This is a genomic window from Tychonema sp. LEGE 06208, assembly GCF_015207505.1.
Lineage (GTDB): Bacteria > Cyanobacteriota > Cyanobacteriia > Cyanobacteriales > Microcoleaceae > Microcoleus.
This window is the reverse complement of record NZ_JADEWT010000007.1, coordinates 56,679-100,543: the sequence shown is the minus strand read 5'-3', so window position 1 is coordinate 100,543 and position 43,865 is coordinate 56,679. Positions and strand designations below refer to the sequence as shown.

General features: G+C 45.9%; 40 protein-coding genes, 1 other RNA gene and 2 pseudogenes (1 of these 43 only partly in view). 21 read left to right on the top strand and 22 right to left on the bottom strand.

Features of this window, described 5'->3' with window-relative positions; translation table 11 throughout:
- Both IQ263_RS03605 and IQ263_RS03600 read left to right on the top strand, forming a co-directional pair.
- Window positions 1-455, top strand: a pseudogene (locus IQ263_RS03605) (poly(A) polymerase); the annotation flags it as partial.
- Window positions 456-723: 268 nt separating this feature from the next.
- Window positions 724-1,393: pseudogene (locus IQ263_RS03600) on the top strand (IS1 family transposase).
- A gap of 265 nt (window positions 1,394-1,658) precedes the next feature.
- On the opposite strand, the gene IQ263_RS03595 reads toward IQ263_RS03600, so the two are convergent.
- The 7 genes from IQ263_RS03595 to ubiE form a co-directional block, all read right to left on the bottom strand.
- Window positions 1,659-2,717 carry a glycosyltransferase family 4 protein gene (locus IQ263_RS03595; protein WP_370588946.1) on the bottom strand — a complete coding sequence of 353 codons (1,059 nt, stop codon included), beginning with the start codon at window positions 2,715-2,717 and terminating at the stop codon, window positions 1,659-1,661.
- Window positions 2,718-3,284: 567 nt separating this feature from the next.
- Window positions 3,285-4,493, bottom strand: a complete 1,209-nt coding sequence (locus tag IQ263_RS03590) for a DegT/DnrJ/EryC1/StrS family aminotransferase (RefSeq protein ID WP_194066208.1) — start codon at window positions 4,491-4,493, stop codon at window positions 3,285-3,287.
- A 617-nt stretch (window positions 4,494-5,110) separates the two neighbouring features.
- Window positions 5,111-5,686 (bottom strand): alpha/beta hydrolase, encoded by a 576-nt coding sequence (locus IQ263_RS03585; RefSeq protein WP_194066207.1) that lies wholly within the window; start codon window positions 5,684-5,686, stop codon window positions 5,111-5,113.
- Window positions 5,687-5,844: 158 nt separating this feature from the next.
- On the bottom strand, window positions 5,845-6,048 hold the full coding sequence (locus tag IQ263_RS28155) for a hypothetical protein (protein WP_228049766.1): 204 nt from the start codon (window positions 6,046-6,048) through the stop codon (window positions 5,845-5,847).
- Window positions 6,049-6,159: 111 nt separating this feature from the next.
- Complete coding sequence (locus IQ263_RS03580) at window positions 6,160-6,468, bottom strand: DUF3493 domain-containing protein (RefSeq protein ID WP_194066206.1); 309 nt, start codon at window positions 6,466-6,468, stop codon at window positions 6,160-6,162.
- Window positions 6,469-6,670: 202 nt separating this feature from the next.
- Window positions 6,671-7,903, bottom strand: coding sequence for a DUF445 domain-containing protein (locus IQ263_RS03575; RefSeq protein ID WP_194010015.1), 1,233 nt, complete (start codon window positions 7,901-7,903; stop codon window positions 6,671-6,673).
- Between the two features lie 143 nt (window positions 7,904-8,046).
- Window positions 8,047-8,748: a bifunctional demethylmenaquinone methyltransferase/2-methoxy-6-polyprenyl-1,4-benzoquinol methylase UbiE gene (ubiE, locus tag IQ263_RS03570; protein ID WP_194066205.1), complete on the bottom strand. Its 702-nt coding sequence runs from the start codon at window positions 8,746-8,748 to the stop codon at window positions 8,047-8,049.
- Window positions 8,749-8,879: 131 nt separating this feature from the next.
- On the opposite strand from ubiE, the gene IQ263_RS03565 reads away from it, so the two are divergent.
- Window positions 8,880-9,179, top strand: coding sequence for a hypothetical protein (locus tag IQ263_RS03565; RefSeq protein ID WP_194066204.1), 300 nt, complete (start codon window positions 8,880-8,882; stop codon window positions 9,177-9,179).
- Between the two features lie 105 nt (window positions 9,180-9,284).
- Here the strand turns inward: IQ263_RS03565 and IQ263_RS03560 are convergent, their stop codons facing one another.
- A complete protein-coding gene (locus IQ263_RS03560) occupies window positions 9,285-10,229 on the bottom strand; it encodes a response regulator (protein WP_194066203.1) in 945 nt (314 codons plus the stop codon).
- Between the two features lie 168 nt (window positions 10,230-10,397).
- Window positions 10,398-11,570, bottom strand: a complete 1,173-nt coding sequence (locus IQ263_RS03555) for an RNA-guided endonuclease InsQ/TnpB family protein (RefSeq protein WP_194066202.1) — start codon at window positions 11,568-11,570, stop codon at window positions 10,398-10,400.
- A 116-nt stretch (window positions 11,571-11,686) separates the two neighbouring features.
- Here IQ263_RS03555 and IQ263_RS03550 point away from each other — a divergent pair, with 116 nt between their 5' ends.
- Window positions 11,687-12,781 carry a RuBisCO accumulation factor 1 gene (locus tag IQ263_RS03550; RefSeq protein ID WP_194066201.1) on the top strand — a complete coding sequence of 365 codons (1,095 nt, stop codon included), beginning with the start codon at window positions 11,687-11,689 and terminating at the stop codon, window positions 12,779-12,781.
- A gap of 393 nt (window positions 12,782-13,174) precedes the next feature.
- Here IQ263_RS03550 and IQ263_RS03545 read toward each other — a convergent pair whose 3' ends face one another.
- Window positions 13,175-14,185: a DUF4349 domain-containing protein gene (locus IQ263_RS03545; protein WP_194066200.1), complete on the bottom strand. Its 1,011-nt coding sequence runs from the start codon at window positions 14,183-14,185 to the stop codon at window positions 13,175-13,177.
- Between the two features lie 156 nt (window positions 14,186-14,341).
- On the opposite strand from IQ263_RS03545, the gene IQ263_RS03540 reads away from it, so the two are divergent.
- From IQ263_RS03540 to IQ263_RS03530, 3 genes are all read left to right on the top strand, one after another.
- A complete protein-coding gene (locus IQ263_RS03540; RefSeq protein WP_194066199.1) occupies window positions 14,342-16,798 on the top strand; it encodes an ATP-dependent helicase in 2,457 nt (818 codons plus the stop codon).
- A gap of 392 nt (window positions 16,799-17,190) precedes the next feature.
- Window positions 17,191-17,937 carry a dienelactone hydrolase family protein gene (locus IQ263_RS03535; RefSeq protein ID WP_194066198.1) on the top strand — a complete coding sequence of 249 codons (747 nt, stop codon included), beginning with the start codon at window positions 17,191-17,193 and terminating at the stop codon, window positions 17,935-17,937.
- 165 nt (window positions 17,938-18,102) lie between these two features.
- Complete coding sequence (locus IQ263_RS03530) at window positions 18,103-19,002, top strand: S1 RNA-binding domain-containing protein (RefSeq protein ID WP_194066197.1); 900 nt, start codon at window positions 18,103-18,105, stop codon at window positions 19,000-19,002.
- 305 nt (window positions 19,003-19,307) lie between these two features.
- On the opposite strand, the gene IQ263_RS03525 is transcribed toward IQ263_RS03530, so the two are convergent.
- Complete coding sequence (locus tag IQ263_RS03525) at window positions 19,308-21,545, bottom strand: GumC family protein (RefSeq protein ID WP_194066196.1); 2,238 nt, start codon at window positions 21,543-21,545, stop codon at window positions 19,308-19,310.
- 21 nt (window positions 21,546-21,566) lie between these two features.
- On the bottom strand, window positions 21,567-22,997 hold the full coding sequence (locus tag IQ263_RS03520) for an SLBB domain-containing protein (RefSeq protein WP_194066195.1): 1,431 nt from the start codon (window positions 22,995-22,997) through the stop codon (window positions 21,567-21,569).
- Window positions 22,998-23,031: 34 nt separating this feature from the next.
- On the opposite strand from IQ263_RS03520, the gene IQ263_RS03515 reads away from it, so the two are divergent.
- Window positions 23,032-24,378 carry an O-antigen ligase family protein gene (locus tag IQ263_RS03515; RefSeq protein WP_194066194.1) on the top strand — a complete coding sequence of 449 codons (1,347 nt, stop codon included), beginning with the start codon at window positions 23,032-23,034 and terminating at the stop codon, window positions 24,376-24,378.
- A 247-nt stretch (window positions 24,379-24,625) separates the two neighbouring features.
- Here the strand turns inward: IQ263_RS03515 and IQ263_RS03510 are convergent, their stop codons facing one another.
- From IQ263_RS03510 to purD, 3 genes are all read right to left on the bottom strand, one after another.
- The gene (locus IQ263_RS03510; protein WP_194066193.1) at window positions 24,626-26,794 is read right to left on the bottom strand and encodes a HAMP domain-containing sensor histidine kinase; all 2,169 of its coding nucleotides are present in this window, start codon (window positions 26,792-26,794) and stop codon (window positions 24,626-24,628) included.
- A 197-nt stretch (window positions 26,795-26,991) separates the two neighbouring features.
- Entirely contained in the window at window positions 26,992-27,159 is a 168-nt protein-coding gene (locus tag IQ263_RS03505; protein WP_194066192.1) for a hypothetical protein, read from the bottom strand.
- A 58-nt stretch (window positions 27,160-27,217) separates the two neighbouring features.
- Entirely contained in the window at window positions 27,218-28,498 is a 1,281-nt protein-coding gene (purD, locus tag IQ263_RS03500; RefSeq protein ID WP_194066191.1) for a phosphoribosylamine--glycine ligase, read from the bottom strand.
- Between the two features lie 337 nt (window positions 28,499-28,835).
- On the opposite strand from purD, the gene IQ263_RS03495 reads away from it, so the two are divergent.
- The 4 genes from IQ263_RS03495 to IQ263_RS29720 all read left to right on the top strand — a co-directional run bounded on the left by IQ263_RS03495 (window position 28,836) and on the right by IQ263_RS29720 (window position 31,317).
- Window positions 28,836-30,008 carry a 5-(carboxyamino)imidazole ribonucleotide synthase gene (locus IQ263_RS03495; protein ID WP_194066190.1) on the top strand — a complete coding sequence of 391 codons (1,173 nt, stop codon included), beginning with the start codon at window positions 28,836-28,838 and terminating at the stop codon, window positions 30,006-30,008.
- 50 nt (window positions 30,009-30,058) lie between these two features.
- Window positions 30,059-30,246, top strand: a non-coding RNA gene (gene ssrS, locus IQ263_RS03490) — 6S RNA.
- Window positions 30,247-30,305: 59 nt separating this feature from the next.
- Entirely contained in the window at window positions 30,306-30,464 is a 159-nt protein-coding gene (locus tag IQ263_RS03485; RefSeq protein WP_194066189.1) for a hypothetical protein, read from the top strand.
- Between the two features lie 658 nt (window positions 30,465-31,122).
- Window positions 31,123-31,317: a hypothetical protein gene (locus IQ263_RS29720; protein WP_339384899.1), complete on the top strand. Its 195-nt coding sequence runs from the start codon at window positions 31,123-31,125 to the stop codon at window positions 31,315-31,317.
- A 25-nt stretch (window positions 31,318-31,342) separates the two neighbouring features.
- On the opposite strand, the gene IQ263_RS03475 is transcribed toward IQ263_RS29720, so the two are convergent.
- The gene (locus tag IQ263_RS03475) at window positions 31,343-31,540 is read right to left on the bottom strand and encodes a hypothetical protein (RefSeq protein ID WP_194066212.1); all 198 of its coding nucleotides are present in this window, start codon (window positions 31,538-31,540) and stop codon (window positions 31,343-31,345) included.
- On the opposite strand from IQ263_RS03475, the gene rpmI reads away from it, so the two are divergent.
- The 6 genes from rpmI (at window position 31,485) to IQ263_RS03445 (ending at window position 36,265) form a co-directional block, all read left to right on the top strand.
- Window positions 31,485-31,682, top strand: coding sequence for a 50S ribosomal protein L35 (gene rpmI / locus IQ263_RS03470; RefSeq protein WP_194009999.1), 198 nt, complete (start codon window positions 31,485-31,487; stop codon window positions 31,680-31,682). The genes IQ263_RS03475 and rpmI overlap by 56 nt on opposite strands.
- Before the next feature lie 19 nt (window positions 31,683-31,701).
- Complete coding sequence (gene rplT / locus IQ263_RS03465; RefSeq protein WP_194009998.1) at window positions 31,702-32,058, top strand: 50S ribosomal protein L20; 357 nt, start codon at window positions 31,702-31,704, stop codon at window positions 32,056-32,058.
- Window positions 32,059-32,323: 265 nt separating this feature from the next.
- Window positions 32,324-32,854 (top strand): tetratricopeptide repeat protein, encoded by a 531-nt coding sequence (locus IQ263_RS03460; protein WP_194066188.1) that lies wholly within the window; start codon window positions 32,324-32,326, stop codon window positions 32,852-32,854.
- A 239-nt stretch (window positions 32,855-33,093) separates the two neighbouring features.
- Window positions 33,094-33,471 carry a response regulator gene (locus IQ263_RS03455; protein ID WP_194066187.1) on the top strand — a complete coding sequence of 126 codons (378 nt, stop codon included), beginning with the start codon at window positions 33,094-33,096 and terminating at the stop codon, window positions 33,469-33,471.
- Entirely contained in the window at window positions 33,468-34,076 is a 609-nt protein-coding gene (locus tag IQ263_RS03450; RefSeq protein WP_194066186.1) for a chemotaxis protein CheC, read from the top strand. The genes IQ263_RS03455 and IQ263_RS03450 overlap by 4 nt, the downstream gene beginning before the upstream one ends.
- The gene (locus IQ263_RS03445; RefSeq protein ID WP_194066185.1) at window positions 34,073-36,265 is read left to right on the top strand and encodes a sensor domain-containing diguanylate cyclase; all 2,193 of its coding nucleotides are present in this window, start codon (window positions 34,073-34,075) and stop codon (window positions 36,263-36,265) included. Before IQ263_RS03450 ends, IQ263_RS03445 begins: the two co-directional genes overlap by 4 nt.
- Before the next feature lie 607 nt (window positions 36,266-36,872).
- On the opposite strand, the gene IQ263_RS03440 is transcribed toward IQ263_RS03445, so the two are convergent.
- The 3 genes from IQ263_RS03440 to holA form a co-directional block, all read right to left on the bottom strand.
- Window positions 36,873-37,880, bottom strand: a complete 1,008-nt coding sequence (locus IQ263_RS03440) for a hypothetical protein (protein ID WP_194066184.1) — start codon at window positions 37,878-37,880, stop codon at window positions 36,873-36,875.
- 136 nt (window positions 37,881-38,016) lie between these two features.
- Window positions 38,017-38,178 carry a hypothetical protein gene (locus IQ263_RS03435; RefSeq protein ID WP_194066183.1) on the bottom strand — a complete coding sequence of 54 codons (162 nt, stop codon included), beginning with the start codon at window positions 38,176-38,178 and terminating at the stop codon, window positions 38,017-38,019.
- A gap of 75 nt (window positions 38,179-38,253) precedes the next feature.
- The gene (holA, locus tag IQ263_RS03430) at window positions 38,254-39,231 is read right to left on the bottom strand and encodes a DNA polymerase III subunit delta (RefSeq protein ID WP_194066182.1); all 978 of its coding nucleotides are present in this window, start codon (window positions 39,229-39,231) and stop codon (window positions 38,254-38,256) included.
- A gap of 179 nt (window positions 39,232-39,410) precedes the next feature.
- On the opposite strand from holA, the gene IQ263_RS03425 reads away from it, so the two are divergent.
- The 3 genes from IQ263_RS03425 (at window position 39,411) to cbiE (ending at window position 42,042) form a co-directional block, all read left to right on the top strand.
- Window positions 39,411-40,151 (top strand): DUF1868 domain-containing protein, encoded by a 741-nt coding sequence (locus IQ263_RS03425; RefSeq protein ID WP_194010020.1) that lies wholly within the window; start codon window positions 39,411-39,413, stop codon window positions 40,149-40,151.
- Between the two features lie 291 nt (window positions 40,152-40,442).
- Window positions 40,443-40,610 (top strand): hypothetical protein, encoded by a 168-nt coding sequence (locus IQ263_RS03420; RefSeq protein ID WP_194066181.1) that lies wholly within the window; start codon window positions 40,443-40,445, stop codon window positions 40,608-40,610.
- Between the two features lie 130 nt (window positions 40,611-40,740).
- Window positions 40,741-42,042 carry a precorrin-6y C5,15-methyltransferase (decarboxylating) subunit CbiE gene (cbiE, locus tag IQ263_RS03415; RefSeq protein WP_194066180.1) on the top strand — a complete coding sequence of 434 codons (1,302 nt, stop codon included), beginning with the start codon at window positions 40,741-40,743 and terminating at the stop codon, window positions 42,040-42,042.
- 136 nt (window positions 42,043-42,178) lie between these two features.
- On the opposite strand, the gene IQ263_RS03410 is transcribed toward cbiE, so the two are convergent.
- The 3 genes from IQ263_RS03410 to lpxD form a co-directional block, all read right to left on the bottom strand.
- Window positions 42,179-43,048 (bottom strand): CPBP family intramembrane glutamic endopeptidase, encoded by an 870-nt coding sequence (locus IQ263_RS03410; protein WP_194066179.1) that lies wholly within the window; start codon window positions 43,046-43,048, stop codon window positions 42,179-42,181.
- A gap of 153 nt (window positions 43,049-43,201) precedes the next feature.
- Complete coding sequence (locus IQ263_RS29715) at window positions 43,202-43,312, bottom strand: D-galactonate transporter (protein ID WP_370588941.1); 111 nt, start codon at window positions 43,310-43,312, stop codon at window positions 43,202-43,204.
- 168 nt (window positions 43,313-43,480) lie between these two features.
- Window positions 43,481-43,865, bottom strand: partial view of a UDP-3-O-(3-hydroxymyristoyl)glucosamine N-acyltransferase gene (gene lpxD, locus IQ263_RS03405; RefSeq protein WP_194066178.1) — the 3' portion only. 656 nt of this gene lie beyond the right edge of the window; 385 of the gene's 1,041 nt are visible here — the last part of the coding sequence; its start codon lies beyond the right edge, outside the window — the gene reads right to left on this strand; it ends in the stop codon at window positions 43,481-43,483.

Here is a 43,865-nt window from a genome sequence, read left to right as displayed (position 1 = left end):
ATATTCCTGATTGGCTGATGCGACTGGAAGTGTCGATCGCTTATTTAGCACCAGAATATCGGGGTAAAGTAGCTGCAAATCTTCTGTTACCTGCAGATAGCATTAAGCGGCTGCAAAATTTGGAAGCGGCAAATCAGGAATTAGCAGAAAATTTGCCGAAGTGCAAGTTACCGAGTCAATTGGTGCTGCTGCTGAGGAATTATGAGTTGCCGGTGTTAATTGCGATCGCCCTCCAAAGTCCCCGGAGTATCCGCCGTCAGATTTTGGAATATCTCACCAAATGGGCGAATGTCGAGTCGCCTTTAAACGGAAACGACTTGAAGGCTTTGGGTTACAAGCCGGGGCCAGCATTTAAACGGATGTTAGATGATTTGTTGGCGGCTGCGTTGGATGGCCATTTGGGCGATCGGGCTAGTGCGATCGTTTTTTTAGCACAACATTATCCTCAAACTTAGGGGGTGTTGCTGAGTTATATCAAATCCTCTCTTCATCGGAATAGTAAATTCACTGTTGACTGTTGACTGTTAACAGTTAACATCATGAGGAGTGCAACCGGAATTGATATTAGAGTATGAATAGGAGGAATAATATCAAATCCTCTCTTCATCGGAATGATTCAGATATATATTCTCGGACTCTGTGTACTCTGTGTTCTAGCGCCGGTTAAATCACCTGACGATGCAAGCGGAAACGATATAATTTATGCAACGCAAGCGAATGTAAATCAACCCTATCCGTAAAAATGGCAAGAAAAAAGGAAAACAGAACCACATTTGTGTCCAATGTTGTCGTCAATTCATCAATGAGTATGCCCAGCGATGTCAAGCGCGAAACCATCAAACGTGATGGTCTAAAAATGTACGTTAATGGCATAGGTTTACGGGCGATATCACGAGTTAAGAAAGTTCATAATACCACGGTAATAAATTGGGTAAAACAAGTCGAGAAACTGTTACCAGATGTTTATGACCCGGAAGTAATTCCAGAAGTTGGTGAACTCGATGAATTACAAAGTTATCTAAAAAAACAGACAAACTCTTGCTGTGGACAGCGGTGGAACACTTTAGTCCAGGAATTTTAGGATTGGTATTAGGGGATCGTAGCGCTAAGGCATTTGAACCATTATGGGACAACGTAAGTGCATGGAAATGCTATGTTTATGTAACTGATGGATGGTCTGTATATCCCATGTTTATTCCTGATGGAGATCGGATTGTTAGCAAGACTTATCTGACACTCCTTAGAAGGGTAAAATACAAGACTAAGACATTATTTAGCTAGGCTGCATCCCAAGACTCTTTATTCTAAATGTGAGCAAATACTCAAGCATTTTATTAAGGAAGGAAAATTTAATAACTTAAGTGATTGCTCGTTACCAGGAAGAGCCTGGTAATGTTTCTGGGGCGAGGAATATCCTCCTTTGAGGAAGGCAACTTACAGGAGAGAGGACTGTAGGAGGTGTTTAAGTTATTAAGTTTTCGATCCTAAGTTATTAATACATTACTTGAAATTTGACGATATTCCCATGACCGGGGCATTCATACCTTAATTCAGCAACGCCAAAAAGCTAGGTTAGTGCCACTTTCAACTTCTGAGTAATTGCAGGGGACAGTATTTCTGTTACATCAGATTTATCTAAAGGGAACCCAGGTAAAGAGTTATTTAATTTTCATTTTTTGCAGAATCTGCTCTTTGCGCCTAGCAGCAACTTGGGGCCAAGTCAACTCCAAAGCTCGCTTGCGGGCGGAGGCTCCCATCTGAGCGCGCAAATCAGGAGAATTAGATAATTTTCGCAGTCCCTCCACCCAGGCATCCGTATCGTAGGGATCGAGAATTATGCCGTCAATACCATCACGCACCACACCGCCTCCTCCCATCGGCGAAGTAAGAATCGGCAAACCATGACCCATTGCTTCATAGATGACGAGTGCGCTACCTTCCTCAAGACTGGGAAAGGCAAAAAAGTCAGCTTTGCGATAGGCAAAACTGTAGTCAACAGCATAATCAAATTGAACTACATCAGGACGTTTCAGCCAATGACTGCAAGTTTGAGCGATCGCAGGCTCCATCGCTCCAAAAATTGTCAGCGTTCCCTTAATCCCAGCTAGCTCCCAAGCCTTCAAAAGCAAATGAACCCCTTTGCGGACGCAGGCAAAACCTAGGAAAAGGACGTTAACTTCATCCTGCGGCGGTTTTTGAGATTGATAATTGGGGAAACGATGGGGCCACCAACCTTCTGTCGTTACAAGTAGTTTCTCTTCAGGAACCCCGACTTCTTGAAACGATTTTGCTACTATCGGACTAGGACAAAACAGAAAATCAATTAGCTTGAGTTTTTCCTTTTCATCCTGAATATTTTCTGGAGTAACGTTGTGTTGAGGTTCCAATCCCAAGCGAGAGTAAGCATCGTCAAGGATTCTCTTAGATTCGCTTTGATAACTATTAACTCGCTCCAAAACAATTGGCTTGTTCTGCTTGTTAACCCTCTTTACAAAATCTAATGATATACCAGGCCACAAGTATGCCAGATCAAAATCTTTGAAATCTTTGAGAAAACGCTTCTCTGTCTTGATTATGGGAAGACTAGGGCTGCGGTAATATAGTTTTGTCAGAAATGACGGAATTGCTTCCACTACATTGGGGCCGCGACATTCGCGATCGCAACTGGGGACAACCATGCGAGCCTTCAATTCAGGGCCTTGCCATTCTTTGCACACTGAAAAAAATACGTCGCTAATTCCTCGGTTTCGGGAATGTATTGGGAATAAAGCACTCAATTTTAACATATTAATCAGCAGTATTACTCAACGAATCAGGATAATGAAGTATAGCTATTCTCACATAAGCTATTTTGCATTTAAATTGGATATTCGGAACGGTTTCGCGTACCCATCATACAATATTTTGATTGATTTTTGATGCACAATTTAAATGTATAACAGCTTAGATTCGCAAATGACTGTAAATAAAGTTATTAGACGCTGCCCTATTGCTATATAACAACTCTAAAGATGGATCAAACCCAAGAAACTACCTCATTTTTAACTCGAAAGCCTATAGGTCAACCAATTAAAGATCAAAAGCTATCTCCCTCCCAGATACCCGATGTTTTTAACTACCGCCGGGATCTGGGTATTCTGTTTTTTCGGTAGGTTTACAGACCAATTACGAATTACAAAGAAAGCTAATCATGTAAATGCAGCCTGATTTGAGAGCGGGAGTCAAGAGTCAGGAGTAGGATGTTTAATTCTTAAGGAGAGAAGGAATCATCCTATCTCAGGACTTTAGGCGACAGTTGCTAAAACAGGATTTTTAGCTTTGCCAAGGGCCAAACATTTTTTAACACCAGCAATTACATCTTCCACATCTGCATCTGTTAATTTAGCTGAAATCGGCAAGCTAACTGTATGCCGCCCAATGTAGCTAGCATTCGGATAGTCTGCTGTCTGCCATCCAAACATTTTTTGATAGACAGGATGTTCCGGCATACTCATGTAATGTACGCCGACACCAATATTTTCAGCATTAATAGCGTTGAGAAACTCGTCGCGGCTGATTCCTGTTTTCGCTTCATCTACCAGAATTGTGTACAGGTGATAAGCGTGAATCGTATCCGGTTCTGGGTTCGCCGGTACAGTAATCGGCAAATCCGCAAATGCTTCATTGTAGCGCTGCCAAATCTGCTCCCGCCGCTGCCAATAAGGGGTGACTCGTTTTAATTGATGAATGCCGATCGCAGCTTGCAGATCCATCATATTGTATTTAAAGCCGACTTCCACCACTTCGTAGTGCTTGTAACCCGAGTCGCTGAAGCGCTTCCAAGCATCTTTGCTCATACCGTGCAGCGCTAAAATGTTGAGCCTGTCAGAGTCTGCTTGAGCGCGAGCCAGAATCATTCCTCCTTCGCCCGTCGTGATGTTTTTGGTGACATAAAAGCTGAAACATCCGAAGTCGCCAAAAGTGCCTGCTTTCCGTCCCTTGTACTGTGTTTCGATCGCGTGAGCGCAGTCTTCAATCAACTTCAAATTGTGACGGCTAGCAATGGAACAAAGCGCATCCATATCGCAGGGACGACCGGCGAAGTGAACTGGTAAAATCGCCTTAGTTTTGGGAGTTATTTTAGCTTCGACTCGAGCCGGGTCAATATTCATTGTCACCGGATCTACATCCGCCAGTATCGGTGTTGCTCCGGCGTGAATAATCGCATTAACTGTAGCGCAAAAAGTCATCGGAGTAGTAATCACTTCATCCCCTGGTTTCAAGCCAGCAGCGAGGACGCTCAAGTGCAGTCCCGCCGTACAGGAATTAACCGCAACCGCGTACTGGGAACCCTTGTAAGCATTGAATTCGTCTTGAAACTTCCTGACTTTCGGGCCGGTACCCAACCAACCTGTTTTCATGGTTGCCACCACTTCTTGAATTTCAGCATCTTCGATCGAGGGAGCGCCGAAAACCAAGAAACGGTCTTTTGGACGAATAGGATTGTTTTTCATGTTGCTAGTTTTAGCGAGTATATAGAGTCGATGGAATGAAGGTGTACTACCCTGAAATTACGATTTTATTTGGATGTGAGGTGCTGTTAATTAATCCAGTCTCTCACCCTTTCCGTTTTTAACTTTTTTTTGTCAAAAGTTTTGGGCAATGCGTTGCGTAATGTTATCTGTGATACCACTAGCTTACTAATGACTGGTCATTTTTTTTTGCAAGCGCCTGATTCTGACAGCATTTCCATATCTTAAAATACATAATCTGTAATGTCCAGCAGATCGTATTTCTATTTATGGAAGATACAGAAGCTCTCAGCCGCATTTTTTGCTCAAAACAGCCCAAAAATAAACATCATTGTCAACTTTTTATTAACTGTATAACATCTATCCAGGGATAGATTTCAGAGCGAGATTATACGATGTGAGATTTGCTGCTTTTCGATAGGAGATTTGGGACTAACTGATTCCCGTTGGGTTGGGAGCTTGTCTACCGCTGCATTCTTGTTTTAGACTGGTGTTAAAATCAGGAAATTTTGCAAAAATAAAATGTGATTCTGGTGTAATTTATGCAGGTTCCGAAAAATTGTGCGATCGCACAAATCAACGATCCTTGACATAATCCCCTACAATCTAGGCAGACGAATCTTATTCAAAATGTCTTGCAGCCGTTCCGAAACGCCGCCCAATTGTTCTGACAAAGCCACAAGTTTGCCGTAAGCTTCAACTAAACGATCGCCCTCAACATAAACTTCAGCAGCCGGATAATTCCTCATCGCTTCCAGCAGCGTAATCTCGTTATCATTAGTTGCAGACAGCACCAAAGCCGATCTCAAAGCTTCTCGATTTGCATTCCCAGAAGGAGTGCGAATTACCTGACCCACTTCATCGAGAATAATTTCCCCAACCTTACTGTTAAGGGTCCCATCCAAAAACCTTTGATTGACTTTGACCGGTCTCGTCAGATTTCTGCGAACCGCTTCCGGGTCTTGTTTTGCCTGGGACAACAGCATTTCTAACCCGGGCGACATTTTCCCAGTTCCTGCAAAAACTTCTAATTCGCTGACTGGTAAAGTCATTCGGATCGCACTGTATTTGAGCACTACCTTTTCCGCCGCCACCGCCGCACTGCTGTAAAATACAATTCCCGCACCGGCAGCTAAAAATAGCGTCCACCGCACTTTGCAAAATGACCTGCTCATAGTAAAATCTCCCAACAACTTTTTCTAATTAGACTTTGACACACATCTGATTAGATTTTAGATTCTTCGACTTCGCGAGCGAACAAGTTTTAGATTTGGGGATTGGGGATTGGGGATGACTGACGATAAGCAGGATTTGCAGCTTTCCTGCTGTGGCATTATTTTTTGGGAACTGTGCTTGGCTTTGCGCGGGCCCTACTGCCCCAAATACCAAACGCCAGCTCTTCTATCAATGAAGGCTGGCGCTGGGCTGAAATTTGTTTTATATATTTAGGGTCTTTATCAAAGCTGACCCCAATTGAACGAAGTAAAAGCGGCTTATGATTAGGGTCTTTAAATTTGCTGACCCCAATTGAACCCACTCTTTAATCGTGACAGGGATCGATCGCAAACCAGGATTTCGTAATAATTTCTTTATTTTTCTAACTTTTCCTTGCCTCAAATATATTTTTGTGTCGATTGGTAAATTTTTGTTACTTCGACTTGGGCGATCGGGCTTCGGCGCGCTGCTCCAGGCGAAACAAAAACACCATCAGAGCGACGACTCCGACTTGGAGGGCAAAATTTGGCAAAGCAGAGCCTATTTCCCGGCCAGAGGCAATTTGAGCGAGGAAAACCAGACCGCCGATAAAGCCCGAAGCGCCACAAGCTACGTAGACCAACTGCCGCAGAGGCCGGTAGGGAGCGGCTATTTCTGCGGTTAAACGCTCGTATTGTTGGCGGTTGAGGTTGCGGGGGTTTTTTGGGGTGTAGGGGCGATCGTCCGAATTGGGAAGTGGCATAGATTTAGGAAATAAGTAAATTAGGGATTGGGTCAAAAATAACCGATCGAGCAACCGCAGGCGAAAGGCAGATGCAACACAGACAAACGCAGATAATTTGATGCTGAGGAAAGCCTAGGAATTTAATGCAAGTCTACTGTGCGTGGAAATTCTGCGCTCGATATCATATTACAACTAAATATCTCACCACTGCCAAGATCAATCATCGCTGCAGCAAAAGTATGACTGTCTGCAAACAGCCGACAAAAACACCTAAAATGCCTCCTAAATTTACAATTCCCTGCAACTCACTTTTGACAATTCCCTGAATTGCTAGCTCTAATTCTTCGGGAGAAGTGCCTTTTACTCGATCGACAATCACCTGGTCGATATTTAAAATCGGGATAGCCTGAGCTACAATTTTTTCTAAATCCCGCTCTAAATAACGATCTAAAACCAAAGCTAGTTCTTTGCTGACAATTTCTAGGGAAGCGCTCATTACCGCTGAAGTTTGCAATCGATTCAGAATCAACCGCGAAATATTTTCCCAGTCAATAGATTTGCTCAACCCATCAAGTACCTCTGTACCCCGCTGTTGAACGTAGGTGCGAACGCTGTCGCGCATTGTTTTTCGCAACTGTCTTACAGTGGAAACCGGTAAGTTTTGCATTGACAAATTTTGCAGCCATTCCTGAAGTCGCCCGCGAATTCCTAAAGAAACTGTTAACTCTGCTAACCGCTTATTTGTTGCTTCTCTGTCGTCGAGACAAAAAGTCCGCAGCCGAGTTAAAGTGTTCCGCAAACCAAACAAATTGGCGACAACCCAATAAGTGCCGCTGGTTTTTTCTCGAAACCCTTCATCGATAATCGAAATATTGCGATCGGTCAAAAAGTCAATTAAAGCCTGCCGCAGCACTTCCGGCGGTATTACTACCTGCAATAGCCAATCAGCCAACTGAGCCGCCTGAGCTTCTGTTAGCTGAATTTCTAGCAAAACTTGGTCAAAAATTTGATTTAGCTGAGCTTCTAAAAAATCTTCCCGGCGCGCCAAAACTTTGAGAATTCGCGGCACAGATTCTCCCAGCAAATCTCGCAGAATGTTAGCGAGAATTTTAGATGTTTTTTGTTCTGCGTCTGCTTTTACCTGATCCAGCGCCAACTGCAGCAGCCAGAGAATTATCGACTGCATCCGCTCAGTTTGCAAAAGGCGGCGCGCCAAATTTTGCAATTCTTGTGGTGTCAGCAGCGAACCCATAATTGTGTCAGAAATTCGCTTGGCCAAGCGTTCTTGGTTGCGCGGGATCAAGCCGGGAGTGAAAGGCAACTGCCGCCCTTTGATATAAATAGCTCGATAGGGGCGAAACAGCATTTTGATGGCTATGTCGTTAGTAAAATAGCCAATAATGCCTCCCACTACAGGCGGAGCAAACAACAGCCAAATGTCAGACTGGTTCATCAATAATTGGGAATTGGGAATTAGTCAGTAGTCAGTAGTCAGCAGTCAGTAGTCGGTAGTCGGTAGTCGGTAGTCGGTAGTCAGTAGTCATTAGTCATTAGTTAACAGTCAACAGTTAACAGTCAACAGTTAACAGTCAACAGTCAACTGACTAATACCAATACTCCCATCATAGCTCCAGCAATGGGATAGTGGGTGGCTCGGGCAAATCCGGCTTCGCGGGCGATCGCGACTTGCTGCTGACCGATCGGGAATTTTTCTAAACTAGGATTAATGTAGGCATATTCTTGAGTCATCCCAAATTGCTGAGCAATTGGCACCACGAGACTGTCGAGATAAAACTGCTGAAAGCTCCGCATGAGGGAATTACTGGGGCGGTGGAGGTCAAGAATGGCGGCTTTTGCGCCCGGTTTTAGTACGCGGTGCAATTCTTGAAGGCTGCGGGGGATGTCCGTCACGTTACGCAAGCCGTAACCCATTGTGGCGCAGTCAAAGTAATTGTCGGTAAAAGGCAAGTCTAGGGCGTCAGCTTCTATCCAGGTTATGGGACTTGTCTGGGTAAGCAAAGGTCGATCGCGCAAAGCAGCAACAGCCAATTGTTCGGCGGAAAAATCTACTCCAAATACACAGCCGGTAGGCCCTGCTTGTTTGGCCAGCAGCAAAGCTAAATCCCCGCTACCGCAGCACAAGTCCAAACAAGTATTTCCCGGGCCCGCACTGCTCCAATTCACGGCCATTTGCTTCCAAATCCGGTGCTGCCCCAAGCTCAACCAGTCGTTCATTTGGTTGTAAACTGGTGCAATTCGGTTAAAGATATTTTTAATTTGTTCGGCGTTATTAGTCATTGGTTATTGGTTATTGGTTATTGGTTATTTGTTGTTTGTTATTGGTTATTGGTTATTTGTTGTTTGTTATTTGTTGTTTGTTATTTGTTATTAGTCATTTGTTATTAGTCATTTGTTATTTGTTATTGGGAATGGGGAATGGGGAATTGGGCGGAGCGAAGCGGAGGGATTGGGAATGGGGAATTGGGCGAGCGCGAAGCGGAGGGATTGGGCGGAGCGAAGCGGAGGGATTGGGCGAGCGCGAAGCGGAGGGATTGGGAATGGGGAATTGGGCGAGCGCGAAGCGGAGGGATTGGGCGGAGCGAAGCGGAGGGATTGGGCGGAGCGAAGCGGAGGGATTGGAAATGAGGAATTGGAAATGGGGAATGGGGAATGGGGAATTGGGCGGAGCGAAGCGGAGGGATTGGAAATGGGGAATTGGTAGCAACTAACCAATGACCGATGACCAATGACCGATGACTAATAACCAATAACCAATAACCAATAACCAATAACCAATAACCAATAACCAATAACCAATAACCAATAACTAATGACTAACCACCTTGAAAACTCGTCAGTACCAAAGCAACTTCTTGAGCGGCGAGGTGAACTGTTGTGAGTTCGTCGGGGCGCAGGGAACAAGGTTGCTTCCACTGGAGGGACATCAGGGCGAGCGATCGACCTTTGTGAATCACCGGCACGATCAAGTGAGCTTGAACGCCAGATTTTTGATAGTGCGGCAGACTAGCTAGGGCTGCGTCGCTGGCAATATTTACAGCACCCTGAATAGTTTGAGAGGAAATTGCCTCTCCAACCAGAGGGTCATCAGCCAGCCAATTTTCCACAGTTTGTCCGCTGGTGTGAGTGCCTTGGACTGGCATTAAAACATTTTCTTCCAACATTTGCAAGATGCAAACATCCGCCAAAAAATTATCGCTAACAGCAGTAGCCATTGGTTCTAAACTCAGTTCCAAATTCGGATAATCCACAGCCGCCTGCATGATTGTTGCTAACAGTTGTATTTGATTTTGGGCGCGGTGCAATTCCTCAGTCCGCTGCTTGAGAACTTCATAAGTCTCGGCAGCTTTTTGCACCACCATTTTCAATTCGTTAGGGTCCCAAGGCTTGGTGATATACTTGTAAACCTGTCCAGAGTTAATTGCATCCACTAAGTCTTCAATGTCCGTAAAACCCGTCAAGATAATTCTGACGGTATTCGGAAACTGTGGTACGGTCTTGCTGAGAAACTCTGTTCCCTTCATTTCAGGCATCCGCTGGTCGGAAATGATGACGGCGACCTCGCCCTCAATACCGAGGACTTCCAAGGCGCGAATCCCGCTATCAGCTTTGAGTACGTTAAAATCTCGTCGGAAAGTGCGGTAGAGTAAATCCAGATTGTCTGGTTCATCGTCTACTACCAACATTTTGGGTTTTTTCGGTCGGTGTAGGGTCATGAGCTGGCGTTTAATTTGATCGAGCTCTGGAATGGCATTATCCATAACAATACGATAAACTCCCCTTGGTAAATTTAGGCGAGCAACTATTCTGTAACAATAGTCTCATACTTCCCTTACTATCAATCGATCGCTCTGCCGCGACACGATGCTTGCTGATATCGAATCACACTTGACATCCGCCCCGGCGTGAACGCACGGGGATTCTAGAAATCACTTTCTAGACCTTTCTGCTTCATCGCAACCGCCATCAGACTTATGCCTATCCGGTCTTACGTTCGCTCCACAGACTTTCACCGCAAGCCCTGCGGCAAGTATATTTTGGGCGGCGTTGATATCTCGGTCGTGGTGAGTGCTGCATTTAGGGCAGTCCCATTCCCTCAGATTCAACGGCAGCCTTTCAACGATGTGACCGCAATGCCCACACCGCTTAGAACTGGGAAACCAACGATCGATCTTAATCAAAGTGCGATCGTACCATTTACACTTGTATTCAAGTTGCCTTACCAACTCACCCCAACTTGCATCACTGATGGAGAGGGCGAGTTTGTGATTTTTCACCAGATTCTTCACAGCCAAGTCTTCTACGGCGATGGTTTGGTTTTCTCTCACCAACCGAGTTGTCAACTTGTGAAGAAAATCTTGTCTAGCATCGCTAATTTCCGCATAAACTCTAGCGACTTTCAAACGCGCTTTTTGGCGATTTTTAGAGTCTTTTTGCTTGCGACTCAATGCTTTTTTAGCTTTTGAGAGTTTGTGGCGTTTCGCCTTGAAACATGAGGGATTGGTAATTTTTTCACCCGTACTCAGGGCCATCAAACTCGTAATACCCAAATCAATCCCGACTTCATTAGGAGACTGGGGCAATGGTTCAATCTCGATATCCACCAACAGCGAAACACTCCAGCGTCCAGCAGGCGATAGTCTCACCGTGACGCTAGAAGGTTCTGCGCCTTGAGGGATAGCCCGACTCCACCGAATCGCCAAGGCTTCAAGGGTTTTCGCCAAGAACAGTTGACCGTCTCGCCATTTGAAGGCAGACTTGGTAAATTCTGCACTGCCGCCATTGCGCTTTTTCTTAAAGTTGGGGTATTTCGCCCGTCCTGCAAAGAAGTTAGAAAATGCAGATTGCAGGTGTCTCAAGCCCTGTTGCAAGGGGACGCTACTAACGTCATTAAGGAAATCAAGATCCTCTTGTTTTTTCCATGCAGTCAACAAACTAGAGGTTTCGGTGTAGCCAACTCGCTCTTGCCGTTCGTACCATGCCTCAGTTCTGGCCCAGAGAGCGCGGTTGTAGACCAATCGAGTACAGCCCAAGGTTCTCCGAAGCAAGGTTTCTTGCTCCGGAGTCGGATAGAAGCGGTACTTGAAAGCTTTTTGTGTCATGCTTACATTCTAGCACTTACTTTGTGAGCAAACCTGAAGATATTGTAAAGCTGTCCTCAAAGGACGGGGTTTTTACCCAAATTTCTGATAAATTAGCACTGGTTTTTGATTAAATTATGACTGATACACCTCAAGATTTCTCGCCTTCTGCACCTGCACCCTCCACTAATGCTGTGGATGTCGAAAAGTTAATTCGATCGCTCCGCCGCAAGGAAGGCACTTGGGTAGAGTGGGGACAAGCCTGCACCGCCTTACAGCAAGCAGGCTGGAGTTCTCAGAAGGTTTTTGAAGCAACTGGTTTTGAGCCAATTCAGCAAAATCAAGTCAGCGTCGCAGCCCAAGTTTACACCAGCATGGTCAACGCTGGCGGTTCGGAAGAAGTTCGATCGCACTTTCTACGCAAAGGAAGTGATATTTTATACGAATTTCGGATTTTGTCTCAGACAGAGCGAGCCGGAGCAGCAGCTTTGATCCTAGCCCACAATTTGGATGTTGACGATGCTCGTCAAGTTGCCAAAGCCATGAAGGAGTTTTCGCACTTCGGGAGTCTCCCGCAGGGGTTCACAGACACTCCAGGGGATGCTGTAGCCTACCAGTGCTGGCAGTTGGCGAGACAGAAAAGCGATTTGCAAGAGCGATCGCGCTTAATTGCTCGCGGCTTAAAATTAGCTAGCAGCCAAACAGCTAGGGGGCAAATCGAGCAATTGCTCGTAGATTTTACCGTAGTTCCGAGGCGGGAAGCGCCCCGCTTACCCACCTACAGGGTCGATTCAGAGGAACAACTGCCCCGGATTGTCCCGGTTGCCGGCAAATTGCCGCTTACTGCGTCAGATTTGATAGCAGTGCCTTTACCGGAGGAAATCGAGCCGTTCCGAATGGTAAAATTTGCCGGAGCCGGAGCTTGGGTGGCGATTCCCGGATGGCAGGTAATTTTGAAAGCCGAAGATCCAGTGGCGATTTTGGAAATGAGCGATCGATTGCCGGTACCGCTGCAAGGTAAAGTTGAAGAAGTTTTGATTATTGCCGATCGCGCCCAAAGACAGTGGGATGCTGACAGTTATTTCCTCGCAGACAACGGGGGAAATTTAGAATTGCAATGGTTTGAAACATCCCCGCAGTTGTCGATTTTGGGACGAGTCGTGCTGGTGATGAGACCGAAGAAGATTCTGGATGAAGATTATACCAAAGATGGATGGCAAATAGACGATTAGTCAGTTGTTAGTTGTCAGTTGTTAGTTGTTAGTTGTTAGTTATTGGTTGTTGGTTGTTAGTTGTTGGTTGTTAGTTGTCATTAGTGGCCATAGGGTGTGTCGCTTGCAGACGATATTTGGAGCCAATCGACAATCTCCGCGCGACGCACCTTCTACCATTGGCGATTTTAAATTAGGAAGGATATCAAGTCCGCTCTATCGCAATATTTCGGCGTTTGGTGCGTCGCTACCCGATTGTCGATTTGTTCCAAATATGATCTGCAAGCGACACACCCTACAAACTTCTTCCTTCCTTCTTCCTTCTGCATGATGACGTTGTACGGAAAGCTCGGAGGCGACAGCAAAACATGACTAATGACTACTGACTAATGACTACTGACTACTGACTACTGACTACTGAGGCGGTTTCGGTTCTTGAATTTTCGGAACAGAATGCTGTTTCTTAAATCGAACAACACCGTAAACCGCCGCACCAATTAGCAGAAAATAAGGACTGTAAGCTAACATCCAAATAGCCAAACCAAACAAACCGAGCGTCAATTCGCCCACAGAATGAGTCGCTTTCCCCCAAGTTTCCTGCGCCCGCAAACCGAGAGAAGGTTCGGGATCTTGCTGAGCCGAGACTGCGGCTTCTAAAGTTAAACTAATTGTCGAATAAGCTACTTGATTCCGCAAACTTTTTAACTCAGCATCAATCCGCTCGATCGACTCCCGAATATTGCTCAACTCTTGAGCAGCTTTCAACACATCCCCCACAGAACCCGATCGCTCCATAATTTTTAACACAACTTCTTCCGATTTGCGAAGATTCCGCAGCCTAGCGTCATTATCAACTAATTGAGTAGTAACATCCTCAGCCGTAAGCCCTCGATTCTGTACGCTTCCGAGTTTTGCTAAAGCATCTAAAGTAGTTTCTAACTTTGCTTGAGGTACTCGAATCTCCAACGTTGCGGTTTGGCGGATACTAGAATCCGGTGGCTTTTGGTTTTGGAAACCCAAGATATCGCCTTGCTGCTTTTTCACAATCTCGGTAACAGATTTAGTGCTAGTGTCAATTGATTTGACAACGACACTGAGCTCGGCTTTTTTAATCAGTTGGGGAGTAGTTGCTGGAGTTTCTGGAGGTGCTGTTTTGGATACAGCAGAAGTTTTTGGCTGTGCGCCTTGTCTTGCGACTGGGGCGGGTGCCTGTTGCGGTGCAGATGCGACAATTTGGTTTTCGCGACTGCTGGATGAATCTGCGCTACCTCCAACGCTGGAGGGCGAATTTGCGGCACAACTCGGTAAAGCAATAGCTGAAGATAAAGTTAAAAATGCCGCCACAGCAAAACGAATTGTGCTGTTGTTGGGTTGGTTTAGGTGGGGCTGGTGCGGCCGGGAATTGGTTTTGAGTTGAGTTTTCATTAGGGTTTTTCCTGTAAGGTATTGAATTTTATGCTGGTTTTAATTTAAGCTCGGATAGATGGTGTTAGTTTAGCCGATACAAAAATGGAAACGGTTGGGGTTGAAGATTTTGGGATTTTTAACCGCAGATGAACGCAGATAAACGCGGATGTAATAATGACTGATGAATTTGATTTGGATTTTAGCCGATCGACTACTGAGATCGATCGCCCTGACAGCACTTTCTCCGAGTTAGAGCCGGCGGCTTTTTTGGTGGCAGCTTGCGGTAAAATTCGTGAGAGCCTGCGTAAGGGGCAGCACGAGATGGCGGATTGGACAGGCGGCCCCCTTGCCGTTTCCGCCGTTCCAGGGGCCGGGAAGTCTACGGGAATGGCCGCTGCGTCCGCAATTGCGATCGCCCGCCATCGGCTTCACAACCGCCGCCAGTTAATTGTGGTGACATTTACGCGATCGGCTGCTGCTAATATTAAAGCTAAAATTCGCCAAAGATTAGGAGAATTGTCTTTATCCCAAGGCGGTTTTGCAGTACACACATTGCACGGTTTAGCTTTAAACATTGCCATGCGCCATCCCGATTTATCGGGTTTAAATTTAGAAAATTCTACCTTAGTGACTCCGACTCAAAGTCACCGCTTAATTCGCACTTGTGTAGAACTTTGGATCGCCGAAAATCCCCGCCGATATCAAATTTTGCTAGAAGGACAGCAATTTGATGGAGAGGAAACAGAGAGGCTGCGGCGACAATCGGTTTTGCGGACGGAGATTTTGCCGCAGTTAGCTAAAACTGTGATTCACGAGGCGAAATCTTCTGGTTTGTCTCCCGAAGAGTTGTTAGAAAGGGGCGAGGGAGATTCGAGCGACGACTATCAAATTTTAGCCGTAGCTGGCGGTTTATATCAAAAATATCAGACTTTGTTGAGGAGTCGAGAATTTATCGATTACGACGAAATGATTTTAGCAGCTTTGCGGGTGTTGGACAATCCGGGAGCAAAGGCGATCGAGCAAAAGCAAGTATTTGCCGTTTTCGAGGACGAAGCCCAGGATTCAACACCTTTGCAAACTGAACTTTTGCAAACATTGGCTCAAGATCCAGACTCTCCTAATTCACCTCCCAATTTTATCAGAGTTGGCGATCCAAATCAAGCGATAAATTCTACATTCACTCCCGCAGACCCGATTTATTTTAACAAATTTTGTGACGAGTGCGAAGTTGAAAATAAGTTAGCGACAATGGACGGCGCAGGCCGCAGCAGCCAGGTAATTATCGATGCAGCTAACTTTATGTTGCAATGGGTAAATCGCTCGGAATTAGCCGGAACCGAACAGCCTTTTCGCAACCAAATTATTCAAACAGTTCCCAGCGATGACCCCCAACAAAATGCCAATCCCGATCCCATTGGGCGCGGTTTAGAATTGTGTAATCCCAGGGATATTTACCATAGTGTTGAGTTAATTGGTAAGCGGGTAATTGAGTTAGTTGAGCAATTTTTGCCTGCGAATTTTGAATGGGTAAACCCTGACCAAAATATCCAATCAGGCGGTGAAGAAAGGAATGCAGAAAATAGCCCAAAATTGCCCTTAGAACATCTCAAATCAATGGCAGTTTTGGTGCGGGAAAACAAACAAGGCAAGTTTATCAAAGAAGTTCTAGAAAATCCGCAAAAACACGGATTAAGCTTTGATTTGCGTAAATACGGAATTAAAATTGAGGATGTGGGAGAACGCGACAGACATTCTCAAGTACCTTGGGAAATCTTAACACTGCTGCAATTTCTCGATCGCCCGCACTCACCAGATTACCTGAAAGCAGCATTAAAGATTTTGAGCGATCGGCAACTCATCCCCAAACAAGACTACAATGCCTTTACAACCAGCCCCGAACAATTCCTCTACCCAGGCCCCCTAGACCCGCAGCAGTCAGATCCCGTGCAGAAATGTCGCTATTTTTGTTGCAGTTTACTGCAAGCACGCTTAGAATTACCACCATACCAAATTATCTCATTTTTAGCCTTAGCGCTGCAATACGACCAAACAGAATTAGCCACAGCCGACAAATTAGCAGAAAGAGTAGCAATCCAAACCGCCGGCAACAATTCAATGCACAATATATTAGACGTACTGAGCGAAATTGTCAGTTCCGAAAGATTTGAACCTGTAGATGCAGACGACAAAATAGAAGAACGTTATACCAGCAAAGGTCAACTCACAATTATTACCATGCACAAAGCTAAAGGCTTAGATTGGGATTGCGTATTTTTGCCATTTCTGCACGAACAAACTATCCCCGGAAGTTTGCGAGTTTTGCCACAAACTAGATTTTTAGGAGATTTCACCTTAGCAGAGGTAGCGAGAGCAAAAATTAGAGCGAGTTTGCACGAAAAATATCCTTTACCAAATCTCGGTGAAGCGTGGGAACAAGCAGGTTATTTGAAAACAGCAGAAGAATTTAGATTGCTTTACGTAGCGATGACTAGAGCCAAAAGTTTGCTGTGGATGGCGGCCGAGAATAAAGGGCCTTTTACTTGGAACAAACCAGAGAATTTGCAAACTCAAAAACCTTGTCCGGTGATGCCAGTTTTGAAACAGAGATTTCCTGGGAATGTGATGTTGTAAAATAGATTTTTGAAACGAACCGCGAAGACGCAAAGGACGCGAAGAGAAGAAAAGAAAGACTTTCGCCAAAAAAACTTCTCTTTTCTTCCTTCGTGTTCTTCGCGCCTTCGCGGTTCGTTAAAAAAAATCTCATTCATAAATGAAATATAATTGCACTCAAACTCACTATGACTAACCCAGAAATTCGCACAACTAACGTCACAATTCCCAAATGTGATGTTGTAAAATAGATTTTTGAAACAAACCGCGAAGACGCAAAGGACGCGAAGAGAAGAAAAGAAAGACTTTCGCCAAAAAAACTTCTCTTTTCTTCCTTCGTGTTCTTCGCGCCTTCGCGGTTCGTTAAAAAAAATCTCATTCACAAATGAAATATAATTGCACTCAAACTCACTATGACTAACCCAGAAATTCGCACAGCTAACGTCACAATTCCCAACAAAGATTTACAAATTGCCGCTTACCTAGCCCAACCCGCCACCGCCGGCGAATTTCCCGCAGTTATCGTCATCCAAGAAATCTTTGGCGTTAACTCGCACATCCGCGAGGTTACTGACAGAATAGCAAAGGAAGGATATGTGGCGATCGCCCCGGCCATCTACCAGCGCCAAGCCCCCAACTTTGAAACCGGTTACGCGCCGGAAGATATCGAAATCGGCAGAGAATACAAAGAACAAACTACCGCATCCGAACTCCTCAGTGACATTCAAGCCACCATCGATTACCTCAAAACTTTACCATTCGTCAAACCACAAGGTTTTGGCTGCATCGGTTTCTGCTTCGGCGGACACGTAGCCTACCTTGCCGCTACTTTGCCCGAAATCAAGGCTACAGCGTCTTTCTACGGCGCTGGTATCGCTACGAATACCCCCGGTGGCGATACTCGGACGATCGCCCGTACAGCCGACATTCAAGGCACTCTCTACGCCTTTTTTGGCACTCAAGACCCCAGCATTCCCAAAGAACAAGTTGACCAAATCGCTGCCGAATTGGAAAAACACAGAATTCCTCACCAAATTTTCCAGTACAATGCGGATCATGGCTTTTTCTGCGACCATCGCGGCAGTTTCGACGCTACCGCCGCAGCAGAGTCGTGGGTGCAGGTGAAGCAGTTATTTCATCACGAACTTCAACTAGCTTAGAGAGTGGAAGATGGGGAGATGGGGAGAGTGGGAGAATAGGAGAGTGGGAGAGTGGGAGAGTGGGAGAGTGGGGGAAAATCTTCCTTCTTTCTTCAACATATGACAACTGTCAACTAACAACTGACAACTGACAACTGACAACTGACAACTGATAAATAAACTGACATGAATTCCAAATCTACAGGTTCTCAAAGCGCAAAAGCATCTTTTTCAATGGATGATTTTGCTAAAGCCCTCGAACAGCACAATTACGAGTTCCAGAAGGGACAAGTCGTGCGCGGCAAAGTGTTCGAGTACGACTCAAACGGTGCGTATGTTGATATCGGCGGCAAGTCTTCGGCTTTTTTGCCGATCGCAGAGGCTGCTTTGAGAACGGTTACGGATTTGTCGGAAGTGGTTCCGCTAAACGAGGAACAGGACTTTTTAATTATCCGGGAACAAGACGCAGACGGCCAAGTTACTCTGTCTCTGAAACAGTTACAAGTTCAGCAAGCTTGGGAAGATTTAGTTGCATTGCAGGAAACCGGTAAAGTGCTTCAGGTGCGGGTTTCTGGCGCGAATAAGGGCGGCGTGACGGTGGACGTTGAGGGAATGCGCGGTTTTATTCCCCGATCGCACTTAGCCCAACGCGATAACATAGAATCGTTAATTGGTCAATCTTTGACGGTGAATTTTTTGGAAGTGGATCGCGATCGAGACAAACTCGTACTTTCCCAGCGGATGGCCTCTCAATCGAGCGCCTTCAGTCAGTTGCAAATCGGTCAGTTAGTGGAAGGAAAAGTTAGCAGCATCAAGCCTTTTGGCGTGTTTGTGGACTTGGAAGGAGTTAGCGGTTTACTCCACATCAAGCAAATCAGCCAAAAATATATTGATAACCTGGCACAGGTTTTTGCTCCCGGTCAACCTATAAAGGCGCTGGTAGTTGACCTCGACGAAGGTCGCGGGCGGATTTCCCTTTCCACTCGGGTACTGGAAAATTATCCAGGGGAAATGGTGGATAAAATGGCTGATGTCATGGATACCGCAGAAGAGCGATCGGAACGCGCTAGAAAGACTCTTTCTTAGGTCTTGATATAATTAAGCTGTTCTCTATTTAAATTGTGTGTCAAGAATCAATCAAACCATTAGTGGGATCTTGCTCTGAGCAGCGTCCCGAATATGCAATTTAAATGGGCGACAGCTTACCACCCCAGAGCTGATTCATTCTCTTGTAGGGGTAATCACCCCGTGGTTACTCCAGCCCATGAAATGAGGACAAATCGTCGGTGAATAGGGTCGGCACGGGGCACGACCCTACAAAATTATCATTTTTTGTAGAATGAATCAGCCCTGCTTATCACCCCACTTTTTAAAGCAGTCGGGGCTCTCATTTATCTTCCCTTAACCCCATTAGCTACTACTCCAAATACTTTAATATCGGCTGCATTTAGTTGATCTAAAGCTTTGCTTACCATGTCTCTATCGGTCTTTTCTATTTTTACTATCAGCACTGTACCATTAGTTTGAGAAGCTACTAAATGACCATCAGCTAAACCAATTAAAGGTGGCGTATCGTAAATTACCAAATCAAATAATACCAGGAACTGCTCCATTAAATAGTGCATTTTTTTTGAAGAAAGTAATTTAATTTGATCTGGGGGAATAGTACCAGCAGTGAGGACAAAAAGATTCTCATCGTCAGGTAATCGCTGAATAGCCTCATTTAAACTTAAATCAGAAGTCAAAGCATCACTTAAACCTCTCATATTTGAGATGCCAAGGTATGTGTGCAGTTGAGGAAAACGCATATTAGCATCTACTAATAATACTCGCTTACCTACAGCAGAAGCAGTTTTAGCTAAATAAACTGCTACAGTGGATTTACCCTCACCTTTAGCAGTCGAAGTGATAGTTAAAGAACTTATTGGATCTTCAGCATTTAATAACTGAATATTTGCATATAAGTAATGAAATGCCTCAATCAAAGGAAAATCCCGATCGTTAGACATTATTATTTGTCTTAAACCTGCGCTGTGAGTTGTTGAATTTACGCTAGTGAACTTACTTGATATCCTTTGCCTCCTACGAGATTTAATATTCATTGCTTTGGCGATCGGGATAACTCCCAAAAGGGGGCGTTTAGCTAAGGATTTAATTTCTTCTGGAGTATGGAAAACAGTATTTAAAACTTCTACTAAGAAACCTACAGCAATACCTAGTAAACTACTAATCACGATCGCTATAGCTAAGTGGCGCTTGGTTGGTTTTGGTTGGACTATATGGAGATCACCATTGTCCTCTGTGACTAACTGTGGTTTAGATATAATTTGCCAAGAGCCATCAATTTGACCAGCATCTAGTTGTAAGGTTTTTTGTTTTTCTAGGAACAGTTTGAGAGTATCTTTAGCTAGTTCTAGTTTTAATTGTATTTCATCATAGCGACGTTGAGCTTGGGGCATTTGAGTGATTTTTGCTTGCAGTAAATTTTGGCTATTAGTTATCAATCGCTCGCGAGCTTCCAACTGTTCTAGTTGTGATTTCATCTGAAGGAGGACAGACTCAGCTTCTTTTTGCATTAAATCGCGCAAACTTTGCTGTTTTTCCCGCAAAGATTGAATGGGAAGGCTATTTTCATAAAACTGAGTAGAGCTTAAAGCTAATTGCGACTCTATTTCATTTACTTTGCTCATTAAACTTTCATAAGACTTTGGTCTAACATCAACAATCCAGCGATTATCGCCCGTTAAAGATATTTTTTTATAGCTTTCATATTGCTGCCTACTTTCTGCTAGTTGTGCTTGTACTTCGAGGCGACGATTAGCTAAACTATCTAGCTGATCTGATAGGCTGCGGCTGCGTAGTTCTGGTTGATTAAAGCTATACTTAACTCTTAATACTTGTAATTCTTGTTGCAAGTTATCTACTTTCTGCTGGAGGGGTGATATTTGTCTAGCAATAAAATCTATACTTTGTTTGCCAACTCTTAAGCGCTCTTTGTCCATATATTCTACGTAATATTTGGCCATTTCTTCCAGCACATATTTTATGCGCTTGGGGTTGGGATCGCGGTATCTAATATCTAGGAGTTTAGTACCCCCCTGCTTTCCATCTCGCAAGAAAGTCACACGTTCGATAGTTAAGCGATTTTTGAGAGTTTTATATTCAATATTTGGATATCTTTTTTGTAATTTATTAATTAATGGTATTAGCACTTCTGGGGTTTTCAAAACCCGCGTCAAACTTTGATAATCCACTGAGGAACCGTCTTCCGCTGATGATTTAATTTTGTTCAAGTCTGTTATACCTAAACTATTATTTTGAGCTTGGACTAAGAGCTTTGATAGCCGATCGTCCGTCGTAAGAGGTTCTACTAAAACAGTAAATTTTCCTTCGTAATCAGAAACAATCTTTTTGGCATTCCAGATAATGAAACTACCGCTCAAAGTAGCTATGCTAGCAGCTACTATGGTCATCACCATAAGGCGACGTTTGACGACAGCTATTACCCAATTCATATCAAGGACTTGGTCATCCTCCTCTGGGGTATTAGCTAGGTAATTAGCGGAGGGGACAGACAGATATTGAGCATTAAGGTCATTCTTGATGGAAGAAAACAGTTTTTTATCCATAAGACAAATGTTATTTGATTCCTAATTTCCTAATAGCTTTAACAGTTCTATGAGCCTGGTAGGAACGAGTATTCCACCAATAATATTACCAAATGGTGCGAGAATCGTATTAATATTGTCCCCCCAGATAGCAGTCCTAGAACGTGCCACTATAATTATATCATTATCTTGAATAAGTGGGTTGGTTTGAGCATCGATTCCTTGATTCAAATTAATTTGTATTTGGGAACGGGATATAGTGCCATTAGGATTCAGCCGGATCAGTTCCACAGCTTTAGAGTTAGCGCGACTTGCTCTGAAACCCCCCGCACTCATAATTGCTTGATTTAAAGTAGTATTAGGAGGTAATTTGAGTCCCCCCGGAGTATTGACTTCTCCGATAACACTCACTTGCACAGTCCCCGGAGCAAAGCTAGCATTAGCTAGAACAGAAACTTCTCCTGGGTCGATCGCCGTCGCGGTCGGGACAAAAATAATATCCCCTTCTTGCAGCATAGTATCTTGAGATGTATCTTGTTCTTGCAAATATTGCCAGAGGTTAATAGTGCTGATTTGTTGTTTGCCGCTTCTAGTATAACGTTGAAGTTGAATTTGGCGAATATCAGCGATTGATGTGATGCCCCCAGCTAGTTGTAAAGCTCGAATGATGGTCGGTTGTCCGTTGGTTCTTTGACCATTTTGGGTATCACCACCGATCACTACATACCTACCCGGGCGCTTTACCTCTCCGAATACTGACACAGTACGGGGTTGCTCTGCTGGTTGAGAAAAGTTAGATTCACTAACTTGATTTACTTCTGCTAAGTTAATTGTTTCTTGAGGGGGAACCAATATTTGATCTCCATCTCGCAACGTTATATCTTGGGTTGTTTGACCAGTTTGTAAATAATCCCATAGGTTATAAGTTATAGTTATTTGTTGGTTGCCATTGACCCGACGTCGGACAATTACTCGGCGGATATCGGCGCTAGCTCGAATACCCCCAGCTTTTTCTAAAGCTTGAGGAAGTGTGGGAAACTGCACCGATGGGCTAGTTCCACCTCCATTAGCTAGAGGTAATAAGTAGGAGCCGGGACGACTTATTTCACCGGACAACCAAATATTCAGCGGGCGGGCAGCTTGTAAGCTGATGGTAACTAAAGGTCTTTTGACGATGCGACCATAAGCTTTAGTGATAACTTGGGCGGCCTGTTCTAAAGTTAATCCTTGAAGGGAAACACTACCAATAATCGGGATTTGAATAGCTCCCCCAGCGGGAATTTGATACTCCCCACTAAGCTGGGGCAAATCGTAGATATCAATTTTGATATTGTCTCCACCACCTAAATAATAGTCAGTATTAATCCTGATTGCGGGGGAGCCGGACTGAGCGAAGTTGGTTTGAGGGTAGGAGAGAGTGAGTACCAGCACCAGCAGTGGCACTTTTAAGGCAGGAACGGTAAGCCATTTCATAGGTAGCAACAAATTTGATGATAGAGGTAAAGCCATGAAAGATATTTTAAGGGTGCCGATGTTTGCGTTGATGCTTTTCTGTTTAGCGGCCATCTTCTGTGTAACTCTTTATATTTTAGTCGCACGATATCCCAAATTTGGTGTCACATTAGAAAAGATTTTTGTGGTGATATTTTTTTTAACCTTCACTGGTATCACTGCCATGCCCTTTCCTAAACTCCATCCTAGCGTTTTATATAACTTTAACACTACACCCCCAACAATTATTGGTCAAATTGCTATTTATAGTGCGATGATATTAATGTTATTTCCCCGATTAACTAAAACTATCCATAAAACAGTTTATCTAGTCATTAAATGGATATCAGGAGACCCTTTTTTGGGTTTGTTTTTGTTGATGGTGACTCTATCTGGCTTGTGGTCACAAACTCCTGAAATTACTTTACGGGCTGTTTGTGCTCTGTGGCAAATAACACTGGTTTCTATTTATGTCGGTAAACAGTATAGTTGGTCGGAAATTTATGGATTATTGAGATGGCTAAGTTGTATATTAGCTTTATGGGGAGTTGTGAAAACAAATCCAGCAGCGGACGGTTGTTGGAGAGGAGTTGTCGGTCATAAAAACCCTTTTTCTTTTCAAATGGCTAATACTGCTTCTTTATGGATATTATATGCTTTTAAAGAAAAGAAATATCGATATTTCTCCTTATTTATAACCCTAATAGCTTTAGTGGGGTTGCAAAAAGGTTGTAGTGGTGCTAGTCGAATTTTGACAGTGGTATTAATCAGTTTGTGGAGTTATCTAGCCCTATTAAAAAAATTACCTGTAAAATGGGCTTTTGTCTGCTTTATATTATTTTTGGTGACGAGTATAGGTATAAGTATTTTAGTATTAAATAATTTAGAGGCTATTGTTGTCGATGGTTTGCAAAAAGATATGACTTTAACGGGTAGAACCGATTTTTGGCCTTTAATTATTGATCGAATTAATCAAAATAATCCCCTATTTGGTTATGGGATGGCAGGATTTTGGCAGCCTTGGCGTGGCTTGGACAATCCAGCTTACGGAATTGTGGTAGTTAAAACTGGTTTTGTGCCACCCCACTCTCACAATGGTTTTATCGATCTACTTTGCGAACTGGGTTGGGTCGGATTGTTGTTGTTTATTTTGTCATTTTTTAATAATATATTTAGAGGTATAAAGTACCTAGTTAAAGAAAGTTTTCCCGAGTCAGCTTTGCCTTTATATTTATTAACATTTATGCTAATGACTAATTTGACAGAGACGGGATTATTTGGGATTGGGACTTCTTGGTGTTGGTATGTAGTTTTATCGGTAAAATTGAGCTTAGATACGACAGATAAGGATCATAAAAAATGATGATGTCAGTATTTTGTTAGACTGATTAATCCGGAGACTCGATCGCACACTGTTTAGCCTGAGCTCCAATAATAACTAATACCATGTCCGGTTAATTACCATAACAAAAGCGGATCGCACGTGCGGAATGCGAGTCTGATGTAGAAAAAACTCGCATTCCGAACGATCGAACCTGACGTATATCGGTCAGTCAAGATCTCATTTTTTTGAGAACTGTTATATATAGAATGGTGTGCGTAAGTCTAGTTTACTTAACATGACTCGTCGAAGTTGTTTCAGTCTCAACCTGTGCTTCCACCGGCCAAGCATTTTCCATATCTAGTGATTGTTTCGGCTGATAAACTGCTAAGTCAAACCAGAAAGTCGTACCCACATTAACTTCGCTCACTAAATTAATTTTAGTGTGGTGCTTGTCAATAATGTTGCGGACAATAGAAAGACCTAACCCCGTTCCTTCTAGAGTGTGAACTCGGTTTTCTACCCGGAAAAAGCGCTCGAAAATTGCTTTTTGGTCTGCGGTATCTATACCAATACCAGTATCAGAAATTTCTATCCGCACTACCGGAAAATCTATAGAGTCAGGTAATAAGTTGTGGTTCCCGGATGTGTCGTCTTTGTGGGTTGCCTCCTCCGACTCTATCAAATACGCTCGAATTGCCACTTTGCCGCCAGCCTCGGTAAACTTTAAGGCATTTCCTACTAAATTTGCAAATACTTGCAGCAGCAAATCGTAATGACCTAAAGCGGGCGGCAAACACGGGTCAACTTGTTGCTCTAATTCGATGCCTTTATCCTTGGCATTTAACTGATAAGTCCGCAGGGTTTGTTCAACTGCTTGCGGGAGGTCAACGGCCTCTAATTCATAGATTCGGCAGGATTCCAGGCGCGACAAGTCTAACACGTCGTTGACTAAACGGGTGAGGCGATCGGTTTCTCGATTGGCAATTTCTAGAAATTCCCGGCGCTCGCTTTCTTGCAGGTCTTCTCCGTACTCGTAGAGAGTTTCAATAAAAGATTTGATATTAAATAAAGGCGTTCTCAATTCGTGAGAAATATTGCTAATAAAATTGCTTTTAGCCTCATTTAATTCTACTTCGCGGGTGATGTCCTGAACTGTCATGGCGATGCCTTTGAGACTTTCTCGGTACTGTCCAGAACCTTGATGTTTGGAGGCTTCTTCGTAGAAAGTACACTCTACTGCGATCGGGCGTTGCGACTCGGTACAGGTATTTTCTTCGTCGCGGACGCAGCTTTTGCAAAGCGGTTCTGCACCAGGGGCTTTGTGGAGAATTACGGTGGTTAGCAGAATCCGAATTGTGCGGTTGACGGGTTCTTTTAGAGAAATCCGAAATTCGCCGCCTTCGCGATCGCCCGCAGCTATTTCCTGCAGGGGTCTTGCCAAATCGCGCTGCACTTCTGCTGGTAAAATCTGCAGGACATTAATTCCCATCGCATTTTTACCTTCCCATCCAAAAATCCGCCTCCCCGTCGGGTTGACTAAAATTACCTGCAAATTCGCATCCAACAACAGCGCCCCGTCAGCAATAGTTGAAACCAAAGTTTCCAGCTTCGCTTTTTCCGCTGTCAACTCTTCAATATTTTGTTCTTCATAACTTTCTAATTTCTCGGCCATCTCGTTAAAACTGCCAATCAACTCGCCCAATTCTCCGCCCAAAGGCAGGTCAACTCGCTGCTTAAAATTCCCGCCAGCGATATTTTTGACCCCAAATACTAATTGTTTGATCGGGTGAGTAATTGTCAGGGCATTAAATACAGCCCCCAAAATAACCATCACCCAAATGGTGACAAATACTGCTAAAGTGACATCCCTAGTCAGATTTGAAGATATCACTGCTGCGGGATTTGGGTTAATGCCGATCGCCAAAACTCCCAAATACTTGTCTTCGTGAATTAGTGGCACAAATACGTCGGTAACTTCTCCATCGGGCGTCAAATGCTGCCGCACCAAAGGCACAGAAGTCAAATTTCTCGCCTCAATGTCGGCGATAAAATTATCCGGGAGTTTAATTTGGCGGCGCAGTGTCAGGGAAGTACGCACCTCGGATTCGGAGAAAGGTATCCCCAGAAAAATATCTCCTCCTTCGTCGGCGTACAGCATATAGCGGACGCTGGAGGTGCTGCTGTAAAATTGTCGGGAAAAGCGGGCGACTTCGGAGCGATCGTTCTTCGCAATCATTGGCGCCACATTTGCCGATAACAGCAAGCCGAGATCGCGGCCGTAGCGGGTATCGTTAAGTCGGGCATCTTCCTGGATAGTATTCACGGCCCAGAAAGTCAAGCCGCTCATAATTAACGAAACTACGAGGGTAGCAGCAGCCATCAGGCGAGTCTGGAGGGTAAAATCCGACCACCAGCGGGCAATAATTTCTCCGATTTTGTTTAGTATGGCCAGCATTTTACCAGTTCACCAGTTCAATATTAAAAACAAGATTAAGTCAGTAGTTATTAGTCAGTAGTCAGTAGTCAGTAGTCAGTAGTCAGTAGTTATTAGTCAGTAGTTATTAGTCAGTAGTCAGTAGTCAGTAGTTATTAGTCAGTAGTAGTGCGAGTGTCCCCGCTCCCTTTCCGTCCTGGGTCATGGGTCATGGGTCATTAGCGATCGGGCAACAAGGTAAAAGGGAAGAAGATATACACAGCAATCTTTTTAGCGATCGATATTTCACGTTTAATTAGGTAAATTTGCTTAATAGAGTTTTTGGTCGATCGAATTTTCTGCAGCGACTTGTCCGCTACCGCCACCGCAGAGATGCCAAACTTCATTGTTACACTTCTACTTTGAGAATGCTTGGCTTTCCGATGGCGGTCGATCGCGCAATGCCTAATTGCTGCGATCGCCCAGGGCTCGACGGCCGATGTCGCGGCGACAGTAGACACCTTCAAATTGGATGCAATCTACCGCTGTGTAAGCTTTGTTTATAGCTTGTTCCAAAGTTTCCCCCGTCGCAGTCACGCCCAAAACGCGGCCGCCCTCGGTAACTAACTGCTGCTTCAACTGAGTACCGGCGTGAAACACCTCTGCACCGTTGGCTTCAGCTTCCTCAATACCTGTAATAACTTTGCCTTTTTGGTAACTTCCAGGATAGCCCCCCGAAGCCAAAACTACGCACACAGCAGCCCCCGACTTCCAGCGAATGGGATATTCGCCGAGACGCTGCTGACAACAAGCCAGCACCAAATCTTCTAGGGGAGTTTCCAACAGGGACAAAACCGCTTGAGTTTCGGGATCTCCGAAACGGCAGTTAAATTCTAAGACTTTCGGTTCTCCTTCCGCTGTAATCATTAAACCTGCGTAGAGAACGCCCCGGTAGTCGATATTGCGTTTTTGCAGCGCTGCGACGGTAGGTTCGAGAACTTCTGTTTGAATCCTGTCCATCAGTTCCGGGGTGACAATTGGGGCTGGGGCGTAGGCTCCCATACCGCCTGTGTTGGCTCCCTTGTCGCCTTCGCCGATGGCTTTGTGGTCTTGGGCCGGCAGCAGGGGTTCTACTACGATTCCGTCGGTGAGGGCGAGAATCGAGACTTCTTGACCTGTTAAAAATTCTTCGACAACGACTCGGATGTTATCGCTGCCGAATTCGCCGCGGAAAATGGTGTTGATGGCACTGTGAGCCATTTTGATGGTAGTAGCAACGGTGACTCCTTTGCCTGATGCTAGTCCGTCTGCTTTGATGACTATGGGAATTCCTTGCTCCACAACGTAGGCTTTGGCGGCTTCTGCGTTGGTAAATACGGCAGCTTTGGGTGTGGGGATGCCTGCTTCGAGCATCAATTGTTTGGCCCAGGATTTGCTCGATTCTATTTGGGCACCGGCTTTAGTGGGGCCAAAAATCATCACTTTTTTTTGTTGGAAGTAGTCAACGATGCCTAGCGATAGGGGCAATTCGGGCCCTACTATCACTAATCCGATGTTGTTGACCATCACAAAGCGTTCGATGCCTTGGAAGTCGTCGATGTTGAGCGACAGATTTTGACAGCCTTTGGTGGTAGCTGTGCCACCGTTGCCAGGTACGCAGAAGACTTGTTTAATCCGCGTAGATTCTAGCAGTTTTTTTACGATCGCGTGTTCGCGACCTCCATTCCCCACAACCAAAACTTTCACAGCATCCTCACCTATAAATTTTGTTCTCTGAATGTTTGATTTTCAGTGTTTGCACCTGTCTATCTGCTTTTTGCAGCGCCCTCAATTATGCCATGCTTAGCGCTAGGGAATTGCTAGATGTGGCACTTTTATGGAAGGCTGCGGCTCAACTGCTGTTTCCCTAATGCTGGGTTCGTGCAAGAATTAAAGACTTTCGCCACCCATTTTTTCTAGGTTCTGCCTCGAAAAAATCATGCAATTAAAACTCTTTTCTGGCTTTTAACTGTTCAATTAATGTAATTCATCGGGGGACAAATCGCGATAAAATAGGAAAGTTGACACCAGGAATTTTACTCACATGAAATCAAATCAAACCGCTGCGAGTTCGTCTGCCAAATTGAAGCGGGTGGGCGTTGTCGGCGGCGGCCAGCTAGCTTCGATGATGGGAGATGCTGCTAGCGCGCTGGGTATTGAATTGGTAGTGCAAACTCCTAATGCTACTGACCCGGCAGTTTCGGTTGCTGCGGGTGCTGTTTTGGCTGCTATTGATGATGTTAATGCTACTGCACAATTGGCTACTGGCTGCGATGTTATTACTTTTGAAAATGAGTTTGTTGATTTAGATGGTTTGCGATCGCTAGAACAGCAAGGTGTTTTATTTCAGCCGAGTTTGTCGTCGCTTTCTCCGTTGTTGGATAAGTACGTGCAGCGCTGTTATTTAAAAGGTTTGGGTTTGCCAACTCCGAGGTTTTGGACATGGGATTGCGGCGCGGATTTGCCGATCGACTTTCCGTTTGTGGTCAAAGTTCGCCGTCACGGTTATGACGGCCAAGGTACTTTTATTGTCAAGGATCGGGAGAGTTTTGAGTCGATTAGTGCTAAACTTAAAGGCCAGTCTTTACTGGTAGAAGAGTATGTGCCGTTCGATCGCGAGTTGGCCGTGATTGCTGCTCGATCGCCCGCTGGCGAAATTGCAATTTACCCGATCGTCGAAACCCAACAGCAAAATCAGGTTTGTCGCGTGGTAATCGCGCCCGCCGATATTAGTTTAGATCTGAAAGCCGAAGCAGGTGCGATCGCCCGCACTCTCCTCAACAGTTTGGAAGCTGTCGGCGTATTCGGCATAGAATTATTTTTAACCGCCGACAATAAGCTGTTAGTCAATGAAATTGCCCCCCGCACCCACAACTCGGGACATTTCACCATCGATGCTTGCGAAACTTCACAATTTGAACAGCATTTGCGCGCAGTTTGTCAACTCCCTTTAGGCAATTGCGATTTGAAATGTGCAGGTGCTGTGATGGTAAATTTGCTCGGCTACGAGTCTGCCGAGTCCGATTATGTAGAAAAACGAAAACAACTGGCACAAATTAGTGGCGCTTTTGTACATTGGTATGGTAAGAAACTATCGCGTCCCGGTCGCAAACTCGGTCACGTTACAGTTGTACTCGACGCAGAATCGGTGCAAAATGGGGAAACGTCCGCGAGTGCGATCGCTCAAACCGTAGAATCCATCTGGTATGCAGCTTAAATTGCTCGAAGCTTGCCAAAATCTGGTTAGTTGCTGTATATTAAATAAAGGTTCTACTGCGACGTTGGTGACTGCCAATAATGTTTTTTTGATCTATAACTCTTAACTCTCGGGAATCAAGATGTTTGGACAGCAGTAAACTGGGCTTGTACCCAGAAACTTTAAGTCCGAGCCAACGGTGCCCACCTGGTAAAATACCAGGTCAAAAGCTGAGGTAAGACGGCGTTGCGGGGAGCCATTATAATTTCGATTGAGATAGGCGCTGTGAAATACGGCCAGCCTATTTTTTTTGTTTAATTGGGCGAGCGCGAAGCGGAGGGATTGGGCGGAGCGAAGCGGAGGGATTGGGCGAGCGCGAAGCGGAGGGATTGGGCGGAGCGAAGCGGAGGGATTGGGAATTGGGCGAGCGCGAAGCGGAGGGATTGGGAATTGGGAATTAGTTTCGATCGCAAATAATCAATAACTACTGACTACTCAATGCTGACCAATAACCAATAACCAATAACTAATAACTTTAGCTGACGGGGCGACAGGTCGGTGTCCATTGCTGCAAACAACTGCAAGATTAGCCGATCGCCCAAGGCGCTGTATCTTCGAGCAATCCTGCTAAAATGCGACTAGGTGCGATCGGTTCAACTTCCGGCAAAAAGCGCCCGCCTTCAACTGCAGTCAATCCGAATTAACATTAATAAAAATGGTTTTTTCCATGCCCTACAGTGAATTTACACTCCGAAAGGCTAAACTGGTTTTTGGCTTAACAACAGTAGAAGCAGGGAGAATTTTGCCACCAACCGAGTCGATAGATCCTAGCTCCTATTTGATATAATCGCTAATTCAAGGATTGCCGCTGGCCACCGCTACGGGTTCTTAAAAAGCGCGATCGAAACTAATTATTAGTCCTATTTTAGTCGAATTCCGCAAGATTTTACAGCAGCAAGTGAGTCTATTCTCAAGAGAAGATTTTACTCTTAAGCCGGAGTTGGGATTGAGCGGAGTTTGCAATTTTTAAATCAGTAGCTCTCCCGAACAAATATTAATCGAAGCGCCTGCATTTGTGATTGTTGAAGCAAAAAAAGCTGATTTGAAAGTAGGTTTGGGACAGTGCGCGGCCTAAATGGTGGCGGCTCAAAAGTTTAATGAAATTAACAATATCCCGATCGCCAGAATTTACTGCATCATCAGCAGCGGTACTGTTTGGAGATTTTTGAAGTTGGAGGCAAAAACTCTGACAATTGACCTCCATGGCTCTGCTGTGCCTCCTGTGGAGCCACTGTTGGGGATGTTGGTTTGGATGGTTCGGGACGGTTAGCTCGATCGACCTCAGCCTGAAAATTCTACAATCTGGGGTTGCGCGAAACCAAGGTGATGGCGCGATCGCCCTCCGAAGCTCTCCCTAAATCCCCCCCGCAAATCTCCCTTGCAGAAAGTACCAAAAACGTGATACCTTTGAGCCTTGTGTCCAAATAACACCAGCTCATGCCAAAACTCAAAACTCGCAAAGCAGCCGCAAAGCGCTTTAGAGCGACCGGCACCGGTAAAATTGTGCGCCGCAAAGCCTACAAAAGCCACTTGCTGCAACACAAAAGTTCAGCTCGCAAAAGCCGTCTATCTAAGCTGGTCGTCATTGATGAGACCAACGACGCTAACGTCCGGTTAATGCTTCCATACTTGTAAAGTTTAACGGAAATTAAAAATGACACGGGTAAAACGCGGTAATGTCGCCAGAGCGCGCCGCAAAAAAATTCTCAAATTGGCCAAGGGTTTCCGAGGCGCACAGTCGAAACAGTTCCGCACAGCTAACCAGCGGGTGATGCAGGCCCTGCGTAACAGTTATCGCGATCGCAAAAAACGCAAGCGCGATTTCCGCCGCCTGTGGATTGCTCGGATCAATGCCGCATCTCGCCTACACGGTACGAGTTACAGCAAGCTGATCGGCAACATGAGGAAGGCTAATATCGAAATCAACCGCAAAATGCTGGCACAAATGGCAATCATTGACCCGGCAACTTTCGGTAAAGTGGTAGAAATGGCCAACCGAGCTGCTGCTTGAAAGCTCGATCGGTTTTGAGCAGGAAAAAAGCAGAAGTAGGAAAGATTTAGCTATCTGCCAGAGAAGGAAAACTCCTGATAAATTTAGGAGGTTGAGACTAACTTTTCCTTCTTTGTTCTTACTTCTGAATTCTTGCTTTTTCCGCAATCGCGATCGCCCTATTCGATCGCCACTTGTTTTTTATACAGTTGCAGCAAATTTTCAAGATTGCTCGCGCATTAAAATAAATAAAACCCTCCACAGACCTACCTAATTTAAAAAAAACATGGATAGTAATTTGCTGATTGTTTACCTGTCAGTTCTGCTGGCTATACTTGGCAGCAGTTCCTGGTTTATTGTCCGCCAAATTCTCAAAACTAGGAAGCTGGAAATGTCTCTGGAACGCTTAGAAAATAAGCTGACCACCGAAAAAGGCACAGCACAGGAATACTACCAATTAGGAAGTATCTATGTAGATAAGAAGCTTTATTCGCAGGCTACCGTACTGTTTCAAAAAGCTCTGAAAGCCCAAGAATTAGAAGGCGATGAAAATCCAGCGTTTATTTACAACGCTCTGGGTTTTGCACACTTCGGCCAAGAACAGTACGACATCGCGATCCGCAATTACAAAGAAGCCCTGAAGTTGCAGCCCGAATACGTTACATCTCTCAATAATCTGGGTCACGCTTACGAGCGCAAAAAATTAATATCTCAAGCCTTGGAAATGTACGAACAAGCTCTCGCCTGCGATCCAGATAATGCCACTGCTAAAGGACGAGTAGAGTCCCTCAAAAAGCGTTTGGTAATCTATAACTGAGCGCCGGTTCGCACGGAGCAATACAGTTCCCGCAAACCTGGTTTCTCTCCGAAACCGGGTTTTTTATTTCCAGAGAAAAAGATGCTCAACTATTCAATACATTAATGCGTTAATTTTTAAGAACAGCAATTCGACCGATCGCTCGATCGCGCCCCGTCGGTGCAGTTTAAACTACTGTCAAGATAAAAGTAGTACCTGCAACGCCGGTCAGTCCTAAACAATAGAAGGAGGAGAACGTAGTGACATCAATTCTCGTTGTCGAAGATTCGTGGTTGACTCGCAGGGTAATCTGCAAAATCCTGCGAGCAGAAGGATACGAGACTTGGGAAGCATCGAGCGGCCCGGAAGCCCTAGAACTGCTGGCCACTAAAACCCCAAACTGTATGCTCTTGGATCTGTTGATGCCGGAAATGGAAGGTAGGGAAGTCCTGCAAGCCATGCGCTCACGAGGATATAAAATTCCAGTCATCGTAATTACCGCAGACATTCAATCCACCACCCGTTGCGAGTGTATCGATCTCGGAGCCCTAGCAGTCATACACAAAATGCCCAACTCAGACGAACTGCTCGGGTGGATCAAAAAAGCTCTCAGTCCCAGCGAGGAGAGTACCCAATGAAATTAAGCGCTCGAGAACTCGATGCTTTGCAGGAACTCGTCAACATCGGGATCGGTCAAGCTGCGGGGATTTTGAACGACATGATTGAATCTCCCATTCGCTTGCAAATCCCCTACCTCCAAATCCTGTCTCCCGCCGACGTACAAGCACAATTAGAGGGACACCTCAATGGCGAACAAATCGCCGCCGTCCAGCTCAAATTTACAGGCTCCTTTGGAGGCATTGCTCAGCTAGTCTTTCCTACCAACAGCGCAGCCAGTCTAGTCACCATGCTTACCGGGGAAGAAGCCGGAACTCACGACCTAGATGCAGTCAAAATTGGTACGCTCAGTGAAGTAGGAAATATTGTCATTAACGGGGTGATGGGTGCAATCAGCAACGTACTTCAACAACGCCTGAATTACTCAATTCCCAATTACATGGAAGGGACGATCGGTAGTTTGCTGATATCTGGCGGTTTGACTACTGATACAGTTGTTTTATTAGCCCAGACCCGTTTCATTATTGAAAGACTCCACGTTGAAGGAGATATCATCCTCATTTTCAATGTCAATTCCTTTGACACCTTGTTGGCTGCAATCAATCAACTTGCCGGGGGTCTATGATCCAAGAGAGCAAAACTATTGAGGAAAAGTTTGGAGTTCTCGACAGCGTACCAGTCGGCGCGTGTTTGCTGCGAGACGATTTTGTGGTGCTGTTTTGGAATGTCTGTCTCGAAGACTGGACGAAAATTCCCCGCGACCAAATCTTGGGAACAAATATCAAAACTCATTTTCCTCACCTAAGCCAGCTAAAGTACGCAACTCGCTTCGAGCAAATCTTTGCAGGAGGCCCGCCAACAATTTTTTCTTCTCAAATTCACAAGCACCTGATTCCAGCAACTTGGCAAGACGGCCAGCAGCGCATCCAGCAAACTACTGTGACGGCTGTCCCTGCACTCCCACCGGGCGTTGCCGAACTGGATGTCATCGGCTTGGTTCGATCGACTGTGGAGTTGGAACCAGAAGGTATCGCACCACCAGCAGAAGCAGTTGGTTCTCCAGCGCCCTCAAAGAGTGGGAGTTCAATTTGGCCTTACGACTTTTTGGGATCAAACTGCCAATCGTTTTACGCCCTGTTGGTGATTCAAGACGTGACCGACCTCACTCACCGCATCCAAGCTTACCGCACGATGCGGGATCAAGCTTTGGAAGAAGTGCAAGTGCGCCAGCGCGTCGAGGAAGAATTGCGCGAGAGCCAACATTTCATCCAGCAGATTGCAGACGCGGCGCCTTATTTGCTCTACATCTACGATTTGACCGAACAGCGTAACGTCTACGTTAACGGTCAGGCTTTTAAATTGCTCGGCTACCATCCCCAAGAAATTTTACAGATGCAAACGGCTTTGTTTTCCAGTTTGGTGTACCCAGAAGATTTGGAGAAGGTTGCCGCCCACCTGCAAAAATTTCCCCAGGCTCAAGACGGCAGCATTGTTGAGTTGGAGTACCGACTGAAACATCGATCGGGCGAATGGCGCTGGTTCCGCTGTCGCGATCAAGTGTTCGCCCGCAAAGCATCAGGTGAACCCGAACAAATTTTCGGCACCGCTCAAGATATTACCGAGTACAAGCGGGCAGAAGAAGCGCTGCGGCAGCAAAACGAACGGGAACTGCTGATGGCGACAATTACTCAGCACATCCGCCAGTCTCTGGATTTGAGCGAAGTGCTCAGCACGACTGTCAACGAAGTACGCCAGTTCCTTCAAGCCGATCGAGTGATGATCGTCCGCTTCCACCCCTGTAGCGGCAATCTCTGCGCTGCACCCACGGGGTCAGTAACAGTAGAATCGGTAGCTCCCAACTGCAAGCCGATGCTGGGGGAAACCCTAGACAATTTCTCTTTTGACGAGTTCTATATCGAAGCGTACCAACATCGAGCAATCCGACCCGTGGCCGATGTCTCGGCGGCCGATTTGCCGCCATATCAAATTGACTGGCTCGCACAATTCGCCGTGAAAGCTTATTTGGTAGTGCCACTAGTACAAGGAGAGGAGTTGTGGGGGCTGCTGATGGCGCACCAATCCCGTCCCCGACAGTGGATGCAGTTAGAGGTGGAGTTGCTGTCGAATCTGGCCGCCCAGTTGGCGATCGCGATCAAGCAAGCAGAACTCTACCAGCAATTGCAAGCAGCCAACCTCAAGTTAGAGCGTTTGGCTACTTTGGACGCACTCACCCAGCTAGCAAACCGCCGCCGGTTCGATCAGTATTTAGACATTGAGTGGCGCAGACAAGCCAGGGAACAAACGCCTCTGTCGCTGATTCTGTGCGATATTGATTCTTTTAAAAGTTACAACGATACCTACGGACATCCAGGGGGAGACGAATGTTTGCGGCAAGTCGCCAGCGCGATCGGCCGTTCAGTCGATCGTCCCGCCGATTTAGTAGCTCGCTACGGAGGCGAAGAATTTGCCGTAATTTTGCCAAATACCGAGATTCAAGGAGCCGTGCGAGTAGCCGAACACATACAGCTCAAAATCTCCGCTTTGCAGCTTCCTCACGCTGGTTCTCAGGTAAGCCAATACGTCACCGTCAGTCTGGGTGTAGCGAGTATGGTTCCTGCCTTTGAATCGGGGGCCTCGATTTTGATTGCTGCAGCCGATCGAGCGCTGTACGAAGCTAAACGACTTGGGCGCGATCGCATCCAAGTTTACCAAGTAGACCCTGCCTCACCCAAAACCAACGGCACAGCAACTCCCGCGCGCCGGGAGGAGTTTTCCCGGCCCAATACTAATTTCCCGTCACCCACAAGCGTTTGACTTCTGCCAATATTTGTGCATTGGGAACAGACACTGGCAAGAATGCCGGAGTAATACCGCCTGAGATTTAAGACTTTAGATTAAAAATTAAATAATTTAACTGAATGTGAGTGGGAAGTCCCGCACCCTACCTGTACTCAGGTGACGGGATGAAAACGAACCAGAAACAAGTTGAGCGATAGCGAATCAGTGATACAATTGCACTATCTTGACCACTATCCTAGAGGGCGAAAACCAAGCTAAACGGAGCGTGTAGCCAGAAAAAGTATGGGTCTTAGGAACTAGGACTCCTGCCTGTGGAGAGAAGATAAGACTACTTGCTTCAACGGATAGCAACAGCACATCCCAATGAATCAGGAAGCCAGTGCTGTATGCTACGCATCAGCGTCTGGTAGTTCACATCCAGTAAAGCCATTGAGGAGCATCTGGTGTTTGGCATTTGATGTGCGATCGCATCAATCAAAAAATGCTTTTTGCCCAACTAAGATGCTCCTAGCCATTGATACCTTTAGCGGTATCCCCGTCTCCCCATACCCAGTCTAATTTTGGGCTTCACATCATCCCAAGAAATCCCCCACCCAACGAGTCCATCTTGAAACAGAAAAGCTTAAGGCGCTGCCGCCGCCCTGCGGTTGGCCACAATCAGATTAGCCTGATACTCTGCCGCTTTTTGCTGAGCCTTTTGATAGTTCGGGCTAGTTGACGGCACGGCTCTCATCAGCCCAACCGCTTTCTGCCACTCGCTTGCTACTGCACTCCACTCATTTTGAGACTGAGCCGTCTGGGCCAACACAGCCGCCTTCTGAGCGTTGTTAACGCCTTCTCTCCAAGGATCTGGCTTAGGCGCGACGGCTTTTGGTGCAGGAGAAGCTGCCTTGGGCGCTGGAGATGTCGGAGCTGGGCTGGCGGGCGCTGCTGTGGGAGAGGCTTTGGCTACAGGAGAAGCTGGCTTTGGAGTTGCGCCAGATGCGTTTGGAGAGGGTGCGGTGGGGGTTTTTGATGCGCTAGATGAGGCTTTGGGGGAGGGGGAAGCAGCTTCGGGGACGCTTGGTTCTGGGTTCGAGCCGCCGAAGGGCAAATTTCCCGTGAAGTAAAGCCCTGCGATCGCCACCACAGGCACTAAGATACCCACAGGTATTACCCATTTGGGGAATTGTTTTTTCGCAGGCGTGGCTATATCTTCGTGTTCGTGTTCGTCTTCGTCGCCGTCATCTCGATCGAATTCTGATTCTTGATAATAGTCTTCGTCTTCGGGTTCGACATCATCTAAACCTATAGAATCATCAGGTATTCCAATCTCGGAGGGGTAAAGCGACTCTTCGGGCATCAGATTTATTTCATCTTCCCACGCAGCCGAGCCGTCACCTGTTCGACGTCCGTAAACCTTGACAGTATGAATTGATTCGACTCCCAAATTCGTCATCCCGTTGCGGATGAAATCGACCAATGCCATTTGACTCGGTACTTTGCTGGACTCCAAAATTATGTGGAGGCAGCCGTTGTCCCGCGTCACGTCGGCTTTGATGCCTTTGGGTTGGAGTGTACGGTTGATGCTAGATGCGATCGTATCTGGATCGCCCTGCTTGAGAAGTTCCTGCAGGTTTTGTTGTGTCATGGGTAGCGCTCTTTTTTTTTTGGGGGGGGTTGGAGAGCCGGCAAATAATATTATTAACCGATCGGCGTTAGGCTGCGGACAATATTTATTTACCACATTAGCTTCTAGTGTGGCATTCTGAGACTATTTCTCCTATCTATTCAAAACCTTTTGATGTGCGATCGGGCATTAAGCACCTACGCGCCAGCAAAATTTGTTGTAAAAATTTACACTCATCCCGCCCAACACTGATATTTGCTGTCACAGAGTCGCCATCCGCCCCAATTTTTAGTATTTCCTGCAAGCTCCCTTGATTCATTTGTGGAGTGCATTGAAAATCTAAATAAAATCTAAAAACAACGCTTCGGGCTGCAGATGCAGGAAAAATAAGACATCAGCGAAACAAGCTAGAAAGTTCTATAACTTTGGTTTGCAGAGTTGAGATTTCTTCCCGGCCCCGTTTTAAAGAAGCTTCTAATTCTAGGAGCAAAGGCAAACTTTTTTGCAGTTTTTCTAAGCTGGCGTTCTTGACTTCTTGACGAAAATAGTATATGCGTTTGGGATTGCCGAGGTCTAAAGATCGAGCAATTTTATCGTCGCCCTCGCCCGCTTGGATCATTGCCTTTACCCACAGCCAAATCCGAAACTTACCAGTCAAGCCCGCCACAATCCTCAAACCAGGCTCGTTTTTGGCCGCTAAGCCCGCCAATAACTCCAAAGCGCCTCCCGTATTGCCCTCGCGAATTGCATCGGCTAGTTGGAAGGTATTCTGGGCGTGACAGTGCACTAATGCGGCTACTTCCTCCGGGTTGAGAGGTTGGCTGCGGTTGCCGGCAAAGAGCCGTAATTTTTCTAATTCGCTGTATAGCTGACGGGTATCGCTACCGATGGATTCGGCCAAAAGTTCGATCGCCGTGGCGGTCAATTTGACGTTCATTTCGCCGGCAACTTGGCGCGCCCGCTGGGCTAATTCCTTGTCATTCCAAGGCGGAATCGGTGAAAATTCGCGAAATTCGCCGGACTTGTTGAGTAGCTTGGTAGATTTGAGCCTGCTGTCGGGTTTTTTGACGGATGTCAGCAGCAACACTGTTGTAGGGGGAATCACCGGCAGCGTCCGTTCCAATTGGGCCAAGAGTTCTGGAGAACACTGCTGGGTGAGAGTCGTATTTGTCAGCCAGACAAAACGGCTGCCGCTACCGAAGGGGGGTGTTAAGGCTCGATCGAGTCCTTCGATCACTGCGTCGGGCCGATCGGCGATTATCTTGTCATAGTTAAAACTAGCCCAGTTGGGGTCCAGGACTGTTTGGCGCAATTTTGTGACTGCTTGCGCGATCGCAAAGTCGTCTTCCCCCCAAAATAGGTAAAACTGCATATTTAACGCTCTGTACAGGAAAAAATTTGAGTCGCACGATCGTCGGCTTGTCCAACATATCCTGAATCCGACTGTTGGAAGCCCGCACCATAATATAAAATTTGGTGTGGGAGTATTTCACCGCGAGGAAATCAAGATTGGATGATACTTATCAAGCTTACGTAAACCGGGTGGCGCGAATGACGCTGCTGGACTCCTATAAGTCCCAGATGGAACACATCCAGGAATCTCCAAAATTTAAGCCTGATGAAGCCGGTCACAGAAATCCTGTACCTTTTCCGGGTTATTCGGTGATTACGCCACCTGCGGGGGAAGATGCAGAAAATACTGCTCTTTATAGTAATTTGCAGTCAGTCCAACAACGGCTATTGCAGGAAATCGCGGACGGTGCGATCGTAGCACTGCCTCCTGATAGCTTCCATTTAACCGTGGCAGATCTGATTTGGAGCAGCGCTTTTCAAGATGCCTCTGAGAACAATCCAGAATTTGAGAAGCAACTGCGCGATCGAATGAAAGAGTGTTTTGCCACCTGCAAACCCTTGGCGGGCGGCCCGGAGATTCGCTGGACTGTGCTGGGGTTGATGGTGATGACTAGGGCTGTGGGTGTTTGTTTGGCACCGACTGACGAAAACTCTTACAAGCAAATTCTAGAGTTTCGGCGATCGATCTATCAAAATCCCGATTTAATTGCTTTAGGAATTGAACAGCAATATCATTTGACGGCACACATTACTCTGGCTTATTTTGGGGACACCGGACCGAATTTAGACCGCGATCGTTTGGCCGCCGTGATGTCTGAGTTAAACGACCAATGGCTTGACACGCCACAAGAACTGTGCGTGCACCGAGCCGAACTGCGGAAGTTTGACGACATGACTAGCTACGTGCGGCAACCGGATTGGCCTGTTTTTGAATTTTAACGTAAGCAAGAGGGAAGAAGGAAGAGGGAAGAAGGAAGAAGGCTATAAGGGCGAAGCTGAGCGGGTGAAAAGAAGTCCGAGGGAAGAGGGAAGTTCGGCAACGAGCTAGGTAGGGAATTTAACGGATACAAGTCAGAATTCAGAGGACTCAATCAAGGAAAATTCTGCCCACTCTCCATTCTGCCCACTCTCCATTCTGCCCACTCTCCATTCTGCCCTTCTCCGCCTCTCCCATCTCCTCTGTTTCAAGGGTCAGGATACTGCCTATAGCGGTTCTCACAAAAGTGAGGTATGCCCTGTTTGGCCGATGCCCCATGCCCTGTTTGGCCGATGCCCGATGCCCTGTTTGGCCGATGCCCTGTTTGGCCGATGCCCGATGCCCTGTTTCGCCGATGCCCCATGCCCGATGCCCGATGCCCCATGCCCGATGCCCGATGGCCGATGCCCGATGCCGGATAGTGCCTCATCTTTCTGAGAAAGGCGATATTAAATGCTTTAATTATTCTGGCTTGGTAACAAAATCAAGCAAAAAATTTATGATCAACCCGGAAAAATCAGTAATTCTGGTTTTTTACTTTTTGCTTAAATAGTGACTGTACACGTTGTTGGTATTGGTTTAGATGGAGCTGCTGGGCTGAGCGAATCGGCGCGGCAGGTTGTAGGAACGGCCGCTCTGCTGGTAGGGAGCGATCGACATTTGAGCTATTTTCCCGATCGCGGCCGAGAGCGCTGGGTGTTGGAAGATTTAACCGAAGCAATTCTCGAAATTCGGCGCTGGCTGGCGGAAGTACCGCAGTTAGAGGCGGATGCGGAAACTGTGGAAAGGGGCCGAGGTTCGATCGTCATTTTAGTAGCCGGCGACCCCATGTTCCACGGCTGGGGAAAGTTACTAATTTCCCAAATTCCGCCAGATAAATTGACATTTCACCCCCATGTGAGCTCGGTGCAACTGGCCTTCAACCGCTTGCAAATCCCGTGGCAGGATGCTCATTTTGTGGCCTCCCAGGGACGTTATTTTGAGGAACTGACGGCAAAACTTAAGTTAGGTGTGGAAAAAATTGCCGTGCTCGCGGACGAAACTCTCACTCCGGCGGCTTTAGCAAATTTGGTGAAAGCTCTAGATTTGCCGGCACGCTATCAGTTTTGGGTTTGCGAAAATTTGGGTTCTCCAGAGGAGAAGGTGGGTCTTTATTCTCTAGAAGCTTTGCTGGGAGAGTCTTTTTCACTTCTGAGCGTGGTTGTAATGCAGAGGGTGTTCCCGCCCGCAGAAGCTTTGGATTTGGCAAGTTTGCCTTCGTTGGGGATTCCGGATGCAGCTTTTATCTGTGGCGGCGACAGGCTTGGTTTGACGGTGGAACGGGAGGTGCGGGTGTTGGTGCTGGCACAGTTGGCTTTGCGGCCGGAACAAGTTGTCTGGGATGTGGGTGCTGGTAACGGTTCTGTGTCGATCGAGATTGCTCGTTTATTCCCGCAGTCTGAGGTATACGCGATCGAACAAACGGTTTCTGGTACTTCTGCGATCGAACTCAATTGTAGTCGTTTTGAGCTGCAAAACGTGCTTTCGATTCATGGCAGGGCACCGGAAATTTTGCACCGCTTGCGCCCGCCGCACCGGATTTTTATTGGCTGCAGCGGTGGAGGGCTGACCAAAATTTTGGGCGTTTGCGCCCTGCGGCTGCTCGCTGGAGGCTCGATTGTCCTAGCTTTGGATGTTTTTGAGGATATTGCTATTGTTTTGAGCTGGATTGGCGATCGGGTGCGGCGGGAACCGCACTGGAGTTACCGCATCGTGCAGGTGCAGTTGTCGCGTTCTATTTCTGCGGGCAGTTTGACTCGTTTTGAGGCGCTGAATCCTATTTCGATTGTGACGATCGATCGACATTTGAATTAATGTCTGATTTTTAACTGCAGATTAATGGCTGTGTTATCTATGTTTTGTTTTTTTATTGAATCTAATCTTTTTTTTTACCGCAGAGGGCGCAGAGGAAGAGAATAGGTAATTTTAAAGGGGTTGGGGGTATTAGGTTTTAATTTTTAATTAACAAAAGTACGGCTGCTGTTGCTAGCAATAACAGAATTCCGGCTGCACCGGCTAGGGGTTTTGCGGCAATTCCTGTAATCCATTCTGGTACCTTAGAAGTTGGTTTAATTGCGCCTTCTGTATCTACGGTAGTTATACCCCAAATCCAAGCTGCGTGAATGCCGATCGCCAATCCTAAACTGCTATTGTCGGCGATGCGGGCTAAGGTTAAAACCATGCCCATCACCCACAATCCCGGCAGTTGCGGTAGGGTTTCTTTGGCGGCCCAAATTAGGTGGGCGATCGCGAAAATGAAACTGGCGATCGCACTTGCTATTAATATTGAGTAATCTTGCTGGAGGATTGTTTGCAAGCAGCCGCGAAAGATTAACTCTTCTGTGGCACTAATCCACAGTCCTAATAACAGAGTCAGCAGACTAGCAGGATTAATGATTAATGCCCAGAAGTTAATGTTTTTTTCGCCTGTTTCGGTGGAAGTTTCACCTTTTTTTAACTCGATCCAGCCTACGGTTAATTGTAGACCGAATAAAATTACTAAGCTGATTATTCCTAATCCTAATCCCCCCAGTAATGATATCAAAACTGCGGGTTGCCAATCCCAACCCCAGTTAGCAAAAGTTGTGTTTTCGATCCAACTTGTCGCCCACAAAATGAAGGGTACAATCAGGTATAGGGAGGCGAGTAAAGGTAGTTTTTTGTTTCCCAGGGGTTGGGGCGGATGCCATTTGAGGGCGATCGCCAGCACAATCGCTGCGGGAAGCCACACCACAAGCCAAGTCGAGAAAAACAAGATTATTTTGACAATTGCTGGTATTGACGGCGACAGCAGTCGCAGGTTGGTTATACTATTCCACATTTAATGGGTTGCAACTATAATACTGTTGATTGTGTTGACTGTTAGTTGTTAGTTGTTAGTTGTTAGTTGTTAGTTGTTAGTTGTTAGTTGTTAGTTGTTAGTTGTTAGTTGTTAGTTGTTAGTTGTTAGTTGTTAGTTGTTAGTTGTTAGTTGTTATTGGGAATTGAGAATTGGCAATTGGAAATTCGTAGCAAGTAACCAATAACCAATAACCAATAACCAATAACCAATAACCAATAACCAATAACCAATAACCAATAACAACTACTGACAAATTCCCAACAACTACTGACTACTGACTAATGACTAATGACTACTGACTACTGACTACTGACTACTGACTACTGACTAATGACTAATGACTACTGACTAATGACTACTGACTACTGACTACTGACTAATGACTACTGCCAACTGCCAACTGCCAACTGACTACCGATCGATCTTGCGCTGAATTTGCCTCAGAGACTGGTACATTTCTGGAAGGCGGTTGTAAATAGCTGCGGCTTTGAGAAATAGTTTGTGGGGAATTGCTGGAGTGCCGGTGACGATCGCGCCTGCGGGTACGTCGTTGTGAATTCCGGCTTTAGCAGTGGCGATCGCCCCATCTCCGATTTTAGCTTGATTGGCAATTCCCACTTGACCTGCCAAAATTACATTGTTGCCAATTTTCACCCCGCCAGCTAAGCCGACGTGGGCTGCAAAGGCGCAGTTTTTACCAATTTGACAGCCGTGACCTATATGTACTAAATTGTCGATTTTTGTATTCTCACCGATGCGGGTTTCTCCGACAGCGGGCCGGTCGATCGTGCTGTTG

Coding starts and splice junctions, on each gene's coding strand:
- ubiE (WP_194066205.1), bottom strand. CDS start 8,748: ATGACTAATAACGCCGAACAAATTAAAAATATCTTTAACCGAATTGCA.
- IQ263_RS03590 (WP_194066208.1), bottom strand. CDS start 4,493: ATGAAAAACAATCCTATTCGTCCAAAAGACCGTTTCTTGGTTTTCGGC.
- IQ263_RS03565 (WP_194066204.1), top strand. CDS start 8,880: ATGGGGAATGGGGAATTGGGCGGAGCGAAGCGGAGGGATTGGGAATGG.
- IQ263_RS03425 (WP_194010020.1), top strand. CDS start 39,411: ATGACGCTGCTGGACTCCTATAAGTCCCAGATGGAACACATCCAGGAA.
- IQ263_RS03560 (WP_194066203.1), bottom strand. CDS start 10,229: ATGGATAATGCCATTCCAGAGCTCGATCAAATTAAACGCCAGCTCATG.
- IQ263_RS03525 (WP_194066196.1), bottom strand. CDS start 21,545: ATGGATAAAAAACTGTTTTCTTCCATCAAGAATGACCTTAATGCTCAA.
- IQ263_RS03505 (WP_194066192.1), bottom strand. CDS start 27,159: ATGAAGTTTGGCATCTCTGCGGTGGCGGTAGCGGACAAGTCGCTGCAG.
- rplT (WP_194009998.1), top strand. CDS start 31,702: ATGACACGGGTAAAACGCGGTAATGTCGCCAGAGCGCGCCGCAAAAAA.
- IQ263_RS03460 (WP_194066188.1), top strand. CDS start 32,324: ATGGATAGTAATTTGCTGATTGTTTACCTGTCAGTTCTGCTGGCTATA.
- IQ263_RS03435 (WP_194066183.1), bottom strand. CDS start 38,178: ATGAATCAAGGGAGCTTGCAGGAAATACTAAAAATTGGGGCGGATGGC.
- IQ263_RS03445 (WP_194066185.1), top strand. CDS start 34,073: ATGATCCAAGAGAGCAAAACTATTGAGGAAAAGTTTGGAGTTCTCGAC.
- IQ263_RS29720 (WP_339384899.1), top strand. CDS start 31,123: ATGGTGGCGGCTCAAAAGTTTAATGAAATTAACAATATCCCGATCGCC.
- IQ263_RS03545 (WP_194066200.1), bottom strand. CDS start 14,185: ATGAAAACTCAACTCAAAACCAATTCCCGGCCGCACCAGCCCCACCTA.
- IQ263_RS03585 (WP_194066207.1), bottom strand. CDS start 5,686: ATGAGCAGGTCATTTTGCAAAGTGCGGTGGACGCTATTTTTAGCTGCC.
- IQ263_RS03515 (WP_194066194.1), top strand. CDS start 23,032: ATGAAAGATATTTTAAGGGTGCCGATGTTTGCGTTGATGCTTTTCTGT.
- IQ263_RS03530 (WP_194066197.1), top strand. CDS start 18,103: ATGAATTCCAAATCTACAGGTTCTCAAAGCGCAAAAGCATCTTTTTCA.
- IQ263_RS03410 (WP_194066179.1), bottom strand. CDS start 43,048: ATGTGGAATAGTATAACCAACCTGCGACTGCTGTCGCCGTCAATACCA.
- IQ263_RS03540 (WP_194066199.1), top strand. CDS start 14,342: ATGACTGATGAATTTGATTTGGATTTTAGCCGATCGACTACTGAGATC.
- IQ263_RS03535 (WP_194066198.1), top strand. CDS start 17,191: ATGACTAACCCAGAAATTCGCACAGCTAACGTCACAATTCCCAACAAA.
- holA (WP_194066182.1), bottom strand. CDS start 39,231: ATGCAGTTTTACCTATTTTGGGGGGAAGACGACTTTGCGATCGCGCAA.
- IQ263_RS03420 (WP_194066181.1), top strand. CDS start 40,443: ATGCCCTGTTTGGCCGATGCCCCATGCCCTGTTTGGCCGATGCCCGAT.
- IQ263_RS03520 (WP_194066195.1), bottom strand. CDS start 22,997: ATGAAATGGCTTACCGTTCCTGCCTTAAAAGTGCCACTGCTGGTGCTG.
- IQ263_RS03580 (WP_194066206.1), bottom strand. CDS start 6,468: ATGCCACTTCCCAATTCGGACGATCGCCCCTACACCCCAAAAAACCCC.
- rpmI (WP_194009999.1), top strand. CDS start 31,485: ATGCCAAAACTCAAAACTCGCAAAGCAGCCGCAAAGCGCTTTAGAGCG.
- IQ263_RS03550 (WP_194066201.1), top strand. CDS start 11,687: ATGACTGATACACCTCAAGATTTCTCGCCTTCTGCACCTGCACCCTCC.
- IQ263_RS03495 (WP_194066190.1), top strand. CDS start 28,836: ATGAAATCAAATCAAACCGCTGCGAGTTCGTCTGCCAAATTGAAGCGG.
- IQ263_RS03440 (WP_194066184.1), bottom strand. CDS start 37,880: ATGACACAACAAAACCTGCAGGAACTTCTCAAGCAGGGCGATCCAGAT.
- IQ263_RS03555 (WP_194066202.1), bottom strand. CDS start 11,570: ATGACACAAAAAGCTTTCAAGTACCGCTTCTATCCGACTCCGGAGCAA.
- IQ263_RS03575 (WP_194010015.1), bottom strand. CDS start 7,903: ATGAACCAGTCTGACATTTGGCTGTTGTTTGCTCCGCCTGTAGTGGGA.
- IQ263_RS03450 (WP_194066186.1), top strand. CDS start 33,468: ATGAAATTAAGCGCTCGAGAACTCGATGCTTTGCAGGAACTCGTCAAC.
- IQ263_RS03510 (WP_194066193.1), bottom strand. CDS start 26,794: ATGCTGGCCATACTAAACAAAATCGGAGAAATTATTGCCCGCTGGTGG.